The following is a 57,091-nucleotide window of genomic DNA, read 5'->3' as shown; positions in this document are numbered from 1 at the left end:
GCCGCCTGGCTGACCCTGGCCTCGCTGCTCGGTTACGCGGTGATCTACACCGGTTTTCTCAAGCGCGCCACGCCGCAGAATATCGTCATCGGCGGGCTGGCCGGTGCGGCACCGCCAATGCTCGGCTGGGTTGCAGTCACCGGCCATCTGAGCGCCGAGCCGCTGCTGCTGGTGCTGATCATCTTCGCCTGGACCCCGCCGCACTTCTGGGCGCTGGCGATCCACCGCAAGGAGGAATACGCCCGCGCCGAGATTCCGATGCTGCCGGTGACCCACGGCGAGGGCTATACCAAGCTGCACATCGTGCTCTACACCGGCGTGCTGCTGGCGGTGAGTCTGATGCCTTACGTGATTCACATGAGCGGGCTGCTGTACCTGATCTGCGCCGCCGGCCTTGGGATTCGCTTTCTGCATTGGGCGCGGGTGTTGTACCTTGGCACCCGGCCGCATGCGGCGATCAACACCTTCAAGTACTCGATCTGGTACCTGCTGTGGCTGTTCATCGCGCTGCTTGTTGATCACTACCTGATGCTGAGTTTATGACCCGTACCCAGAAAACCGTCTTCATTCTCGTCGCCATCGTTGCGCTGGTGCTGGGCCTGACCGTCAACCGCGTCCTGTCGGGCAAGGGCCAGGGCGACCAGACCGCGCTGATCGATGCCGGCATCATCCTGCTGCCGCAAAGCCGCGCCATTCCGGACCTGAAGATGACCGACCAGGACGGCCAGACAGTGGCCATGGACAGCCTGAAGGACAAGTGGACGCTGCTGTTCTTCGGCTACACCTTCTGCCCGGACATCTGCCCGACCACCCTCGCCCAGTTGCGTCAGATCAAGAGCGAGCTGCCCAAGGAGACCGTGGACAAGCTGCGCATCGTGCTGGTCAGCGTCGACCCGAACCGCGACACGCCGCAGCAGTTGAAACAGTACCTGGGCTATTTCGACAAACAGTTTGTCGGCCTGACTGCGCCGGTGGACAGCATCGGCAAACTGGCGAACGCGGTGAGCATTCCGTTCATCCCGGCGGACACCAGCAAGCCGAACTACACCGTCGAGCACAGCGGCAACCTGGCCCTGCTCGGCCCGGACGGCACCCAACGCGGTTTCATCCGTGCACCGCTGAACAACCAGAAACTGCTGGCGCAGTTGCCGGTGTTGGCGCAGAGGAAATAAGTGGGGAAGGGATCGAACCTGTAGGAGCCGGCTTGCTGGCGAACAGCGGTGGGTCAGAAAAATCAACGTCGACTGACACACCGCCGTTCGCCAGCAAGCCGGCTCCCACAATGAGCAGTGAGTTCGCCACATGAGCTGCGGCGAACTCGGGATGAATCAGAACGCCGGAACCACGGCGCCTTTGTACTTGGTTTCGATGAACTGCTTGGTCTCGGGGCTGTGCAGCGCGGCGACCAGTTTCTGGATGGCCGGTGCGTCCTTGTTGTCCTCGCGGGTCACCAGGATGTTGGCGTACGGCGATTCCTGACCTTCAATGATCAGCGCATCCTTGGTCGGGTCCAGCTTGGCGGTCAGCGCGTAGTTGGTGTTGATCAGCGCCAGATCGACCTGCGTCAGCACACGCGGCAGGGTCGCTGCTTCCAGCTCACGGAATTTCAGCGCTTTCGGGTTCTGCTGCACGTCGCTCGGCTTGGCGGTGATGCTGGTCGGGTCTTTCAGGGTGATCAGACCGGCCTTGACCAGCAGCAGGAAGGCGCGGCCTTCGTTGGTGGCGTCGTTGGGCAACGCAACGGTGGCGCCGTCCGGCAGGTCGGCGAGGTTCTTGATCTTGTCCGAGTAGGCGCCGAACGGTTCGACGTGGACCTTGGCGACGCTGACCAGATGGGTGCCCTTGCCCTTGTTGAACTCATCCAGGTATGGCTGGTGCTGGAAGAAGTTGGCGTCCATGCGCTTCTGATCGACCTGCACGTTCGGCTGAATGTAGTCGTTGAAGACTTTCACGTTCAGGGTCACGCCTTCTTTCGCCAGCGCCGGTTTGACGAATTCGAGGATCTCGGCGTGCGGCACGGCGGTGGCCGCGACGGTCAGGGTTTCGTCGGCGTGGGCAGACAGAGCGGTCACGGCAGCGAAGACAGCCAGCAGTTTTTTCATGTGTTTCGACTCCTTGAATGCGCGCCCCTTGGCGCGCATGTGCCGGCCTGTGGCCGGCGAATTCAATCAACGGTGTGAGAAGTGGGCGACCAGCTTGTCGCCGACGGTTTGCAGGATCTGCACCAGCACCAGCAGCAATACGACCGTCACGAACATCACATCGTTCTGGAAGCGCTGGTAACCGTAGCGAATCGCCAGGTCGCCCAGGCCACCGGCGCCCACGGCACCGGCCATGGCGGTGAACGACACCAGCGCAATCGCGGTGACGGTGATCGCCGCCAGAATGCCCGGACGTGCCTCCGGCAGCAGCGCCTTGACGATGATCTGCCGGGTGGTGGCGCCCATCGCCTGAATCGCTTCGATGATGCCGCGGTCGACTTCGCGCAGCGCGGTTTCCACCAGACGCGCAAAGAACGGCGTGGCACCGGCGATCAGCGGCGGCAGAGTGCCGAGAATGCCCAGCGACGTGCCGGTGATGATTTCGGTCAGCGGCATCATCACGATCAGCAGAATGATGAACGGCAGCGCTCGCAGCATGTTCACGATCAGGCCGACGGTGGCGTAGACCGGCTTGTTTTCCAGCAACTGGCGCGGCGAGGTGAGGAACATCAACACGCCCAGGGGCAGGCCCAGCAGCACGGTGAAGGCCAGCGACACGCCGAGCATGATCAGGGTATCGCCGGTGGCGACCCAGATTTCATACCAGTCGACGTTGGAAAACAGGTTAAGCAAAGTGTCCATCAGCGCAGGACCTCCATATGAACGTCCGCAGCGGTGAAGCGGGCAAAGGCCGCGTCCATGTCACCGCCGGTGATGGCCAGGGTCAGTTGCCCGTAAGGCGTGTCCTTGATGCGGTCGATGCGGCCGGCCAGGATGCTGTAGTCCACGCCGGTTTCCCGGGCAACGGTACCCAGCAGCGGCGCGTAGGTCGCTTCACCCTGGAAGGTCAGACGCACGATGCGGCCCTGCACATGGGCGAAGTCGGCGTTCTGCTCATTCTCGTCGACCTGCTCGTCTTCCTGTACGAAGCGGCGGGTGGTCGGGTGCTTGGGGTGCAGGAACACATCGGCGACTGCGCCCTGCTCGACGATCACGCCGGCATCCATCACCGCCACTTGATCGCAGACGCGACGGATCACGTCCATTTCATGGGTGATCAGCACGATGGTCAGTTTCAGCTCGCGGTTGATCTCCGCCAGCAATTGCAGCACCGAGGCCGTGGTCTGCGGGTCGAGGGCACTGGTGGCCTCGTCGCACAGCAGGATCTTCGGCTTGGTTGCCAGCGCACGGGCAATGCCGACGCGCTGCTTCTGGCCGCCGGACAATTGCGCCGGGTACTTCTTCGCATGGTCGGACAGGCCGACCCGCGCCAGCAGTTCAGCCACGCGCTGGTCGATCTGCGCGCGGGACATGTCGCCGGCCAGGGTCAGCGGCATGGCGACGTTGTCGGCCACGGTCTTCGATGACAGCAGGTTGAAGTGCTGGAAGATCATCCCGACTTGCTGGCGGAAGCCGCGCAGGCCGTCGGCATCAAGGGCGGTGACATCCACGCCGTCGACCACGATCTGGCCGCCGCTGGGGGCTTCCAGACGGTTGATCAGGCGCAGCATGGTGCTCTTGCCGGCGCCGGAGTGGCCGATCAGGCCGAACACCTGGCCATTCTCGATCTTGAGGCTGGTGGGGTGCAGCGCGGGGATTTCCCTGTCGGCAACCCGATAGGTTTTATGGACGTTATGAAACTCGATCACTTAGCGAACCTTGTGGGGGCGCGGTAGAAATTCTGCGTGCGAGCATGCTCAAGCACGCGGCGGCGCGACATCTGTTGTCGCCGTCTGTCGCCTCGGCTGGATAAACCGGGCGCGCATTTTAGCCTGTCGGGCCGGGCTTGAGCCCAGACTTCTTAGCATTTATTTCATGGCTGACCTGCCGAACGGTCATATCGATGGCATGTACCGGGCTGATGCAACGTTAGTCCAACGTTCGGAAAAAACACGGAACGGCGATTTTTCTCCTCAGTCACTTGAATAGCGCTGCGATTTCCCCGGTTTGTCGGGGCGTTCGCGGCTTCTGAGCTCATACCGTCTTTCGCCTGCGGAAGATCGAGAAAAGAGCCGCCTGAACCGAGGAGTTTCTGTCTGATGGCTACCAAGAAATCCAACCCCGCAAGCACCACCGGCAAAAGCGAACTGGCCGGCACCGACACACCGGATCGCGGTAACAGCAACGCCAAGCTCGACGCGCTGGAGATGTTCCGCTCCGATGCCACCGGCCAGGCCCTGCGCACCAATCAGGGGGTCAAGGTTGCCGATAACCAGAACAGCCTGAAGGCCGGGGCGCGCGGCCCGTCGCTGCTGGAAGACTTCATCATGCGTGAGAAGATCACGCACTTTGACCATGAACGCATTCCCGAGCGCATCGTGCATGCCCGTGGCACCGCAGCCCACGGCTACTTTCAGAGCTACGAGAACCATTCGGCGCTGACCAAGGCCGAATTCCTGCGTGACCCGGGGAAGAAAACCCCGGTGTTCGTGCGCTTTTCCACGGTGCAGGGGCCGCGCGGCTCCGGTGACACGGTGCGCGACGTGCGCGGCTTCGCGGTGAAGTTCTATACCGGCGAAGGCAATTACGACCTGGTCGGCAACAACATGCCGGTGTTCTTCATTCAGGACGCGATCAAGTTTCCCGACTTCGTCCACGCGGTGAAACCCGAGCCGCACAATGAAATCCCCACCGGTGGTTCGGCCCACGACACCTTCTGGGATTTCGTTTCGCTGGTGCCGGAATCCGCGCACATGGTGCTGTGGGCCATGTCCGACCGGGCCATCCCGAAAAACCTGCGGAGCATGCAGGGCTTTGGCATCCACACCTTCCGGATGATCAACGCCGAGGGCAAATCCTCGTTCGTCAAATTCCACTGGAAACCCAAGTACGGCACCTGTTCGCTGCTGTGGGACGAGGCGCAGAAACTTGCCGGCAAGGACACCGACTACCACCGCCGTGACCTGTGGGAGTCCATCGAGTCCGGCGATTACCCCGAATGGGAGCTGGGCGTGCAGATCGTTGCCGAGGAGGACGAGCACAAGTTCGACTTCGACCTGCTCGACCCGACCAAGATCATCCCTGAAGAAATGGTGCCGGTGACGCCGCTGGGCAAAATGGTGCTGAACCGCAACCCGGACAATTATTTCGCCGAAACCGAGCAGGTCGCGTTTTGCCCGGGCCACGTGGTGCCCGGCATCGACTTCTCCAATGACCCGCTGCTGCAGGGCCGGCTGTTTTCCTACACAGACACGCAGATCAGTCGACTGGGCGGGCCGAACTTCCACGAAATCCCGATCAACCGCCCGGTGTCACCGAATCACAGCGGCCAGCGCGATGCGCAGCACCGCATGACCATCGACCGTGGGCGGGCGTCGTACGAGCCGAACTCCATCGACGGCGGTTGGCCGAAAGAAACTCCGGCGGCAGCGCAGGACGGCGGTTTCGAGAGTCATCAGGAGCGCATCGAGGCGCACAAGGTGCGTGAGCGCAGCCCGTCGTTCGCCGACCACTTCTCCCAGGCCACGCTGTTTTTCAACAGCATGAGCGAGCACGAGAAGGAACACATCATCGCCGCCTACAGCTTCGAGCTGGGCAAGGTCGAGCGTGAGCACATCCGCGTGCGCCAAGTGAACGAGATTCTCGCCAATATCGACCTGACCCTGGCCAAGCGGGTCGCGGAAAACCTGGGCCTGCCTGCGCCGAAAGGTCCTACGGCCAAGGCGAAGAAATCCGGTAAGCCCACGGTGGACAAGTCGCCGTTGCTCAGCCAGACCAACCTGCTTGCGGGCGATATCGCTTCGCGCAAAGTGGCGATTCTGGTGGCCGACGGTGTGGACGACAAAGCCGTGGCGGCGATGAAAGCGGCGCTGGAAGCAGAGGCGGCCCACGCCAAAGTGCTTGGCCCGACCTCGGCGCCGGTCAAGACGGCGGGCGGCAAGACGCTGGCGGTGGATGCGTCCATGGAGGGTTTGCCGTCGGTGGCCTTCGACGCTGTGTTCATCCCCGGCGGTGCGGCGTCGGTGAAAGCGTTGAGCGGCAACGGCGTGGCGCTGCATTACGTGCTGGAGGCCTACAAACATCTGAAGGCCATCGCTTATGCGGGAGATGCCAAGTCGCTGATCGACACGCTGCACCTGGAGGGCGATGCAGGTTTGCTGGCGGTGTCGGACAAGCCATCGTTCAAGGTGTTTTTCGAAGCGATCCGCCAGCACCGGGTGTGGGCGCGGGAGCCGAAGGCCAAGGCGATTCCGGCCTGAATTGTAGGAGCTGGCTTGTCCTGCGACCGGCGGGGAACCCGTCGTAAAACCGGTGAATGCGGTATGTCTCTCAACCGCGTTCTCGGGATTTACTGCCGGTGCCCGGCAGGTCGCGGGACAAGCCGCGCTCCTACAATGCGCGTGTGTCTCAGGATTTCGCCGGCTTGAGGATGATCTGAGCCGGTTCGGTCTTCACGATGTCGCGCTGGATCTGCAACTCGAAATCCGAGTTGATCTTCGCCACGCGCTTGCTCAGCAGGGTCGCCAGCCACGGGTAATCGTCAGTGCGCGGCACCTGCACGGTGACATCGCAATCGAATGCGGTGATATCGGCGGCGATGTCGTTCAATTGTTTGCGCAATTGCTTCATGTCGCCGATTTTCAGCTCCACGGTGCTGCTTTCCACCGTTGGATCGATGACCTTGGCGATGCGCCGGGCTTCTGCCGCTTTCAATTCGGCTTCTGCCTTGTCCAGCTCGGCCTTGCGCGCGTTGGCGATGGCGCCGTTGACGCCGCTGGTCAGCGCCGGGGCCTTGGGCATCAGCGCGCGGGCGCGGCTCAGGGCCGTGGCGGCGGCGTTGACGTCACCCTTTTGCAGCACGATCTGGCTGCGGGTCAGATACGCCTCGGCCAACTGACGCTGGTATTGCTCCAGGCGCGGGTCATCGGGGGATTTGCTTTGCAGCGCGGCCAGCTGATCTTCGGCGGTGGCCAGCTCGCTGCTGGCGATGTTCTGTTCCAGTTGCTCGTAGGCATCCGGAGCCTTTACAGGCTCTGGCTGTTCCACGGGCTTGCTCTGGCAGGCCGTCATCAGGACGGAAAATGCAGCAAGCAGCAGATAACGGGAGGCGAACGGCTTCATTCCTGCGATTCTCTAAGTGCGCAAAAAACGAGCAAGTCTACACATAAGTGCCTTGCACCGAAAACAACGGATCACGGGGCGGCGACCCGTGCTCAATCATTGCACATTGCCGCCATCGATGATTGCGCAGTATGACCGTTCTGGGAAGACAAGGTTCTACCGCTTGGGCAAAAGGAAGCTCAGCAAAAACAGCGCTGCGGCGCAGACCACAATGGACGGGCCGGCCGGCGTGTCCTTGAACCACGACAGCGCCAGGCCGCCGCATACCGCGAGGATGCCGAGCAGGCTGGCACCGAGTGCCATTTGCTCCGGCGAACGGGCGTGGCGTTGTGCCGCAGCGGCGGGGATGATCAGCAGCGAAGTGATCAGCAGCACGCCGACGATCTTCATCGCCACGGCGATCACCACGGCGATCAGCAGCATCAGGGTCATGCGCAGGGTCGCTACTGGCAGGCCCTCCACCGTGGCCAGCTCTTCATGCACGGTGATCGCCAGCAGCGGACGCCACAGCGCGCAGACCAGCGCGAGCACCGCCGCGCTGCCGCCGAGAATCCACGCAAGGTCGGTCGGGCTGATCGCCAGCAGATCACCGAACAGATAACCCATCAGGTCGATACGCACATCGCGCATGAAGCTCAGTGCCACCAGGCCCAGCGACAGCGTGCTCGGCGCGAGAATCCCCAACAGCGTGTCGGACGCCAGCGGCTGGCGCTGTTGCAGGGTGACCAGCAGAATCGCCAGCAACAGACAACCGACGGTCACCGCGATGGTCGGGCTGATGTCCAGCAGAAAGCCCAACGCCACACCCAGCAGCGCGGCGTGGGACAGCGTATCGCCGAAATAGGCCATGCGCCGCCAGACCACGAACGAGCCCAGAGGGCCGGCGACAACGGCCAGTGCGAGACCGGCGAGCAAGGCATACAGAATAAAGTCAGCCATGCTTGCAGCTGTCCCCGTGGTTGTGGTCGTGAGGGTGCGAATGGTCATGGCCGTGATCGTGGGCTGACGCAGGCGCCGCCTCACACACTTCGCCATGCAGGTCGTGGGCGTGATCGTGATGGTGGTGATAAATCGCCAGACTCGGCGCGTGCTGACCGAACAGCTCGACGAACGCCGGATCGTTGCTGACGTGCTCGGGATGCCCGGAGCAGCAGACATGGCGGTTCAGGCAGACCACCTGATCGGTGGTGCTCATCACCAGATGCAGATCGTGGGACACCATCAACACGCCGCAGTGGTGACGGTTGCGCAACTGTGTGATCAGCGCGTACAGCTCGGCCTGTCCGGCCACGTCGACGCCTTGTACCGGCTCGTCGAGCACCAGCAATTCGGGTTCGCGCAACAGGGCGCGGGCCAGCAGCACGCGCTGCATTTCGCCGCCGGAAATACCCTGCAACGGGCTGTCGATGACTTTTTCGGCGCCGACTTCGACCAGTGCAGCCATGGCTGTTTCACGGTCGACCCCCGGTACCAGACGCAGAAAGCGCAGCACCGACAGCGGCAGCGTGGCATCGACATGCAGTTTTTGCGGCATGTAGCCGATGCGCAATTTCGGCTTGCGCCAGACGTCGCCCGAATCCGGCTTGAGCAGGCCGAGCACCGCGCGCACCAGGGTCGTCTTGCCGGCGCCGTTGGGGCCGATCAGGGTGACTATTTCGCCGGGGCTGACGCTCAGCTGAATCTTTTCCAGCACGCTCTGCCCGGCGCGGGTGACGCTGACGTCCTGCAGACGGATCAGTGCGTCGCTCATCAGGCGGCCTTGCAGCCGGCACACACCCCTACCACTTCGACGGTCTGGGTTTCGACATCGAAACCGACCTCGTTGGCCGCGTTGACGATGGCGGCGCTGATGGACGGATGCTGCAGCTCGATGGCGGCGTGGCAGACGCGGCAGATCAGGAACTGTCCCTGATGGGCGTGAGTCGGGTGGTTGCAGCCGGCGAAGGCGTTCAGCGAGGTGATGCGATGAACCAGGCCGTTTTCCAACAGGAAATCCAGCGCGCGGTACACGGTCGGCGGCGCAGCACGGCGGCCGTCTTCTTCGCTGAGCACGGCAAGAATGTCATAGGCGCCCAGCGGCTTGTGACTTTGCCAGACCAGCTCCAGCACGCGGCGGCGCAGCGCGGTCAGGCGCAGGCCTTTGCTGGCGCACAGCTCATCGGCTTCAGCGAGTGCGGAGTGCACGCAGTGAGAATGATCGTGGGGGCGACTGGCCAGTGGTGTTTTCGACATGGGCGGCGACGGCTTTTGTGAGAGACGTTATTATGTTACCCGTTCCTGCCCCCATGAGTGGTCATCGTGTCCCGACTTTTTTTACTTTTTGTCGTATTTATCACCGGATTCTCCACCCTCAGCTCCGCCCAGGCCGATGTTCGCGTGCTCACCAGCATCAAGCCGCTGCAACTGATTGCAGCGGCCGTGCAGGACGGCGTCGCGGTGCCGGAAGTGCTGCTGCCACCGGGTGCGTCGCCACATAACTACGCGCTGCGACCTTCCGACGTACGGCGTGTGCAGGACGTCGACCTGCTGTACTGGATCGGCCCGGACATGGAAACCTTCCTGCCGCGCGTGCTCAACGGCCGCAGCAAGGAAAGCGTGGCGGTGCAGTCGCTGCCGGGCATGCAACTGCGCCATTTCGTCGCCGGTGAAGGGCACCATGACGACGATGATGATGACGAACATGACCACGATCACCGCCCCGGCAGCCTCGATGCGCACCTGTGGCTGTCGTCGGTCAATGCGCGGGTGATTGCCGCGAAAATGGCGGCCGACCTGAGCCAGGCCGATCCGGCCAATGCTGCCCGCTACGAGAGCAACCTCAAGACGTTCGATGCGCAGATGGATGCCATGGACGCGAAAATCAAACAGCGTGTGGCGAAGATCACCGACAAGAAGTTCTTCGTGTTCCACGAAGCCTTCGATTACTTCGAAGACGCCTACGGCCTCAAGCACGCCGGTGTGTTTGCCGTCAGCAGCGAAGTGCAACCGGGTGCCCAGCACGTTGCGGCGATGCGCGCGCGGTTGGCGGAATTCGGCAAGACCTGCGTGTTCAGCGAGCCACCGTTGCGGCCAAAACTGGCCGACACCCTGAGTGCGGGCTTGCCGGTGAAACTGGCGGAACTGGATGCGCTGGGTGGCTACACACCCGCCACTGCCCAGGGTTATGAGCAGTTGTTGACCAAACTGGCGAATGATCTGGCGGGGTGTCTGGAAGGGTTGTAACCGTTACAAAACCTGTGGGAGCGAATTCATTCGCGAAGCGGTGGAACATCCGAAAGATATGTATCGGATGTTCCGGCCAATCGCGAATGAATTCGCTCCCACGCAAGCAGATCGGCGTCTACTACAACGCAAACGGCAACGGAATATGCGTCTCCTGACGCTGTTCCAGACGCTTGCGGAACTCGTCCGGGTCGTGGATCAACACGTCCTGACCGGCAAACGTCTCGGCGGCAATCAGGCGTGACAGCCAGAACCGCACGCACGCCACCCGCAGCATCGCCGACCACAGCTCGGCTTCCGCTGCCGTGAACGGTCGCAGCGCCGCGTAGGCGCCCAGCAACGCGCGGGCCCGTGGCGCATCGATGCTGCCGTCTTCGAACGAACACCAGTCATTCACCGAAATCGCCACGTCGTACAGCATCGGCCCGGAACAGGCGTTGTAGAAATCGATCACGCCGGTCAGGTGAGTGCCTTCGAACAGCGTGTTGTCGCGGAACAGGTCGGCGTGCAGGTTGGCCCGTGGCAACGCCAGAATGTTCGCTTTCAGACGACCGATTTCCTCGACGGCGCGGGTCAGCAGCGCGCCTTGTTCGGCGTCCAGGTGGGAAATGAAATTGCTGCCTTCTTCCAGCATCCAGTCCAGACCACGGTCGGTCTTGCGCTCGATGATGCGGTCGCGAGTGGCCAGGTGCATGTGCGCCAGCAACTCGCCGATCTGCGCGCAATGCTGGGTGTTCGGCTCGGTCGGGTGTTTGCCCGACAGGCGCGGTTGCAGCAGCGCCGGCTTGCCTTTCAGCTCGCGCAGGGCCTGACCGTCGGTGGTGCGCAGGGCGTACGGCACCGGCAGGTCGGCGTCGTGCAGGACGTCCAGCAGTTCGATGAAGAACGGCATTTCCTGCACCGGCCCGCGCTCGACCAGGGTGAGCACGAACTCACCCTGTTCCAGACTGATGAAGAAGTTGGTGTTTTCACTTCCGGCGGCAATGCCCTGAAAGTCACGCAGACGGCCGAGCCCGTACGGGGCGAGAAAGGTTTCCAGCTCGGGCCGAGCCAGGGGCGTAAAAACGGACATAAAAGACTGCCAGCAAAAAGTGAATGGTGGACGTTACCAGCTGAATAATACCCATTGGGGGATCAGCATGTCTGGTTGGTCCGCTCGGATGAACTGACCGCTTGTGCCATCGGCGCGCACCAGATAGTACGGTTTGCCGTATTTCGGCGTGATTTTTACCGCATACACGAATCCGTTCGACTTGTATTCCTGGATGAAATTGTCACCGTCCTTGCGGATCGTGACGTCAGGTTCAGCGGAAGGGGCATCGTCCTCGGCTGCCATCGCCATCAGCGGGCAGGCGAGCATGAGAGCGACCAGTAACAAGCGATTTTGCGTACGCATGATAACCTTGCTCCTTTGTCGTCAACGGTCCTCGCATTCTAGCGCCGACCCCGCCGAAAAGGTTGATCCTGCACATGACTCTTGCCCCTCTCGTCCTGGTGGACGGTTCTTCCTACCTCTACCGCGCCTTCCACGCGCTGCCGCCGCTGACCACCTCCAAGGGTTTGCCAACCGGAGCGGTCAAGGGTGTGCTGAACATGCTCAAGAGCCTGCGCAAGCAATACCCCGACAGCCCGTTCGCCGTGGTGTTCGACGCCAAGGGCGGGACCTTCCGTGACGAGATGTTCGCCGATTACAAGGCCAACCGCCCGAGCATGCCCGACGACATGCGCGTGCAGATCGACTATCTGCACAACTGCGTGAAAGGCCTGGGCTACCCGCTGTTGTGCGTCGAAGGCGTGGAAGCCGACGATGTCATCGGTACGTTGGCACGCAGCAGTGCGGCGGCGAACCGCCCGGTGATCATTTCCACCGGCGACAAGGACATGGCGCAGCTGGTCGATGCGCACATTACGCTGGTCAACACCATGACCGGTAGCGTGATGGACGTGGCTGGCGTGAAGGAGAAATTTGGCGTCGGTCCCGAGCACATCATCGATTACCTGGCGCTGATGGGCGACAAGGTCGACAACATTCCGGGCGTGCCCGGTGTCGGCGAAAAGACCGCGACCGGTCTGCTGGTGGGCATCGGCGGCGGCCTGAAAGAACTCTACGAAAACCTCGACAAGGTGCCGACTCTGGCGATTCGCGGGGCGAAGTCGCTGCCGGCCAAGCTCGAAGAACACAAGGAAATGGCCTTCCTGTCCTACCAGCTGGCGACCATCAAGATTGATGTGCCGCTGGATATCGAACTAGACGCTCTGCACTGCGGCGAGCCGGACCGCGAGGCGCTGCTGGCGCTGTACACCGAGCTGGAGTTCAAGAGCTGGATCACCGATCTGCAGCGCGAAGCCAAGCAGGCCGGCAGCGAGATTGCCCCGGTCGAAGACGCGGCGCCGGCGCTGGAAGCGCAATATGAGCTGATTCTGGAGCAGGCCCAGTTCGACGCCTGGCTGAAGAAGCTCGAAGCGGCCAAGTTGTTCGCCTTCGTCGTGCAGAGCAATGGCATCGACGCCCAGCGCGCGCAGATCGTCGGCCTGTCGTTCGCGATCAAGACCCACGAAGCCTGCTACATCCCGCTGACCCACTCGTACATGGGCGTGCCGCAGCAACTGGACCGCGACGCCGTGCTCAAGGCGCTCAAGCCGCTGCTGGAAGATGCCGGCAAGACCAAGGTCGGCCAGCACGCCAAGTTCGCCATCAATCTACTGGCCAACTGCGCCATCGACGGCGATCAGAACCAGGGTATCCACGTACAGGGCGTGAAATTCGACACCATGCTCGAATCCTACGTGCTCGACTCGACCGCCACCCGCCACGACCGTGACAGCCTGGTGGCGAAGTACCTCGATCACACGCCGATGAATTTCCAGGACATCGCCGGCAAGGGCGCCAAGCAGCTGACCTTCGATCAGATCGCGCTGGAGCAGGCGTACACCTACTCCGCCGAGGAAGTCGACCTGACCCTGCGCCTGCACGAAATCCTGCAGGACAAACTGGCGAAGACGCCAAGTCTGGCGCCGGTGCTCAACGACATCGAAATGCCGCTGATGCCGGTGCTGGCGCGCATCGAACGTCAGGGCGCGCTGGTGGATGGCAAGTTGCTGGGCATCCAGAGTGTCGAGCTGGGCAACAAGATGACCGAGCTTGAGCGTGAGGCGTTCGAGATCGCGGGCGAGGAGTTCAACCTCGGCTCGCCCAAGCAACTGGGCGTGATTCTCTACGAAAAACTCGGCATGCCGATCATCAGCAAGACCGCCACCGGTCAGCCGTCCACAGCCGAAGCGGTGCTTGAGGAACTGGCCGAACAAGGTTTCCCGCTGCCCAAGGTGCTGATGCAGTACCGCTCGGTGACCAAGCTGAAAAGCACTTACACCGACCGCCTGCCGGAGCAGATCAACCCGCGCACCGGGCGTATCCACACCTCTTACCATCAGGCCGTGGCCGTCACCGGGCGCCTGTCGTCCAGCGACCCGAACCTGCAGAACATCCCGATCCGTACCGCCGAAGGCCGGCGGATTCGTCAGGCGTTCGTCGCGCCGAAAGGCTACAAGCTGCTGGCGGCGGACTACTCGCAGATCGAACTGCGGATCATGGCTCACCTGGCCAAAGACGAAGGCCTGCTGCACGCCTTCCGTAACGACCTGGACGTACACCGGGCGACCGCCGCGGAAGTGTTCGGCGTCGAGCTGACGGAGGTGACCAATGACATGCGCCGCAGCGCCAAGGCGATCAACTTCGGCCTGATCTACGGCATGAGCGCGTTCGGCCTGGCCAAACAGATCGGCGTCGACCGCAAGCAGTCGCAGGCTTATGTGGATCGCTACTTCGCCCGTTACCCCGGCGTGCTGGAGTACATGGAGCGCACCCGCACCCAGGCGGCCGAGCAAGGTTTCGTCGAAACCATTTTCGGCCGTCGCCTGTACCTGCCGGACATCAACGCCAAGAACCAGGCCCTGCGCAAAGGCGCCGAGCGCATGGCGATCAACGCGCCGATGCAAGGCACCGCAGCCGACATCATCAAACGCGCCATGGTCGCGGTGAACGGCTGGCTGGAATCTTCCGCTCTGGATGCCCGCGTTATCCTGCAGGTTCACGACGAACTGGTGCTGGAAGTGCGTGAGGATCTGGTCGAGCAGATCAGCCAGGAGATCCGCGTACACATGAGCGGCGCGGCAGATCTGGACGTGCCGCTGCTGGTGGAAGTGGGAGTGGGCGATAACTGGGATGAGGCGCACTGATCTCAGCGCTCCCACACAACCTGTGGGAGCCGGCTTGCTGGCGAAGAACGATGACGTGTTATCCCCTGATGCACCGCATCGCACGGTTCGCCAGCAAGCCGGCTCCTACCGGAATTCCGCACGGCCAACATTAAATTTCCGCCGATTTTGAACTTCCGCGGACAACACCCGTCAGAGTCTCCGAGTGGTTGACGTAGCCACTCATGCTCCTATGTTGTGTTAAGTGTTGGCAGATATCCGGATCTCGCCCCTGGCGGTCCGGACTTGGACCCCGAACTTCCCCTCCCCATATGAAGTCCGGGGTTTTTTTTGCCTGCGATTCAGGCCGCCGGCGCCTTGTCTTCCAGCTCCATCCAGTCGGCCAGCACGGTGTAGGCCTCTTCCAGGCCCATGCGCTTGGGCGCCGAGAACAACTGGATGGTCACGGCTTCGCCCCAACCCTTGCGGATTTCCGACTGCACCTTGAGCAGCGTGTTCTTGGCCGCGCCGAAGGTCAGCTTGTCGGCCTTGGTCAACAGGATGTGCATCGGCATGCCGCTGGCGATGGCCCAGTCGAGCATCAGCGTGTCGAAGTCGGTCATCGGGTGGCGGATGTCCATCATCAGGATCAGACCCTTCAGACTTTCACGGCTGCCCAGGTAAGCCTCCAGGTGGCGCTGCCAGTGCTGCTTGAGCGGGATCGGCACCTTGGCGTAGCCATAACCCGGCAAGTCGACCAGACGGCGATCGTCGTCCAGACTGAAGAAGTTCAACAGCTGGGTGCGGCCCGGGGTTTTCGAGGTACGCGCCAGGCTGGCGTGGGTCAGGGTGTTCAGGGCGCTGGATTTGCCGGCGTTGGAGCGACCGGCGAAGGCCACTTCGAAGCCTTCGTCGTCCGGGCACTGGTCGACTTTGGCGGCGCTGAGCATGAACTTGGCTTGTTGGCACAAACCGAGAATCGGGTTTTTCAGTTGCATGGGATATCCGCTGAGGGCGTTGACGCAAGGCTGCGGCAACGGGGGTGTCGTTTCCGTTTGATGGGCGCAAGTATATATTGCCGCGGATTTTGTGTGCGCTTTGTCCGTCCGCAGGATGAAGTTCACGCAAGTGCGAACTAACATTAGCCCTACAAAAAAACGTACAAAAACGTAGTTCGCTTCCTCTTGGGACCGCTTTACATGAAGAGATGGCTGCTGATCGCTGTTGTCTTCGCCCCGTTCATCAGTGTTCAGGCTACACAGAATCCGGAGGCTGTGTACAACCGGACATGCGTCGCCTGTCATGAAGGTCAGCTGCCCACCGCACCTCGTCGAGGTGACAGAACCGCGTGGGCGCCTAGACTTGCACAGGGGATGCAAACGCTGGAAGAGCATGTCACCCAAGGTTTCAGAGCGATGCCGCCGCGTGGATTGTGCAAGGAATGCAGTAGCGAGGATTACCGAGCCGTCATCCGCTGGATGAGTGAGTAAGCCCGCTATTAACTTTTCACTTTTAGCCGTGATTGGATGAGCCGATGAACAAAATACTGGTGGGCCTGCTGTTGACCTTGGGCATTTCCGGCGCGGCGCAGGCCGCCGATGCGGTGGTGGGAGACGCCGCAGCCGGACAGGCGAAGACTGCTGTCTGTGGGGCCTGCCACGGACCGGACGGCAACAGCATGGCGCCCAATTTTCCGAAACTGGCCGGGCAAGGCCAGCGTTATCTGCTCAAGCAACTGCACGAGATCAAGGACGGCAAGCGCGTCGTGCTGGAAATGACCGGCCTGCTCAACAACCTCAACGAACAGGATCTGGCCGATATCGCGGCGTATTTCTCCAGCCAGAAAGGTAGCGTCGGTGCAGCCGACCCGAATCTGGTGGCTCGCGGTGAGTCGCTGTTCCGGGGCGGCAAGCTCGATCAGGGCATGCCGGCCTGCACCGGTTGCCATTCGCCCAACGGTGCCGGCAACGCCGCCGCCGGCTTCCCGCATCTGGGTGGCCAGCATGCCGATTACGTGAAAAAGCAGCTCACCGCGTTCCGTGAAGGCGACCGCACCAACGACGGTGACACCATGGTCATGCGCACCATCGCATCGAAGCTCAGCAACAAGGATATCGACGCGCTGGCGGCCTACATACAGGGTCTGCATTAAGTATGGGTTAACGCTGAAAGGCTTGAACCAGAAGGTTTTGCGCGCAGAAATGTTTGTACATGTTTCTGTCTTCGGCGGGCGAAAAAGGGTAGCGAACGGCTGCCCTTTTTTGTGCGCGCAAGCGTTACACTTGCGAACTCACTTCACCCCGTTCGGTCCAACAGCGGCCATCGAGGTGACTTTTCATGCCCAGGAGTCAAGCATGCGTAATCTGATTATCAGCGCCGCTCTGGTGTTGACCAGCCTGTTCGGTCTGACCGCCCAAGCTGCCGAACCGATCGAAGCCGGCAAGCAATACGTCGAGCTGAGCAGCGCCGTTCCGGTGTCCGAACCCGGCAAGATCGAAGTCGTCGAAATGTTCTGGTATGGCTGCCCGCACTGCTATGCGTTCGAGCCGACCATCAACCCTTGGGTCGAAAAGCTGCCGGCTGACGTGCACTTCGTCCGTGTGCCTGCCATGTTCGGCGGCCCATGGGATGCCCACGGCCAACTGTTCATCACCCTCGACACCATGGGCGTCGAGAAGAAGGTCCACACTGCCGTGTTCGATGCCATCCAGAAAGGCGGCAAGCGTCTGACCGACAAGAATGACATGGCTGACTTTGTCGCCACTCAGGGCGTCGACAAGACCAAGTTCCTCGAAACCTTCGACTCGTTCGCTGTGAAGGGCAAGATCGCCCAGTACAAGGAACTGGCCAAGAAGTATGAGATCAATGGCGTTCCAACCATGATCGTCGGCGGCAAATACCGCTTCGACCTGGGCTCTGCCGGTGGTCCGGAGCAGACGCTGCAAGTGGCCGATCAACTGATCGCCAAGGAACGTGCGGCACTGGCTGCCAAGTAAGCGTCGACCATGGCGCGCTGGGGTACTGAACGCGTCGTTGCCCGGCACACGCCGAAGGTCAACGAGCGTCACCTTCAGAAAACAGGCCTGCCGGCCGATGGTCGGCTACGCCTGCTCAGCTTCAATATTCAGGTCGGTATCAGCACTGAGCGCTACCGACACTACCTGACCCGTGGCTGGCAGCACTTGCTGCCGCACACCGGGCGGGCCGGCAATCTGCAAAAGATCGGCAACCTGCTGGGCGACTACGATCTGGTCGCTTTGCAGGAAGTCGATGGCGGCAGCCTCAGGTCCGGCTTCGTCAATCAGGTCGAACATCTCGCCCAGCTCGGTTCCTTTCCGTACTGGCATCAGCAACTCAATCGCAACCTCGGTCGCTTCGCCCAGCACAGCAATGGCGTGCTCAGCCGTCTGCGCCCGTGGGACATCGAAGATCATCCGTTGCCGGGGCCGGCAGGTCGCGGCGCCATTCTGGTCCGTTTCGGTGAAGGTGAAGACGCATTGGTCGTGGTGGTCATGCACCTGGCGCTGGGCGCACGCACCCGCACCCGGCAGCTGGCCTATATCCGCGAGCTGATCGGCGGCTATCGGCATCAGGTGCTGATGGGCGACATGAACACCCACGCTTCCGACCTGCTGGAACATTCGCCGCTGCGCGACCTCGGCCTGTTGGCGCCGCAGATCGAAGCGACCTTCCCCAGCTGGCGCCCGCAGCGCTGTCTGGACCACATTCTGCTCAGTCCGAGCCTGACGCTGGAGAAAGTCCAGGTGCTGGCTCAGCCCATTTCCGATCATCTGCCGGTTGCGGTGGAGATTCGCTTGCCGGCCTCATTAATTGGCGACTCGCTGCCGATAACAAGCACATCTCCTCGCGGACCCTCGGAATGAGCGACGAAGCCCAACGCTGGAAAGAAAAATACCTCAAGAGCATCGAGCAGCAGGACAAACTCGAGAAGCGCTGGAATGCGCGTCTGGATTTGCTCCGTCGCGGTCTGGTGCGCAGCAGCCTGGCGGCCGAGGGGGCGGACAAGGCGGTCGATCAGTGCATGAAGGAAATGCGCGAAATCGTCCGCAAGGACGACATGGACGCCGGTCTGGCGGCCTTGATCCCGCGTCTGGAAAAGGCCGTGCTGGATTCCGAGCAGCGCCGCGAACAGCGTATCGAACAGATGGGCACGGCGCTCACGGCGCTGGTGACGCAGTTGCAGGCCTTGCCGCTGCCCCGGGAAGTCAGCAAGCCGCTCAAGCGTTTCGCCAAGAGCCTGGAAGACCGCGTGACCCAGGCCCGGGAAATGCCACTGCTGCTGAGCGAATTGAGCGGCCTGCAGAGTCAGGCATTGTCGCAGTTGGACACCCCGGAAGCCGCCGCTCGTCCTGGCTTCCTGCAACGCCTGTTCGGCCATCGCGACGAGGCTGACGGCGCCGAGTTACAGGCTGCTCCAGCGGCACAGCCAACCGTTGTGGAAAGCCCCAAGCCAGCGGTCGAGGCGGCTCCGGCTGTGGAGCGGCCAGCTGTCGTGACCCCTGCCGAGGCGCCGGTTGTTGAAAAGCCGGCGCCTCAACAGGTGCCTACACCGGAGCCCGCTGCGGCACAGGAAAAGCCATCCGTCGAACCGGCCAGGGCGCCTGCTCCCGTCGAGTTGCCGACAGCGCAGGAGGTCGAGGTACAACCTGCCGCGATCGTCGAGGCCGAGGCAACAGCGACCCAGGAAGCATCGACCGAGCCGGCACAAAAAGATGCAGTCACGCCGCAATCCGAGCCCGATGTCGTAGAGATTGAAGCCGAAACGCTCGTCGAGCCGCACGCCGACACCGCCATCGACCCTGATCAGCTTACCCCTGAGCCTGAACTGCACGCGTTCGAAGAGATTGCCGCCGAGCCTCACAGCGCTGAAGCCGAAACTGCCGAAGATGACGCCAGTGCCGATGAGGCTGTCGAAGGTGAAGCAGACGTCGAAGCAGAAAGTATCGAAGAAGACGGCCCCTACGCCCTGCCGTCCTCTCCGGAGCCCAGCTACAGCTCTGTCGCCGCGCATATCGAAGAAACCCTGCTCGGTCTGCTCGACGACCTGACCCTGCCCGAACACCATCGTCCGCAAGCCGAAGCCATGCGCGCGCGGTTGCGACATGGCCTGAACTGGTACGAACTGCTGCCGATCCTCGACGATCTGGCGGTGCTGATGCTGGCCATCACCGACAGCGGTCAGCATGAGTTCGAGCGTTACCTGCAACAACTGAACGAACGACTGGCCGCTTTCCAGAGCAACCTGCAGGCCGCCAGCGACGACCACGCCGATCAGCAATCCATGTCCCGGCAACTGGACGACCAACTTCGCGAACATGTCGACGGCTTGCAGACCAGCGTGCAGGAAGCCGCTGACCTGAACAGCCTGAAAAACATTCTGGAAAGCCGCATGGAGGGTTTGCTTGGCACCCTGGACGCGCACCAGAAACAGCGTGACCAGCGCGAGCAGGAAGTCGCGTCGAGGTTGCAGGCGCTGGCGGGGCGGGTTGCGACCATGGAACAGGAGGCTCTGGGTTTCCGTGCCCACCTGGAGGAGCAGCGGCAGAAAGCCTTGATCGATCCCCTCACCGGCCTGCCCAACCGTGCGGCGTGGAACGAGCGGCTGGATCAGGAAATCGAGCACCTGCAAAAGACCCACGCCAGCCTGTTGCTGGGTATTCTCGATCTCGACCACTTCAAGCGCATCAACGACGGCTACGGCCATCTGGCCGGCGACAAGGTGCTGAAGATCATTGCCGCGCAACTGAAGAAGCGTCTGCGGCCGTCGGATTTCATGGCCCGTTTTGGCGGCGAAGAGTTCGTGTTCCTGCTCCCGCACACCCAGATGGCGGAAGGTCTGGCGCTGCTGGAGCGGCTGCGGGTGGCCATCGAGCAGTGCCCGTTCCACTTCAAGGGCGAGCCGGTGACCATCACCGTGTCCATGGGCATCACCACGTTCCGTGTCGGCGAGCGCAGCGATCTGGTGCTCAAGCGTGCGGATCAGGCGCTGTATCGGGCCAAGGATCTGGGGCGTAATCGTATCGAACAAGGCTGAGTCGGCGGTGTTACGTTACACTGTTGCATTACTTGCCTCTGTGTTCTGCTGCCATGAAGTCTTTTTTCGCACTCTGTTCGGTCCTGCTGCTGGCTGCCTGCTCCAGCGGACCGACCTACGACACCAGCCACCCTTCCGCCAACCAGGACAGCCGCGTGCAGTTCGTGGTGGTGCATTACACCAACGCGTCGCTGGAGCGTTCGCTGGCGCTGCTGACCCACGGTGAAGTCAGCGCCCACTATCTGATCGGCGACGGCCCGGCGACCATCTACAAACTGGTCGATGAAAACCGTCGCGCCTGGCATGCCGGCGAAAGCGAATGGGACGGCCGCACCTGGCTCAACTCCAGCAGCATCGGCATCGAGATCGTCAACCCGGGCTACCGCGACACCCCGACCGGGCGCCTCTGGTATCCCTTCAGCGAAGCGCAGGTGCAATCGCTGATCGTGCTGCTCAAGGACATCGTCAAACGCAACAACATCGAGCCGCGTCATGTCATCGGCCACAGCGACATCGCGCCGCTGCGCAAACTCGATCCGGGTCCGCTGTTCCCATGGAAGCGCCTGGCCCAGGAAGGTCTGGGCATCTGGCCCGACGAGCAACAGGTGGCGCAGCGTCAGGCGCAGATGATGGGCGTGGTGCCGAGCATCATCTGGTTCCAGCAACAACTGGCCCTTTTGGGTTACCCCACTCCGCAAACGGGTGAACTGGATATCGCCACGCGCCATGTGATCGCGGCGTTCCAGATGCACTACCGCCCGCAGAAATTCGACGGCGAACCCGACCTGCAAAGTGCGGCTATCCTTCAGGTACTCAACCTCAGGCACTAAAGTACCCGTCACATCGGTTTTTATCGGGCTATTTGCGCGCTTGTTGCTATACCTCACTGGTATTCATCCGGATATCAACCGATGTTCACGGCGACACCGCAGTTGCGCTCTTTCCTTTATCGCCCTTCGCTCCTGGCTTTGCTGGCCGCGTTGTTGAGTGCGGTCGTCCTGTTGGCGTGCAGTTTCGGACTGGCCATCCACCAGGCCCGACAGGAAGAGAGCGCGCAGATGAATGCTCAGGGCGAGCGCTTTCTGGTGCGTCTGGAACAGCTGTTCGGCCAGTTGCGCGCCGGTCTTGACCAGCTTGAAGCGCAGCCCCTGCGCGGTTGCAGCCCGCAGATGATCGAGCAACTGCGCCAGACCAACTCGCGATACCGCTTCATTTATGAAGCCGCCTATGTAGACGACTCACAGTTCTGTTCCAGCTGGACCCGCCAGAGCATGATCGGCAAGCCGCGGGCGCCGGACATTCGTGGGCCGACCTACGATTACTGGCTCAACACCTCGACCCAGCCCGACGACAACCTGGCCTCGCTGATGCTGGGCCGTGGCGAGTTTCGGGTGTCGACCTCGCGAGGGCACCTCACTGACGTGGTCGACCTGCCGCCCGGCGGCAGCCTGGTGGTGGTGCTGGATCAGGGCACCAAGGCGATTCCGGTGCTCGGCCCGACCCAGATGTGGCCGCCGACCCCAGACTGGACCCAGACTTCGGTGCAGTCGCTGATCACCACGCAGGACAAGCTGATCTATCGGATGCCGACGCAAAGCCCTGAATACCAGTTGGTGCTGATCACCCCGCGCAGCGGTTTGCAGGAAAAGATCACCGGCGCCTGGTGGCTGCTGGTGCCGGCCAGTGTGCTGGTGTCGTTGTGCATCGGCGTTCTGGTCCTGCAACTGGTCCGGCAGCGCCAGTCGCTGGGTGGCGAGCTGCACGGGGCGTTGCGCCGTGGCGAGCTGAAAGTGCTGTATCAACCGATCTTTGATCTCAACACCCGTTTGTGTGTCGGCGCTGAGGCGCTGGTGCGCTGGCGACGACCCGACGGCACGCTGACCAGCCCCGACCTGTTCATTCCGCTCGCTGAAAACACCGGTCAAATCCGCCAAATCACCGATTTCGTGCTGCAGCAATTGCTGGAGCAGTTGGGCCATGTGCTGCGCGCCAACCCGCATCTCTACGTGTCGGTCAACCTGGCCGCTTGCGACGTGATGGCGCCGCGTATTGGCCGGGTCACCGCCAAGCTGTTGGCCCAGCATCGGGTTGCGCCACGGCAGATTGCGTTTGAAGTCACCGAGCGCGGGCTGGTCGATGTGGTGGTGGCGCGCAACCACTTGCAGGCGCTGCGGGATCGCGGCCATCAGGTGCTGATTGATGACTTCGGCACCGGTTATTGCAGCCTCGCTTATCTACAGACCCTGCCGGTGGACTGCCTTAAGATCGACAAGGCCTTCATCGACGCCCTGGGCCATGACGCCGCCAGCAGCGGTGTTGCGCCGCACATCATTCGCATGGCCCACGCGCTGGAGCTGCGGGTGATCGCCGAGGGCATCGAGTTCGAGTCCCAGGCCTTGCTGCTCAAGAGTGAAGGCGTCATCTACGGCCAGGGCTGGCTGTTCGCCCGGCCTTTGAGCGCGGCCAAATTCACCGAGCTGATCACCGGCGGCAGACGCAGCGGCGGACGGCGGGCGGATGATGTGGCGTGAACCGTTTTGCCGGTGACGTCGGATTGATTACCGCTGCCGCCGGCCTGTCGGTCGCTTGACCTGTGGGAGGGAGCCCTGCTCGCGAAAGCGTCATTTCAGTCGATGCTGTATTGGCAGACAAAACGCATTCGCGAGCAGGGCTCCCTCCCACAGGTTTTTGCACAGGGCGTGAGATTCATAGGGTGTTACAACGGCAACGCCATATAGAACTGCGTGCCCTGCCCCGGCCTTGAATAAACCCCCATGCGGCCGCCGTGCAGCTGGACGATTTCCTTGCACAGCGCCAGACCCAGCCCGGCGCCGCCTTTCTTGCGGCCGACCTGCACGAACGGTTCGAAGATCCGCGCCTGCTGGCCGTAGGCGATACCCTCGCCGTTGTCTTCGACACTGATGATCAGCCGTTCGCCATGACGCCGCGCCTGCAAACGGATCAGCCCGGATTGCGGGGTGTGGCGCAGGGCGTTGTCCAGCAGGTTGTCCAGCACCCGATCCAGTTGCGCCTTGTCCGCCTGCAGGCGCGGCAGCGGTTCCTGCATGTCGAGCTGGACCATCACGTCGTGCTCCAGCGCTGCATCGGCAAAGCGGTCCCGGGCGGTGTTGAGCAATTCGCTGACATCGCACGGGGCCAGCGTGAGTTTTTGCAGGCCGTTCTGGTACCGGGAAAAATTCAGCAGGTCGTTGATCAACTGCATCAAGCGCTGCATCTCTTCGTTGACCGTGTCGAGCAGGTCCATTTCCCGTGAATCCGCCGGAAAGTCCACGCGCTCACGCAGCAGGCCGAACGCCATGTGCATGCCGGTGACCGGCGTGCGCAGTTCGTGGGAGGCACGTAGCACGAACTCGCTGCGCACCCGCTCGAACGCCCGCTGCTCGGTCACATCGTGCAGCACCATCACCGCGCCGAGGATATGGCCCTTGGTGTGGCTGACCGGGGTCAGGCTGTAGGTCAGCAGACGGGTTTCGCCGTCGATGTCGATGGACAGGTCTTCCGGCGCCCGTTCCAGGGTGCCGCCGCGCAGCACCAGGTGCAGCTGGTCATCCAGCTCCAGGCGTTGCAACGCTTCGCCGAGCCCTTGGCCGAGACGGTCCTCGTCCCAACCCAGTTGGCGCTGCGCCACCGGGTTCAAGTGTTCCAGCCGACCCTGGCGGTCGATCATCAGCAAACCGTCGTCGATGCTGTCCAGCACCGCTTGCAGGCGCTGCTGCCCGGCCAGCAGTTCATCGACATTGGTCACCTGATGCTGGCGCAGCGCTTCGGCCATGATGCCGAAGCGGCGGGTCAGCTGGTTCACTTCCGTCGCCGAGGAAATCGGCAGGGTCACGTCGAAGTTGCCCTGGCCGATATTGTCGGCGGCCTTCGCCAGCGCCTCGATAGGCCCGCCGAATCGTCGGGCGATGCCATGGGCGGTGATGAAGCCGATGACCAGCACCGCCAGCCCGACCAACCCCAGCAGCGCGGCGATCCACAACGCGCGAGTGCGCGAGGCGCTTTCGGCTTCACTGATGTTTTCCAGTGCCTGACGATGGGCATTGAGCAGGCCGTTGCGTACGGCATTGAAGGATTCGGCGACGGCCTTGTCGTCGCTGATGGCGTTGTCAGTGTTGCCGGCCTGGCTCAGCGCCTGAAGGAACTGCTGGTAATTCAGCCGCGTCTGCTCGAAGCCGCTCTGGCTGTGGTTCTGCAGATCGTGGTCGATGCCTTGGGCGAGCAGTTCCTGGAACTCGGTCTGATCGTCCTGTAACGCCGCCTGATCCGGCTGGTCCTTGAGCAGCATCACCAGCTGATCGCCGAGGTTCTGCCGCAGCTTGAGGCCGATATCCAGGGTGACGAAGTTGTGATGAATCAGCGACTCCTGGGAGCGCGCCATTTGCATGACGCTGACCAGCCCCAGCAACAGCCCCAGCAAGGCGACGGTGATCAGCGCCGAAATGCTGAGGAACAGGCGGGTACGCAGTTTCATCGCCAGCTTCATGGGCGGCTCACAGGTTGTATTGCTTGCGCTTGCGATACAGCGTCGAGGCGTCGATGCCCAGCGTGCGAGCCGCCTGATCGAGGGTGTCGCTGGTCGCCAGTACGGCGCCGATGTGAGCTTTCTCCAGTTCGTCCAGGCTCAGTGCCGCACCGACGCGCGGGGCGTTGTTGGTCGGCTGCTCGGCCATGCCCAGGTGGCTGATTTCGACCTTTTCCTGGGCGCAAATGATGCTCGCCCGTTCGATCACGTTGCGCAGTTCGCGGATGTTGCCAGGCCAGCGATAGTTGAGCAGCGCGTTGCGGGCTTCGTCGCTGAAGCCTCGGGCAGGTCGCCCGTATTCCTTGACGAAGCGCGCCAGAAAGCGGTCGGCGAGGGTCATGATGTCCTCGCTGCGTTCGCGCAGGGCCGGCAGGTGCAGGGTGATGACGTTGAGGCGGTACAGCAGATCCTCGCGGAAACGCCCTTCGCGGACCATGTCCTCAAGGTTGAGGTTGGTGGCGGCGAGGATGCGCACGTCGGCACGGCGAGTCACCGGGTCGCCGACCCGCTCGTATTCCTTGTCCTGAATAAAGCGCAGCAGCTTGGGTTGCAGGGTCAGCGGGAAGTCGCCGATCTCGTCGAGGAACAGCGTGCCGCCGTCGGCCTGATTGACCCGGCCCAGCGTGCTTTCGCTGGCACCGGTGAAGGCGCCACGGCTGTGGCCGAACAGCTCGCTCTCCATCAGCTCGGCGGTCAGCGACGGGCAGTTGATGGTCACGCAGGCTTTCTTCGCCCGCTTGCTCCAGCCGTGAATGGCGCGCGCCAGTTCACCCTTACCGGTGCCGGACTCGCCAAGAATGAGGATGTTGGCGTCGGTGTTGGCGACCTGCCGTGCGGTTTCCAGAATCGCCATCATGGCCGGGCTGTGGGAATCCAGACCGTCCTTGGGTTTGCGTACTTCACCTTCCAGCGCTTCCAGGCGCGCCGACAGTTGTCGCACTTCCAGTTGCTTGGCGGTGGCCAGACGCAGCTGGTCAGGACTGCACGGCTTGACCAGGTAATCGGCGGCACCGGCCTGAATCGCGTCCACGGCGGTGTCCACGGCCGAGTGGGCGGTGACGATCACCACGCGCATCCACGGCGCCTGAATACGCATCTGCGCCAGTACGTCCAGACCGTTGTCCTCGCCAAGGCGCAGGTCCAGGAAACAGACATCGAACACCTGACGCTGCAACAGGGCTTCGGCCTGCGCTGCGCTGCTGGCGGTGGCGACGTTGTAGCCCTCATCTTCCAGGCAATAACGGAAGGTGCGAAGGATGGCGGATTCATCATCCACTAGCAGAATACGGCCCTGATTCTCAGTGGCTGTTTCCATTTTTCCTACGCTCCTAAATGAATGGTCTTGGGTTAGTCCCGGAAAAATCGGGCAAGTTGCATGGTTCATTCTGATTGATTCGGCGAGCTGCATGGTAGCTGTCTGCGGAAAAAACCAATAAACGCAGGCGCCGTGGCTTTCAGCGGCGCGCGGTGTCTGCGGCGCTGTCTGTCTGGCGCTGTCTGTCTGGCGCTGTGTGCGGGCGGTGGCGAACGTCCGGGCAAATGCAAAGTCTGTCCTGTTGTACCCATTGCAAATGACAGGAGCTTTCCATGCACCCGTTGAAGAACATCGCGCTGGCCGTGGCTGCAGGTCTCGTGCTGGGCGTCATGCCTCCGGCCCAGGCCGCGTCGGGCGACTTGCAGACGCAGTTGGTCGAGGCGCGGCAGGAAGGTTCGATCTGGACGGCCTTTGCCCTGAACCGTCATCTGAGCCCGTTCAAGATCAGCGTCGACGTCGAACAGGGCACGGCGATACTCAAGGGCAAGGTGGAAAATCAGGTCGACAAGGAGCTGGCCGCGCAGATCGCCGGTGACACCGAGGGCATCAACAAGGTCGACAACCAGTTGGAGATCGACCCGCAGGTGGCCGTCGAGCCCGGCAGCAAAACCAACATGGCCCAGCGTTTCGACGATGCGACGCTGACCGCGACGATCAAATCCAAACTGCTGTGGAACAGCGTCACTGAGGGCTTGAACATTGAAGTCAGCGCCGTGCAGGGCGTGGTGACGCTCAAGGGCCAGGCCAAGGATGCCGACGCCAAGCAACTGGCCGGTACGCTGGCAAGCAACACCGACGGTGTGACCGAGGTGAACAACCTGATCAGCGTCAGCGCCCGTGATACCCAGGCCATCAAGGAACAGAACCAGGCCAGCGCCGACAGCGTGCGCGAAGAACTCAGCGATGCGTGGGTCACCAGCAAGGTCAAATCCAGCCTGATCTACAGCCGCACCCTCGATGGCCTGAATATAAAGGTGCAGACCAAGACCGGCGTGGTCAGCCTGGAGGGCGTGGTCGCCAACTACGCCGAGAAGGAACTGGCCGTGGAAATCGCCCGAAACATTCGTGGAGTCAAGGGTGTGGATGCCGATGCGTTGCGGGTGATGGCGCGCAGTGCGGGGTGATGTTGAGACATCGCCTCATTTGTAGGAGCCGGCTTGCTGGCGAACCCGGTGGCTCAGCCCCATCGTGGGTGACTGACCTGACGCATTCGCCAGCAAGCCGGCTCCCACAGCGTTTGGCCAGAATCGGAAATAACGCCCGCTTCGATCGTGCAATCCGCACGATACCCCATGTTCAATCGTGCAGCTTGCGTGTAAGAAGCTTCTTTCACTGTTTTATAAGTCATTGTTTTTAAACGATTTTATCAGCATCAAAAAGCTGGCACAGCTGCTGCAATGTTCCTGTCAACAAAGGCGCGAATCGCCGCCAACAAGATTGACAGCCACTCCGGTGGACAGGAGCCGACCCGAATGAACGTTCAACCTCTCGCCAGACTGCGTATCTCCCCTCTGCATGTGCAGCAAGGCCTGTTCGCCAGCCTGGCGTTGTTGGTCACGTTAATTGTGGTTCAGCAGTTCAATCACTGGCATCAGGCTCAAGAGGTTGCACCGGTTCAGCACGCCTGGAGCCACAGCGCGCCATTGGCCCGGGCGGCGGCCCTGTCGAACGTGAACACTGCGCTGAGCCTGCAATCGGTTGAAGACGCTGCGGCTGCCATTGACGAGGCACCGCGCCAGCAGAGTTGGGTTTTCTGAGCCATCTCACCTGAAAGACCGGCACTGAAAACGCAATCTGTCGCCAGGGTCGAACCCGACACCCGGCGATAGCTAGAAATTAAAAACAGTAAGGAGAATCACCATGTTGAGCTGGGCTATCACATTTCTGATCATCGCCATCGTCGCAGCCGTCCTGGGCTTCGGTGGTATCGCAGGCACCGCCACGGGTATCGCCAAGATTCTCTTTATTGTGTTCCTGGTGATGTTCGTCGTGTCGTTCTTCTTCGGTCGTCGCCCTCGGAGTTGACCATGGGCCGTGTGCATTTCCACACACTGACACTGGCGCTGCCGAGCAGCGCCAGTGCAGTCGCCCTGACAGGCAATGACGGCCAGGCCCGGTTCAACGCACGGCTGGCCTCCGATTGAAGCAGCAACTGAAGAAAGATCCGAACTGGTACTGAATCGAATGACGGAAGACCGATTCTTGCAGGGGTCTTCCCGACATCCGCGCAGCCCGAGGACGGTGTGCGCGTGACCAAGGGGCCGGGGCGTTCTGACCAATGGAGTGGTCGCAGCGTCCCAGGGGCACAGGGAGTGCCTCCATTCGTGGGCCGGGTCAGGCAAGCCGCAACGCAAGTCCATCGTCTCGACCGCCCAAGGCGCATTCAGACAATGGGCTTGCGACGCGCAAACCTCGCGTTTCCCTCCTTTATATAGGCTGACGAGATGGCGTTTTTGTCACCTATGGCAATTCCAGCAAACCGTACATCGATATTTTTCCGCAGAAAAAGGTCTTCTCGCCACCGTGTGACCGATTTGTCACTTGCGTAGCTGAAAACGACCTCTGTCGAGCTGCAAGCGACGTTTTAGCCACCTCTCAAGGTAAAAATGCCCTCTGGAAATGCCTCGTTTTGGGGCGTTTTTGTCCGACACTTTGGCTTTCATCATGCCGATTCGGCATGAGGTAGGCAGTTATGGCATTAGACGCTGGCCTCTTGCATCGGAATAGTTGCGCCTTTTTTCCGTCTGCCGAGAGCTCGGACGCTCGTTAGCGGTGACCTTCTGGACAGTTCCAAGGGCATCCACGTGTCGAGTCTGCTTCACAAGAGCAACCTCGAGAGCGTCGATGGGAAGTGTCCATGCCAACTACAACAAAGGTAATGACATGAAGAAGGCAAAACTGAGCCTCGCCTGGCAGATCGTGATCGGTCTGATTCTGGGTATCTCCCTCGGGGCCCTGCTCAACCACTTCAGCGCCGAGAAGGCCTGGTGGATCAGCAACATCCTGCAACCCGCGGGCGACATCTTCATCCGTCTGATCAAGATGATCGTGATCCCGATCGTCATTTCGTCGCTGGTGGTCGGTATTGCCGGCGTCGGTGATGCGAAGAAACTGGGTCGCATCGGTCTGAAGACCATCATCTATTTCGAAATCGTCACCACTATCGCCATCGTGGTCGGCCTGCTGCTGGCCAACGTTTTCCACCCGGGCACCGGCATCGACATGAGCACGCTGGGCACCGTGGACATCTCCTCCTACGAGAAGACCACCTCCGAGGTGCAACATGACCACGCGCTGATCGCCACCATTCTCAACCTGATTCCGTCGAACATCTTCGCCGCCATCAGCCGTGGTGAAATGCTGCCGATCATCTTCTTCTCGGTGTTCTTCGGTCTGGGTCTGTCCAGCCTCAATGCCGAAGTGCGTGAGCCGCTGGTGAAGGTGTTCCAGGGCGTTTCGGAAACCATGTTCAAGGTCACTCACATGATCATGAACTACGCCCCGATCGGCGTGTTTGCCCTGATCGCCGTGACCGTCGCCAACTTCGGTTTCGCCTCGCTGCTGCCGCTGGCCAAGCTGGTAATCCTGGTTTACGTCGCCATCGCCTTCTTCGCCTTCGTGGTGCTGGGCCTTGTTGCCCGCCTGTTCGGCTTCTCGGTGATCAAGCTGATGCGCATCTTCAAGGATGAGCTGGTGCTGGCCTACTCCACCGCGAGTTCGGAAACCGTGCTGCCGCGCGTGATCGAGAAGATGGAAGCCTACGGCGCGCCGAAAGCCATCAGCAGCTTCGTGGTGCCGACCGGCTACTCGTTCAACCTCGACGGTTCGACCCTGTACCAGAGCATCGCTGCACTGTTCATCGCTCAGCTGTACGGCATCGACCTGTCGGTTGGTCAGCAGGTCATGCTGGTGCTGACCCTGATGGTCACCTCCAAGGGTATCGCCGGTGTGCCGGGCGTTTCCTTCGTGGTGCTGCTGGCAACCCTGGGCAGCGTCGGTATTCCGCTGGAAGGCCTGGCTTTCATCGCCGGTGTCGACCGCATCATGGACATGGCGCGTACCGCACTGAACGTAATCGGCAACGCCCTGGCGGTACTGGTCATCGCCCGTTGGGAAGGCATGTACGACGATGCCAAGGGTGAGCGCTACTGGAACTCGCTGCCTCGCGGCCGCAACAAGGAATCTCTGCCATCGGGTCAATCCACCGTCGAGTGATGCCCTGATGCGTTGAACACAAACCCCGGCCTTGTCCGGGGTTTGTTGTTTTTGGCGACGCGATCCTTGTAGGAGCTGGCTTGTCCTGCGACCGGCGGGCAACCCGTCGTAAACGCTGAGCACGCGATTTGACTGACACACCGCATTTGCTGAATTTACTGCCGCTTCGCGCCAGGTCGCAGGACAAGCCAGCTCCTACAGAGGGCGGGAGCATACAAAGGCTTGTTGTTTCGCCCCCCGCCGCTATCATCCCCGCATCGCGCAAGGGGATTTACTGATGCTCAACGGCCTGTGGCTTGGCTTCTTTCTGGTGGCAGCGGTTTCCGCGCTGGCGCAATGGCTGGTGGGTGGCAACGCGGGGATCTTCGCCGCGATGGTGGAAAGCATCTTCGCCATGGCCAAGCTGTCGGTGGAGGTGATGGTCCTGCTGTTCGGCACCCTGACCCTGTGGCTGGGCTTTCTCAACATCGCCGAAAAGGCCGGCATCGTCGACTGGCTGGCCAAGGTCCTCGCCCCGCTGTTCCACCGTCTGATGCCCGAAGTGCCGCGCGGCCATCCGGCGCTGGGCCTGATCACCCTCAACTTCGCGGCCAACGCTCTGGGCCTGGACAACGCTGCCACGCCCATCGGCCTCAAGGCCATGCGCTCGCTGCAGGAACTCAACCCCAGCCAGACCGTCGCCAGCAACGCGCAGATCCTGTTCCTGGTGCTCAACGCATCGTCGCTGACCCTGCTGCCGGTGACCATCTTCATGTACCGCGCCCAGCAAGGTGCGGTCGACCCGACCATGGTGTTCCTGCCGATCCTGCTGGCGACCAGCGCCTCGACCCTGGTCGGCCTGCTATCGGTGGCGTTCATGCAGCGCCTGCGCCTGTGGGACCCGGTGGTGCTGGCTTATCTGATTCCCGGCGCGCTGCTGCTAGGCGGCTTCATGGCGATTCTCGCCGGCCTGTCTGCGACCGCACTGGCCAACCTGTCGTCGATCCTCGGCAACCTCACGCTGTTCGGCCTGATCATTCTGTTTCTGGTGATCGGCGCGCTGCGCAAGGTCAAGGTGTACGAAACCTTCGTCGAAGGCGCCAAAGAAGGCTTCGACGTGGCGAAGAACCTGCTGCCGTATCTGGTGGCGATGCTGTGTGCAGTGGGCGTGTTGCGGGCCTCGGGCGCGCTGGAGCTGATCCTCGAAGGCATTCGTCACGTGGTGCACTGGATCGGCCTGGACACCCGCTTCGTCGACGCCCTGCCGACCGCGCTGGTCAAGCCGTTCTCCGGCAGCGCCGCGCGGGCCATGCTGATCGAAACCATGAAGACTCAAGGCGTGGACAGCTTCCCGGCGCTGGTCGCGGCGACGATCCAGGGCAGCACCGAAACCACCTTCTATGTGCTGGCGGTGTACTTCGGTGCGGTCGGCATCCAGCGCGCACGCCACGCCGTGGGTTGCGCGCTGCTGGCGGAACTGGCCGGCGTGGTCGCGGCCATCGCGGTCTGCTACTGGTTCTTCGGCTCGGCACTGTAACGCCGCTGACCCTGCTCCACGGTCCATTGCAGCACCTGGGCGGCCAGCGTATCGCTGGCTTGTCCAAAGCCTGCCACCACCGCAGCGACCTGTTTGTCGGCAACCGGCTGATGCACTTCAAAGCGCCGGCTGGCGACGATGCGCTGACGATCGTCGGCCAGTCGCGCATCCAGGCGAATCACCACTTCGATGGCCTGCCCGCGGTATTCACTCTGAAACGCCTGTAACTCGCCACCCAGCTCAAAGTCAGCCTGCAGATTGCTGTCGTCGGTGCTGATCGACTGCACCCGGCCATCCCGGTAGAACGCGTCGGTCAGGCGGTTGCGCAGCAGCGTCGGTGCCGGGTCGCTCCAGCGTGCGCCCTTGTAGCTGCTGATCACGTCGCCTTGAGGAATGACTGCGATGCGCGGGCTGTCCAGCGTCTCGCTGGATTTCGGCCGCACCACCCGCAACGACCACGGCGCCGCTGTCGCCGCGCTGTGGCTGGTGGTGGCACTGGGCAGGCGGTAGACGTCCGACGGTTCCGGTTTGGGCAGGATCGAGCAGGCGCCGAGTGCCAATAGCGCGCTGGTCAGCAGCAAACGGGTGAAGGGGTGACCGGCAAGCCTCATGGCTCGAACTCCTTGTTCTTGTCGCTACCGAGCAGGTAGCCGCTGGGGTTGGCATTCAGGCTGCGCGAGATGGTCTTGAGCGAGGCCAGGGTTTCACGCAGTTCGCGGATCGCCGGGCCCAGTTCGCCCAAGCCCTGGATGCCGCCATTGACCGAGTCCTGGTTGTCTTTGATCAAGCGATTGATGGTGTCGGTGCTCTGCTGCAGCGAGATCATGGCCGCCTGGCCGGTGGCGATCGCCTGTTTGCCGTCGACCGTGAACAGGGTATTGGCGTTGCGCATCGCCGTGGTGGTCTGATCCAGCGTGGTACTGGCCTGCTTGCTCAGCGCCAGCAGCTGCTTGAGGGTCTGGCGGATGTCATCGCGCTGGTCGGCGATCACCGTCGTGGTCTTTTCCAGGTTCTCCATGGTCTTGCTCAGGGCCTGAACGTTTTTCGACGACAAGAGCTCGTTGGCGTTGTGCAGAAACACGTTGATCCCGGTGATCAGGTCGTTGCTGTCGTTGAGCAGGCGCGAGATCGGCGACGGCGAGGCGATGATCACCGGCAGGTTGCCGTCCTCGCCTTTCAGTTCTTCGCTTTGTGGCGTGCCGCCGCTGAGCTGGATGATCGATGTGCCGGTGATGCCGTTGAGCGCCAGCTTGGCAAAGGTGTCGCGCTTGATCGGGGTCTCGCCAGTCACGCGGATCTGCGCCAGCACGCGGCGCGGGTCCTGCGGGTCGAGGCGCAACTGCACCACGTCACCGACCTTGATCCCGCTGTACTGCACCGGGCTGCCACGGGACAGGCCGGTCACGGCTTCGTTGAACACCACCTGATAATCCTTGAACGCGGTATCGACGCTGGATTTGGCCAGCCACAGGCCGAACAGCAGCGCGGCGGCGACCACGATCACCGTGAACAGGCCGATCAGGATGTGATGGGCGCGGGTTTCCATCATGAGACCTCGTGTGGTTGCGTGGCGGCGGCATAGGCCGAGCGGCCACGCGGGCCGTGAAAGTATTCGTGAACCCAGGCGTCGTGGGTGGCCGCCACTTTTTCGATAGTGTCGGCCACCAGCACACGCTTCTGCGCCAGCACCGCGACCCGGTCGGTGATGGTGTACAGCGTGTCGAGGTCGTGGGTGACCAGAAACACGCTCAGGCCCAGCGCATCGCGCAGGGTCAGGATCAGTTGATCGAAGGCGCCGGCGCCAATCGGGTCGAGACCGGCGGTGGGTTCGTCGAGAAACAGAATGTCCGGGTCCAGCGCCAGAGCGCGGGCCAGTGCGGCACGCTTGATCATGCCGCCGGACAGCGAGGCCGGGTATTTGTGCGCGGCCGACAGCGGCAGACCGGCCAGGGCCATCTTGATCCCCGCCAGATGCTCGGCCTCTTCGCGGCTCAGGCCGGCGTGCTCGATCAGCGGCAAGGAAACGTTTTCGCAGATGGTCAGCGAGGAAAACAGCGCGCCTTTCTGAAACAGCACGCCGAAGCGCCGTTCGACCAGCGAACGCTGTTTGTCCGGCAGACTCAGCAGGTTCTGGCCCAGCACCTCGATATGCCCGGCGGCCGGGCGTTGCAGGCCGACGATACTGCGCAGCAACACCGATTTACCGGTACCCGAGCCGCCGACCACGGCGAGGATTTCGCCGCGATTCAGATCCAGGTCCAGATGCTCGTGGACCACCTGCGGCCCGAAACGGTTACTCAGCCCACGGACCTGAATCACGGTTTCTTTGGGTTGCACACAACGGCGTGTCACCAACCGATCTCCATGAAGAACATCGCGGCCAGTGCATCCAGCACGATGACCACGAAAATCGACTGGACCACGCTCGATGTCGTATGAGCGCCCACGGATTCGGCACTGCCCTCGACCTTGAAGCCTTCAAGGCAGCCGATCGAGGCAATGAAAAAGGCAAAGATCGGCGCTTTGACGATCCCCACCAGAAAATGCTGCACGCCGATGTCGGCCTGCATCAGCGACAGAAACATCGCCGGCGAAATGCCCAGCGAGAGCGCGCAGACCACCCCGCCGCCGGCAATCCCGCAAATCATCGCCAGAAAGGTCAGGATCGGCAGCGAGATCAGCAGCGCCAGCACGCGCGGCAGCACCAGCATTTCGGTTGGGCTCAGCCCGAGGGTCTGCAAGGCGTCGAGTTCTTCGTTGGCCTTCATCGAGCCGATCTGCGCGGTGAACGCGCTGGCGGTGCGGCCGGCCAGCAGGATCGCGGTCAGCAGCACGGCGAATTCGCGCAGGAAAGAAAAGCCGATCAGGTCGACGGTAAAGATCGTCGCGCCGAACGCCTTGAGCACTGTCGCCCCGAGAAACGCCACCACGGCACCGACCATGAACGTCAGCAACGCCACGATGGGCGCAGCGTCGAGGCCGATCTGCTCGATATGGGCGATGGTCGACGTCAGGCGCCAGCGGCGTGGACGAAACAGCGTGGTGACGAGGGTTTGCAGGATCAGCCCGACGAAGCCGAGCAATTGCAGGGTGTCCTTGATGTAGACATCCACCGCCGCGCCGATCCGCGCGAGCAGCTGCATGCTCACCGTGGCTTCCGGCTCTTTGACCGGCTGGCAGTAGTCGCACAGCGCACTCTGAATGGTCTGCATCAGCGCGCGGCTCGACTCCGGCAGGTTGGGCGCCTGCACCGCGAGCAGACGCAGGCGCTGCACGCCGAGCAGTTCGACCAGCAATGACGCCCCGGCAGTGTCCAGCGCGCCGAGCCCGCTCATGTCGACCTGGGCGGCGGGGCCGAAACTGGCCTTCAAGGCATCGGTCTGGCGCCTCAGCTCGCGGTAATGGGCAAGCGTCCAGTCCCCGGCGATCCACAGCTGTGCGGGATTGGCCGAAGTATCCAGTGAAACGCTGCCGCAAGCCTTCGCGGTGCTGAGGGTCAGGGTGGTCGATGAGGTCATAGCGACGAGCTTAGTTGGTTTTCTCCGGGGCGGACGGGCTCTCTGCTGGCGAAGTGTCATCGGCTTTGCCGGTGTCCTGATCATCGTCATCCGAGTCGTCTGCGCCGGGCTTCAGGCCTGCTGGCGTGATCTTCTTGCGGGTGATCGCAGGCTGGTCGGAATCGGTGACCTTGAAGCGCAGCACGCCGATCATCTGACCGTCTTCGGTGAGCACCCTCACCTGCCAGTTACCGAGTACATCCGGCGGAAAGTTCTGTTTGTGGGTCCAGGCCCGATAGCCTTCCTTGCGCCCACCCCGAATGTCTAGAGCAATTCGATCGACTTCTTCGCCATTGTGGCGCCAGACATGATAAATCCGCTCGTCCAGCCCGCGCGGCGCATTGATCGAGGTGTAGGCATATAGCCCGGCGCTGCGCAGCTGGTTGACGCCGATCTCCTGAATACTCTCGCCGGGGGTGCGGTTCTGGTTATCGAACTGGGTGCTGACCGCCACTTCGGTCAGCCACAGGGTCGCTGGCGGCACCCACGAACGCAGCAACCAGCCGGCGCCACCGATGACCAGCGTCATGACCACCAGACCCAGCCCGCGCTTCCAGGTGTTGACCGGAAAGCTCGACGCCAGGCTTGGAAACGACAGCACCATCGCTGCGATCAACGCCATCTTGTAACTCTCGGCGGTGGTCAGGTGGACGATGATCGGCAGCGCCGTGAGCAAGGCGGCGAACAGAGTCAGCGTGTGCAGCGCCAGAAACAGCCAGCGGCGCGGCGCCAGCCACTTGTAGTACAGCGGATCGATGATCGAAATCAGCGCGGCAATGGCCAGCAGCCCGGTAAACGCCAGTTGGCCACTGTTCCAGGTGGTGGTGATGGAAAAAAACGGCAGGACGAAAAACAGACTCTCCTGATGGATCATCTGCGTCCCGTAGCGCAGCAGCGATTGCGGGATCTCGCGTTTGAAGACTTTCGCGATCAGCGCCACGGCGCTGTTTTCCACCATCAGCCACAGCCAACTGATCAACAACACCCCGGCAATCCAACTGGCTGGCCGCGCCTGACGGTCGACCAGAATGAAACTGGCAATCCCGGAACAGAACCCGAACAGCGCAATCAGCCCCGGATAGCGCTTCATGAACTCCAGCACACGCTGGACCAGAGAGTGCTGAATGATGGCGTTCAGATCGGGCATTACGGTTATCACTTTGTCTGTAGGAAAAATCCCTCGCAGGATACCAAGAACTGGTGACCGCTGATCTGTTGCCTTCGCCAGCAAGCCGGCTCCTACGGCCTACGGCCAGAGGCAACAGCATCCACCACAAAACCCTGTGGGAGGGATCGGAAGTTACGACGGTCGCGAAAGCAACCTGTCTGACCCACCGCCTTCGCGGGCAAGCCCGCTCCCACAGAGACTTGCATTTTGCTTTTCTGTAGCAGTCCGGCTTGCCGGCGGTGGGGCCCGCAAGATCGCAGCCGCCGGCAAGCCGGACTGCTACAGGGGATGCGCCAGCTTTTGATCTGGCTTTTGATTTTGATCTTGGGGCCCCGTCCCAGAAGGCCGAACGCAGGCGATGCGCAGTGGCGTCGAGCGGCATGGATGCCGCGAGAGCCGCGTGGGCCATGGATGGCCCATTCGCGGCGGGCCCACGGAGCATTGCCGGAGTGAGGGCATGCCGAGCCTAGGCGAGGCACCGTATGGCGGGGTAAAAAGCCTTTGGTTACTTGGGGCTTTTCCAAGTAACTCGCCGTCAGGCGAAACAGGGCGGCGTTAGCAGACCATGCAGTGCATCAGACACACCGCAGGCACAGGTTTTACGACGAGTGCCTCGCCGGTCGCAGGGCAAGCCAGCTCCTACAGTTGTTCGCGAAAAGCGCCTTCAAAGCGGCCGCTTGCGCCACGCCCACCAACGCCAGCCAATCAACAGCGCCAGCACGACAATCACCGCTGCGCCAATCCCATACAACTCGTCATAACTGAGCAACGATTGCTCGATCCGCAGATAACCCGGCTGCGTCAGCATCTGACGTAAGGCCCGGTTGGCCAGATCCAGGCTCACCGCGCGGGTACGTTTGCCCTGATCTTCGAAGCGCCCGTCTTCATAGTCATTGAGCGCACCCCAGTAATAATCCGCCAGCGCACTGTTACCCTGCACCGCCCACGCCTGCTTGGCGATGGCGGCCTGCTGCAGGCGGGCGAAGGTAGCCGGGTCCATGCCGTCCTTGCGCAGCCGCTCCAGCATCGAACGCACCGCCGCCACGGCCGCATCGACATCGCCGCGATCCAGATCGGCATTCAGGCTGAGAAAACCAGTGTCACCGAACGCTTCACGATCCGCCCAAGGCCCGTAGGAAAAACCCTTGTCCAGCCGCAACTCGCTGTACAGCGCCCAGTCCAGATAAGCCTTCACCAGATCCCAGGTTTCGTCGTGCTGCTCGCCCATGTCCGGTTCGGTGAACAACAGATGCAGCTTGGCGCCGTCACCAAGCAGGCCGCTGGTCAGGGTACGCTGCGCGTCGGCCTTGGCATTGATGGTCGGCAGCGGCAAATGCTCGCTGGGGTCCATGGCGTTGAGCCGGGCGTAGGTGCGCTCCAGATAGGCGGGCAACAACCGGTCCAGATCGCCGACCACGATCAGGGTCATGTTGTTGGCGGCGTACCAGTTGTCGTGGATGGTTTCGACCTGCTCTAGCGTCAGGTGATCGACTTCCGGCCGCTCGGGGCATTTCAGGCCCAGCTCCACCGCCAGTTGCTCGCCCGCGTTGTGGCCAAGGTCACGCTTGTCCAGCCAGCGTTGCAGGTGCGAATAATGCCCGCCGTCTTCGCGCTCGACGATGCGTTTGGCGTTGTCCAGATTGGCCTGGTTGATCTGCGTGTGGGTCAGCACGTTGAGCAGCAAATCCAGCACCTTGCGCTGGTTCTGCGCCGGCGCCTCGATGACGAAGGTGGTGTCGGTGTTGCTGGTGAAGGCGTTCCACTCCCCGCCCAGCGTCTGCATCTGCTGCTCCAGGCCGCCCTCGCCGCTGTCGTCGATGCCGCTGAACAGCACGTGCTCAAGCAGATGCGGCAGCTCTTTGTCCTTGCAGGGGAAGTCGTCGAAGCCGATACCGACCACCAGACGGATCGACACATGGCCTTTTTCCGCCGGCTTGAGCAGCAACTGCAAACCATTGGGTAGCACGTAGCCTTCCACCTGAAAGCGGTCGATGGCCATGGCAGGGAGGGACAGCAAAATCGCACAGAAAAACAGCAGGCAACGCATCAAAACGGGCTTCCTTGCGGGCCGGTATGTGTAACAGACTTCAGACCGGCCCGGGCGTTCACCACGATTATTCGGGCTGGCTTTCGCTGGACAGGGCTCCGGTGTCACTGGTTTCAAGAACGGCATAGGCGCTGCTGCAGAACAGGGAATTCAGGCGTTTCATGTCGGCGATCAACTCCAGGTGCAGCGAGCTGGTCTCGATACTCTGCACGATTTTACGTTGCAGTCTACTGACATGGGCATGGGCCAAACGGCGCTCCTGTGCGCGGAAGCGACGTTTTTCACGCAACAGCTGGCGCGCGCTTTCCGGATCGCTGCTGAGAAACACCGACAGGCCCAGACGCAGGTTGGCCATCAGTTGTTCGTGCAGTCCGGACAATTCTTCCAGGCCGACATCGGAAAACGAGCGGCGCTGAGCAGTCTTCTGCTGCTGAACCTTGCGCAGCATACGCTCGATCAGGCCGCTGGCCAGTTCCAGGTTGATCGACAGCTCGATGATTTCCGCCCAGCGGCGATTGTCCTGATCGCTGAGGTCCTCGCGCGGCATCTGCGCCAGGTACAGTTTGATGGCGTTGTACAGCACCTCGATGTCGTCGTTCAGCCGGCGCACTTCCTGAGTCACGGCGGTCTGGTTGCCACGCAGCACTTCCTGCATGGCGCCGAGCATGCTGTCGATCAGGTCGCCCATGCGCAGGGTTTCGCGCACGGCGTTGGCCAGCGCCAGGCTGGGCGTGGTCAGTGCGGTGAGGTCGAGATGGCGCGGTTTGACCTGACCGTTGGTTTCCGCCTGTTGCGGCAGAATCGACGCACACAGGCGCCCCATCGGCCCGACCGTGGGCAGCATGATCAGGCAACGCAGCGAGTTGTAGATCACGTGGAAACTGATCACCAGGCTCGACGGGCTGAGTTCCAGCGTGTCCATCCACTGCACCAGCGGATGCAGGACCGGAATGATCAGCAGCAGGCCGATCAGTTTGTACAGCAGGCTGCCCAGCGCCACCTGACGCCCGGCGACGTTCTGCATGCTGGTGCTGAGAAACGCCAGCAGGCCGCTGCCGATGTTGGCACCGATCACCAGACCGATCGCCACCGGCAAACTGATGATCTCGGCGCCGGCCAGGGTCGCAGTAAGCAGCACCGCCGCCAGACTGGAGTAGGAAATCAGCGCGAACATCGCGCCGACCAGGGCGTCGAGCAGGATGTCGCCGGTCAGTGAGGCAAACAGCACCTTCACCCCGGCGGCCTGAGTGATCGGCGCGGCGGCGGTGACGATCAGTTGCAGGGCGAGGATGATCAGGCCCAGACCGATACCGACCCGGCCCAGCTGGCCGACACGGGTCTGCTTGCGCGACAGGAAGAAAATCACGCCGAGGAAAATCAGCAGCGGCGACAGCCACGACAGGTCGAAGGTCAGAATCCGCGACATCACGGCGGTACCGACGTCGGCCCCGAGCATGATCGCCAATGCGGGCGTCAGGCTCATCAGGCCCTGGCCGACGAATGAGGTCACCAGCATGGCGGTGGCGTTACTGCTCTGCACCAGCGCGGTGACGAGAATCCCGGCGACGAACGCCAGTGGCCGTTTCGACATGTTCTGGCTGAGCACGCGGCGCAGCTGTGAGCCGTACACCCGCAGAATGCCGGTACGGACGATGTGAGTGCCCCAGATCAACAGCGCGACGGCAGACAGCAAATCGAGCAGGGTCAGCATACGGAAAGCCCCCTGTGGGTTGCCCAATGGGCAACGGATTGAAAGTACAGCGTGTAGCGAGCAAGGCGCTTTGGCATTTGTCTTGATTCGCGCGCTCAACTAAAGCTTTAGTCGGCTCAAGGCCTTATTGCCAGCATCGCACAGCGGATTATTTCTTGAAACAAATCTGTAACAAATCAGTTATTTGGTACGTACCGAACCTGTGGTGATCTCGTTGTGCTGGCCACCTGTGGGAGCGAATTCATTCGCGAAGGATTAGACAGCCGACACAATCCCATCGGATGTACCATCGAATCGCGAATGAATTCGCTCCCACCGGGTTCATGCCAGACGTCACCCAATAAAAAACGGGGCATTTCTCAATGCCCCGTTTCGTATAACGGCCACAGCGCATCGGCTGTTATTGACCCGGAACATCCTTGCGAAGTTTCACCGGATCCTTCATTGCCTTCTTCTTGGCCATGGACGTGCGCATCTTGATGTTGATCGCTTCGACCGCCAGCGAGAACGCCATGGCGAAGTAGACATAGCCCTTGGGCACATGGAAATCCAGCGATTCGGCAATCAGCACGGTACCGACCACGATCAGGAACGACAGCGCCAGCATCTTCAGCGACGGGTGCTTGTCGATGAAGTCGCTGATCACGCCCGAACACAGCATCATGATCAGCACGGCGACGATGATCGCGGCGACCATCACCGGCACATGGGAGACCATGCCGACGGCGGTGATGACCGAGTCCAGCGAGAACACGATGTCGATGATCGCGATCTGCACGATGGTGTAGAGGAACTGGCCGCCCTTGCCTTTCGGCTCGTCCAGCTCTTCTTCCTCGCCTTCCAGACCGTGGTAGATCTCCTGGGAGCTTTTCCACAGCAGGAACAGGCCACCGAAGAACAGGATCAGGTCGCGTCCGGAAATGCCCTGGCCGAACACCACGAACAGATCGGCGGTCAGACGCATGACCCAGGTGATCGACAGCAACAGCAGGATGCGCGTGATCATCGCCAGCGCCAGGCCGAAAATCCGCGTACGCGGCTGCATCGCCTTGGGCATGCGGCTGACCAGGATCGAGATCATGATGATGTTGTCGATGCCGAGGACGATCTCCAGGGCAGTCAGCGTCAAGAAAGCAACCCAGATCTCAGGGTTGGTCAGCCATTCCATTACGTTTTCCTTTGGTTGGTGTATTCCCCGCCGTGCCGTGGCACCTGCGGGGAGGCTCAAGGGTCTTTATAGACGGCTGAGCTGTGTTTATAGACTGCTGAACAGCGGGAAAATCCCCATCAGCAATGCCGCGATCAGAATGCACACGCACACCAGCACCGCCCACTTGAGGGTGAAGCGCTGGTGATCACCGAATTCGATACCGGCCAGCGCCACCAGCAGGTAGGTCGATGGCACCAGCGGGCTCAGCAGGTGGACAGGCTGACCGACGATCGAGGCACGGGCCATTTCCACCGGGCTGATGCCGTAATGCGACGCGGCTTCGGCCAGCACCGGTAGCACGCCATAGTAGAAGGCGTCATTGGACATGAAGAAGGTGAACGGCATGCTGACGATAGCGGTGATGACTGCCAGATAAGGGCCCAGCGCAGGAGGAATAAAGTCAAGCAGGCTATCCGACATGGCCTTGACCATGCCTGTTTCGGACAGAATCCCGGTGAAGATCCCCGCCGCGAAGATCAGCCCGACGACCGCGAGCACGCTGCCAGCATGGGCGGCAATGCGATCTTTCTGCGCTTGCAGGCATGGGTAGTTAACGATCATGGCGATACTGAACGCGATCATGAACAGCACCGGCAACGGCAGCACGCCCATCATCAGCGCGACCATCAGGGCCAGGGTCAGCAGGCCGTTGAACCAGATCAGCTTTGGACGGCGGGCTTCAGGGAACTGCGACACGCTGATTTCGCTGTGGTCGATCTCGTCGCCCGGCAGGTGCAGTTCGCCCAGACGCGCACGCTCGCGTTTGCCGTAGAAGTAGGCGATTACCAGGATGGCGATCACGCCGGCCAGCATCGCCGGGATCATCGGCACGAAAATGTCAGACGGGTCGACATGCAGCGCACTGGCGGCACGGGCGGTCGGGCCACCCCATGGGGTCATGTTCATCACGCCGCCGGCCAGAATGATCAGACCGGCCATGATCCGCGGGCTCATGCCCAGACGGCTGTACAGCGGCAGCATGGCTGCCACGCAGATCATGTAGGTGGTGGCGCCGTCACCGTCCAGGGAGACCACCAGTGCCAGCGCGGCGGTGCCGACCGAGACTTTGACCGGGTCGCCCTTGACCAGTTTGAGGATCTTGCGCACGGCCGGGTCGAACAGGCCGGAGTCGATCATCAGGGCGAAGTAGAGAATGGCGAACATCAGCATCACGCCGGTGGGCGCAAGCTTGCTGATGCCGTTCAGCATCATCGGACCGATGCCCGAAGCGAAACCGCCAAACAGGGCGAAAATGATAGGCACGATGATCAGGGCGATCAGCGCCGACAGGCGCTTGGTCATGATCAGGTACATGAACGTAATGACCATGGCAAAGCCGAGGAAGGTCAGCATAGGGATACTCCAGGCGAGACGCGACGTGAGAACGGACGAGACGAAGCAATCAGCTCAAAACGAGCGGCGCGGGGAGTCGGGGAGCGAACGAGAGGAACAGCGAGGCGCAAACAAGCATCAGAATCACCGAATTGTTGTTGTAGATGAGCCGGACTGCATCGAAGGCAGGTCCTGGCTGGCCGGTCTTTCGCCGGCGGTGGGGGGATGCTAATGGGCTTGGCTTTCAGCAAGCTTTCGCTGAAGGGCCGCTGATCGCGGACCGAAAACCGGGCGGGCAACGACCGTTGAGGCTGTGGAGATCCAAGTGGGAGGGAGCCCTGCTCGCGAAAGCGATGTCTTAGTCAATATCGCGGTGTCTGACCTGACGCCTTCGCGAGCAGGGCTCCCTCCCACAGAGTCAGCAGTGTTCGGGCAGGTCAGTCAGGTACTTCAAAGAGGTGCAGCATGAATGAACAGCACAGCGGCGGATGCCATTGCGGGCATCTGCGTTACCGGTTCGAAGCGCCATTGCAGGACATCGCTCACTGTCATTGCTCGATCTGCCGACGAACTTCAGGCGGCATCGTGGTGACCTGGATCACCGTGCCGATCGGCGCGTTCGAATGGCTGGCCGGCAGCCCGACGGCTTACGACTCCGGCCCGACCTGCGTGCGTTACTTTTGCGGCAACTGCGGTGCGCAGGTGGCGCTGTTCAGTCGCAACAGCCCGCACACCCTGGACGTGACCATCGCCACCCTCGACCAGCCGGAACAGGCCCCTGCCGAGCGGCACATCTGGACCGTCAGCCGCTTGCCGTGGCTGCATCTGGACACGCATCTGCCGGAAGAGCCGGGCGAGACGCTGTAGGCGCCCTTGTAGGAGCTGGCTTGCCCTGCGACCGGCGGGGAACCCGTCGTAAAACCTGCACACGTGGTTTGCCTGATACACCGCGTTCACCAAATTCACGACTGCTTCGCAGCCGGTCGCAGGACAAGCCAGCTCCTACAAGGGATCGCGAAATTACGGTAACTCAAGCCCACCCGACGCCTTGTGCAACGCCCGCAGATGTTCACCAATCTGCTTGAGGTTTTCCTCGCTAGCCGCGATCTCGGCCGCGCGCTCAGGCTCCAGCAGCGCCCTCACCTCTTTGTCCAGGTCGCCACTGAGCCGCTGCAACTGTTTCTGTCGCTGGCTGCTTTCCGCTTCCAGACGCCCCTGCTCGCCTTCCTGCGGCAAGCCGTAGCCAGCGCTGCCGAGCAGTTCGGCCGGTCGACTGAGGAAGCCGCTGTTGGCAAGAATGTCCTGCAGCGTACCGGTGGCTTGAGACACACGATTGTCCTGCTTTTCCACCGCGCTCAGATAGCGTTGCTTGACCTCGTCCTGGGCCAGCAACAACTGACGACGTTGCCCGGCCTGCTCCAGCAACAGCATCGCCGCGCTGGCGCGCAGATCCGCCTTGGCGAACCACGGACGCCGCTCGCTGGCCGGCAGTGCCAGCCAGTCTTCGACAGTGGTCTGCTTCACTGGAGTGGTCGAGCGCAACACATCGAACATCGCCTGATACCGGTCACGGTAAGAGTCGAAGCGGTAACCCAGGCGCAGCGCTTTTTTCGGATCGTCCAGCACGCTGGTGTCTGCCAGTCCCCTGCCCTTGAGCACTTCCAGCAGGCCGTTGGGCATGATGCTGTCCAGGCCGATCAGGCGTGGATCATTGGTGCCGCTGCGCAGCAGCTTGAGGTTCTCCACCGCGCAGTTGTTGGAAAGGAACCAGTAATTGCCGTCGTAGGCCCAGTGCATTTCGGCGGCATGCTGCACCAGCCCGTCGATTTCCTCGCGGGACAGTTTCAGCGGCACCGATGCCAGGCTGCGCAGTTCTGTCTTGGTGTACTCGTCGATCACCTGCCCCAACGGCAATACGAACAGCCGTGACGGGTATTTGCCGGTCAGACCGCTCCAGCTCGACAGCTGCAGGTCATTGACGAAGGCGCGGTAGGACAGGACCAGATGCTGGTCCAGATCGAGGCGGCAGTCCGGTCCGCGCGGGCGACCGGGCTTGCAGATCACCAGCCGCAACATGCTGTGGCCCCAACGGCTGACCAGATTCTGGTTCGCCTCGGCCAGCAGGTAATCGACTTCGTACACGCGCTCGGGGTCGAGCTTGCCCAGCGGCTCGCGGGCGAAATCGTTGCCGGCGTTGAGGTACGGATAGGAGGTCGGGCAGGCCTCTTTGTTTGCCGGCGCCCAGTTGAACTGCTGCTTGTAGTAGTCGTACAGCGCCGGGCGGCGGCAAGCGTAGGCCGGATCGAGGAGAAAGTACTCCATGTTCACCGCGACGAACTCCAGCGGGCTGCTCAGCTCGTAGACGTCCGGGCTGCGCGCGACCTGGCCGTTGCGCTCTTCGCGCTCCCCTCGCCGGCCGACGTATTGCGGCCAGCCCGCCAGATCCAGCAGGCGTGGATCGTCGCTGAGGGTGAAGCGGCGATCGGTCTGTCCACGACAGCTGTCGCGCAGACCGATCTTGCCCACGCTGCTGCCCTGGCGTGCGCAGGCAATGATCTGTCGACGCTCTTGCGGCGACCAGAGCTGGGCGTGGTCATAAATATGGGTGAGCTCATGCAGGACCGTGGCGAGCATTTCTTCGCGCACGGTGCCGTGGGGGCGATTGGTTTTCTGTGTGGCAGCGCTGCCGTCGGTGAGACCGGCCAGCAGGCGCTGATTCAGATCCAGACGATAAGGCCCGTCGGCGCGGCCATAGGCGTTGGACGGCATGTCGTCGGTCCAGCGCACCTCGACCTTGCGGTCCAGTTTGCTGATGAACATCGGCGGCAATGCCGCCATGGCTTCATCGAGCAGCGTCTGGCTGGCTTTTTGTTGCGCAGCACCAAGCCCGTCGGTGTACAGCGACAGGCGCAGATCGGCAAAGGCGCTTGTGCAGATCAGCGCAAGCGCCGATGCCAGCAGCCAGACGGCCAGTCGCCTCACAGTGCGAGGATGGCTTCGGCGAGGTCTTGGTCACTGGCGTTGCGGGCTTCTGGCAGGCGCTCGCGCAGGGTGGCGAAGGCGGCATCCAGGCGGGCGCCATGGATATCGCCGTTGCTGGCGACGTAGCTGGCGGCGTCGTCCTGGGCTTCGACGACCATTTTCCAGTTGCGCACCGAGGAGGTGGTGTCGGAGGTGAAGTCGACGCTGCGGCCGAAGGCACGCACGATAATGTTACTGGTCGCTTTCAGGGTTTGAGCCTGAGCCACGTCAGTCAGCAACAGCAAGCCCAGGGCCGCTGCGATAAGCGGGGTACGCATGGAATGTCTCCAAAGATACGGAAGAAACAGAAAGTGATTATTGGACGAGGATTGCCTGCGCCAGTTCACGGTCGCTGGCATGAAGTTTTGCCCGGCTTTGACGCAGATACATCAACGCGGACTCCAGTTGTGCTCCTCGCAGTTGGCCATCAGTGGCTATGAACGCTGCAGCATCATCCTGGGCGGCAAGTATCAGTTTGTTATCGAAAGGCCCGGTCGTCACCTGGCTGGTGGCGTACCCGCTTTTGATCAGGCTTTGTGTGGTTGTGTCGAAGGCATGGGCCTGAGCAATGCAGGTCAGGCTGGCAATCGTTGCAAACAACAGGCGAGACAATGAACGCATGAGTCTTCGGTATCGGCGAAACGAGCCCCAAGGCTAACGCAAGCCCCGGATCAGAGCCAGTCTGTCGTCCGGGGCCTGCCTTGAGAAAGCTGTCGCGATGCTGAATCAGATGGCGAGAATCGCCTGCGCCAACTGTGCGTCGGAAGCTTGCAGGGTCGGCGCGACTTCGCGGATGTGCTGGAAGGCACCCTCCAGGCGCACACCGCGGATCTCGCCCTGGCTGGCAACAAAGCTGGCGGCGTCGTCACGGGCGGCGAGCACGATCTTGTCGTCATGGAACGAGGAAGAGATTTTCGAGGTCGCGTTGGACGAAGCATCCAGCGCACGCACGATGGTGTCGGTGGTGACCACGAAACTGGAAGCCTGGGCGCCAGTGGCGGCGATCAGCAGCGCAGTTGCGCTCAGCAGACGAAAGCGAGACATAGGTGAACTCCAGAAAAGCCAAGGGAAACCACACGCGCAGAAAACGCGATGAGCAGAGCTGTCTCGCAAGCGACGGGGCAAAAGTGTTTCAAGATTAGCCCAAGACTGTGCGGATCGACCATCACGGCCAAATGCCAGCCCGGTCTGGGTGGAATGTCGTTTGCGTCTGCAGCCCTTGTAATACGGTAACTGTGCAGGTGTATTTTAAATATTTATAAACTGTACCTATTGCCCCGATAGAGCCTTTTCATTTGCCAGGCCCCATAACGACAAAACCCGTCGGCAGTGACCTGCGACGGGTTTTGTTTGAACAATTCGGGTTGCTGGCGAGTGGCTCTGTGGCCTGTGCCAGCAGACGCTAGCTTAGCGCCAGAACGGCTTGCTCAGTTCTTCGAAACGCTGTGCTTCGCTGATACCGGCGTCGGCCAGCAGGCGAGCATCCAGACGAGCCAGTTGATGGCGGCTGGACAGACGACGCTGCCAGAGCATCAGGTTGGCGAACATGCGCAGCGGCAGGGAGCCTTTGGCCGATTGAGCGTTGTCTTCGTAGAACAGTTCGGAACTTACGGTGCGTTCCATGGTGCTTCTTCCTTCCGCTTGTGGCGGGATTAGAGAGTGACTTGATTGGTGACAATCTTCCTCTCGTTGGCCCTCTCTCTCCAGACACAGTTCACTTGTATTGTGCTGCTCCAGTTAACTGTTCGAGGGCACTGTTTTGTTCGGAAATGGGGCAACTGTACCGGTGAGCACAAAAATGGTGCGTTTTGTGCGCTGAAAAGGTGAAAAGTGATCGGGAGGGGCTGAAAACGGCAGGTACAGTAGAACAGTTTTTGCCAGGACAGGCTTTGGAGGGAGCACACTGGCGACGAATGGTCGTCGCCGGTGTCGAACTGTTTTCTTACACGGCGAGCATACGGCCGGTTTCTTCCAGGTTCAGGTGCCAACTGAGTGCATCACGCAGCACGTGCGGAGTGTGGCCACCGATGGCGCAAGCCTTGCGGAAGTAATCGTTCAACGCCTCGCGGTACGCAGGGTGTACGCAGTTGTCGATGATCACGCGCGCACGCTCCCGTGGCGCCAGGCCGCGCAGATCCGCCAGGCCCTGTTCGGTGACCAGAATGTCGACGTCGTGCTCAGTGTGGTCGACGTGGCTGACCATCGGCACCACGCTGGAAATCGCGCCGCCCTTGGCGATCGACTTGGTGACGAAGATCGCCAAGTGAGCGTTGCGGGCGAAGTCACCCGAGCCACCGATGCCGTTCATCATGCGGGTGCCGCCAACGTGGGTGGAGTTGACGTTGCCGTACAAATCGAACTCCAGCGCGGTGTTGATACCGATGATGCCGAGGCGACGGACCACCTCCGGATGGTTGGAAATTTCCTGTGGACGCAGTAACAGTTTGCTTCTGTACTGCTCCAGGTTGTCGTAGACCGCATTGTGCTTGCGCTCGGACAGGGTCATCGAGCAACCCGACGCGAATACCATCTTGCCGGCCTCGAACAGATCGAAGGTCGAGTCCTGCAGCACTTCGGAATACATGACCAGATCGTGGAACGGCGAATCGATCATGCCGGTCAGCACAGCGTTGGCGATGGTGCCCACACCGGCCTGCAGCGGCATCAATTGATTGGTCAGGCGGTTGTGGCGCACTTCGTTCTTGAAGAACTCCACCAGGTGTCCGGCGATAGCCTGGGTTTCGCTGTCGGCTGGCAGGACGTTGGACGGCGAGTCGGCCTGGTCGTTGATCACGATGCCGACGATCTTCGCCGGGTCGATCTTCACGGCCTGGCTGCCGATGCGGCTGTCGGCCTTGAGTACCGGAATCGGCGTGCGGGTCGGGCGATAGGTCGGGATATAGATGTCGTGCAGACCTTCCAGCTCCAGAGGCTGGGCGAGGTTGATCTCGACGATGACCTTCTCGGCAAGGATGGCGAAGCTGGCCGAGTTGCCTACCGAGGTCGACAGCACAAGATGGCCTTCTTCGGTGATGGCCACGCATTCGATCACGGCGATGTCCACGCCCTTGATCTGGCGGTTGCGCAGTTGCTCGACGGTGTCGGACAAGTGCTGGTCGATGAACATCACCGAGCCGTCGTTGATGGCCTTGCGCAGTGTGTTGTCGACCTGAAACGGCATGCGCCGCGACAGTACGCCGGCTTCGGTCAGCTGCTTGTCGAGATCGTTGCCCAGGCTGGCGCCGGTCATCAGGCTGATCTTCAGCGGCGAGGCCTTGGCGCGTTCGGCCAGGGCGTGCGGCACGGCCTTGGCGTCGCCGGCGCGGGTAAAGCCGCTCATGCCGACGGTCATGCCGTCCTTGATCAGGGAAGCGGCATCGGCCGCGCTCATTACCTTGCTCATCAAAGAAGGCAGGCGGATACGTTCACGGTGCATGGATTTTTTATCTCGGGACGAGGATGCGAAGGCCCAAGTCTAGAGATTTCGTTTTTTTTGGCTCCACGACAAAGGTCGCATTCGAGGGCTCTAATTAGCGGCTTTCAGAACAAAACACCTTTACGCAGGATGTAAAAAACCCTCGGCCGATACCCGCGCCGAGGGCTTGTTCAACCGCAGGCCAGAGCGGTTATTCGACGGCCTTGACCATGTCTTCGATGACTTTCTTGGCGTCGCCGAAGACCATCATGGTTTTGTCGAGGTAGAACAGTTCGTTGTCCAGACCGGCATAGCCGCTGGCCATCGAGCGTTTGTTGACGATGATCGTCTTGGCCTTGAAGGCTTCGAGAATCGGCATGCCAGCAATCGGCGATTTCGGATCGTTCTTCGCCGCCGGGTTGACCACGTCGTTGGCGCCCAGCACCAGCACCACGTCGGCCTGACCGAACTCGGAGTTGATGTCCTCCATCTCGAACACCTGGTCGTACGGCACTTCGGCCTCGGCGAGCAGGACGTTCATGTGGCCCGGCATCCGACCGGCCACCGGGTGGATCGCGTACTTCACGGTCACGCCGTTGTGGGTCAGCTTCTCGGTCAGTTCTTTCAGTGCATGCTGTGCCCGCGCCACCGCCAGACCGTAGCCCGGCACGATGATCACGGTGTCGGCGTTGGTCAGCAGGAAGGTCGCGTCGTCAGCCGAACCGGACTTCACCGGACGCGCCTCTTTCGCACCGCCCGCTGCACCAGCATCCGCTGCACCGCCGAAGCCGCCGCCGATCACGTTGAAGAACGAGCGGTTCATGGCTTTACACATGATGTACGACAGAATCGCACCGCTTGAGCCCACCAGCGAGCCTGCGACGATCAGCATCGAGTTGTTCAGCGAGAAGCCGATACCGGCCGCTGCCCAGCCCGAATAGCTGTTGAGCATCGACACGACCACAGGCATGTCGGCGCCGCCAATCGGGATGATCAGCAGCACGCCGATGACGAACGCCAGAATGAGCATCACGCCGAAGGCGAACAGACTGCCGGTGAGCATGAACATCACGCCGAAGAACAGCGTGGCCAGACCCAGGATCAGGTTCAGCTTGTGCTGGCCAGCGAACTGTACCGGTGCGCCCTGAAACAGGCGGAACTTGTACTTGCCCGACAGCTTGCCAAAGGCGATGACCGAACCCGAGAAGGTGATCGCACCGATGGCGGCGCCGAGGAACAGTTCCAGACGGTTACCGGTCGGGATCGAATCGCCCAGGTGCTGAACGATACCCAGCGACTGCGGTTCGACCACGGCAGCAATGGCAATGAACACCGCCGCCAGACCGATCATGCTGTGCATGAAGGCCACCAGCTCCGGCATCTTGGTCATTTCAACGCGCTTGGCCATGACCGAGCCGGCAGTACCGCCGACCAGCAGGCCAACGATGATGTAGCCGATGCCGGCGCTGGCGCCGTCGGTGGACAACGCAGCCAGCTTGAACACCAGGCCGATGGTGGTCAGTACCGCCAGACCCATGCCGCACATGCCGAACAGGTTGCCGCGGCGGGACGTGGTCGGGTGCGACAGGCCCTTGAGTGCCTGGATGAAGCAGATCGCTGAAACGAGGTACAGCAGGGTGACGAGGTTCATACTCATTACTTCGGCACCTCAGTTTTGGCCGGGCTCTTGTTAGGAGCAGCCTTCTTCTTGAACATTTCCAGCATGCGCCGGGTCACCAGGAAGCCACCGAACACGTTGACCGCAGCCAGTGCCACGGCCAGGGTGCCCATGGTCTTGCCCAGCGGGGTGACGGTCAGGGCGGCGGCCAGCATGGCGCCGACAATGACGATCGCCGAAATGGCGTTGGTCACGGCCATCAGCGGAGTATGCAGCGCAGGGGTGACGTTCCAGACCACGTGGTAGCCGACGTAGATCGCCAGCACGAAGATGATCAGGTTGTAGACGCCGTGAGAGATCAGCATGTCTTCCATTGTTATTGTCCTCAGCCGTTCTTGCGGACGATCTGGCCGTCGCGGCACATCAGGCACGCGGCGACGATGTCGTCTTCGAGGTTGATCTCGAACTGGCCTTCCTTGGTGAAGACCAGCTTCAGGAAATCCAGCAGGTTGCGTGCATAAAGAGCGGACGCATCCGCCGCCACCAGTGCAGGCAGGTTGGTGTGGCCGACGATGGTCACGCCGTGCTCGATCACCACCTGATCCGCCACCGTCAGCGGGCAGTTGCCGCCTTGGGCTGCGGCGAGGTCGATGACCACCGAGCCTGGCTTCATCTGCGCAACGGTTTCCGCGCTCAGCAGCACTGGTGCCTTGCGGCCCGGAATCAGCGCGGTGGTGATCACGATGTCCGCCTGTTTGGCGCGTTCGTGAACCGCAACCGCCTGACGCTGCATCCAGCTGGCCGGCATTGGCCGCGCATAACCGCCCACACCCACAGCTGCTTCGCGCTCTTCGTCTGTCTCGTAAGGCACGTCGACGAACTTGGCACCCAGCGACTCGATCTGCTCTTTAACTGCAGGGCGAACGTCGGAAGCCTCGATCACTGCACCAAGACGTTTGGCAGTGGCGATGGCTTGCAGACCGGCAACGCCTGCACCGAGGATCAGCACCCGCGCAGCCTTCACCGTACCGGCCGCAGTCATCAGCATCGGCATGAAGCGCGGATAGTGATGAGCGGCCAGCAATACCGATTTGTAACCGGCGATGTTGGCTTGCGAAGACAGCACGTCGAGACTCTGCGCACGGGAGGTCCGTGGCGCGGCTTCGAGGGCGAAGGCGGTAATCCCGCGCTCGGCCATCTTGGCAATGGTCTCGTTGTTGAACGGGTTGAGCATCCCGATGACGACGGTACCGGTCTTGATCAGAGCCAGTTCGCTGTCGTTGGGGGCGACGACCTTGAGAATCAGCTCGGCGCCGAAAGCATCGGCAGAGCTGCCAATCGAAGCGCCTGCCGCTTCATAGGCACTGTCCGGCACGCTGGCGGTAATGCCGGCGCCCGATTGAACGGTGACCTTATGACCCTGGCTGATGAGCTTCTTGATGGTTTCCGGCGTTGCAGCAACCCGAGTTTCACCGGACTGGGTTTCGAGAGGGACACCAATGTGCACGTCAAATCTCCTGCGTGATCTTTTTATCTTTTAGAAATTGGCCAGCGCACTACGGATGGTGCGTCTGGGGCAGCGATCACCACGTCCCCGCAGACAAGGCGGGGCGCGGCATTTTGCAGGTGATACCGGGGTGCTTCAAGGAATTCTGTAACGCAACGTGTCTCAAACTACAAGTCACCCTGTGACCGTTTGACGCAATAAAACGCTACAAGCGTTACAGAGCGCGGCTTGCAGGCGATTGGTCAGGTTTTGAAGTTTTTTTCGGCGTTGGCGGAAATGACGCCTGAAAAACGCTGAAAGCCGCGTCCTGCAACGCTTGCAGCGTGTTTTGGATATAAAACACAAGTGTTTCTTAAATGCGACAAATACGGATATCTGTAGGTTTTTTAGATGCTGGACTACAGAGTCAATTTGTCGCAGCGGTCAGATAAATCAAGGGAGTGCGTAAGCTTCAGCCTGATGCACCAACCAGTCGCGGAAGGCTTTGAGCGAGGCAGATTCCACTTTGCGCTCCGGAATCATCAGGTAATACGCCTTTACGCTCGAAAGCGCGTGGTGGTTGGCGATCACCAGGCGCCGCTCTGCCAGCTCGCGCTGAATCAGGAATGGTGGGATCAGCGCCACTCCCATGTCATGCATGGCTGCTTGCGCGAGCATGGAGAATAGCTCGTAACGCGGGCCTGTCATGTCCCGCGACACATTCATTTCCTGCGAGTTGAACCACTGTCGCCAGGCATAGGGCCGTGTGGTCTGTTGCAACAGGGGCATGTCGGCCAGTTCGCGGGCGTCGAGACGGTCGCGCGAGCCCAGTAATGCCGGGCTGCAAACCGGCATCGGATTCTCGCTCATCAGGCGATGGGACTCGGTACCGGACCAGTCGGCATCGCCAAAATAGATCGCCGCGTCGAAGTCAGTGTCGGCGAACAGGAACGGACGCGTGCGGTTGGTCAGGTTGATGGTCACGTCGGGATGGTGCTGCTGGAAGTCCTTTAGCCGCGGAAGCAGCCATTGCGTGCCGAATGTCGGAACCACTGCCAGTTCGATCACATTGGCACCCTGGTGGCCCATGACCGACAACGTATCGCGCTCGACGGCATCCAGCTGCGTGGCGACACGCCGGCTGTAGGACAGGCCGGCCTCGGTCAGCTTTACGCCGCGGCGCGAGCGGCGGAACAGCTCGACGTTGAGAAACTCTTCAAGGCTACCGATCTGCCGGCAGATTGCGCTCTGGGTCAGAGAAAGCTCCTCGGCGGCCTTGGTAAAGCTCTCGTGGCGGGCTGCAGCTTCAAAGCTGACCAATGCGGCGGTGCTGGGAATTTTTCGGCGCATGTACGGCAATCTCACTTGTTAATGGCCAATAAGGCACTTGGGGCCGTTTCGGAGTGAGAAATTAGCACAACGCTATTCGGAATCGTCGTTTGCGGTCCGCCGGGAGCGGGCCTAGGATCAATCCACGACTTTTTCCGGCACGGCCGGGCGCACGCTTGAGCGAGGAGAACATCATGGGTGGCAAGGCAAGCTTCAACTGGATCGATCCACTGCTGCTGGATCAACAACTGACCGAAGAAGAGCGCATGGTTCGTGACAGCGCCGAGCAGTTCGCCCAGGACAAGCTGGCTCCTCGCGTGCTCGAAGCCTTCCGCCATGAACAGACCGATCCGGCGATCTTTCGCGAGATGGGCGACGTCGGCCTGCTGGGTGCAACCATCCCCGAGCAATACGGTGGCAGCGGCCTGAATTACGTCTGCTATGGCCTGATTGCCCGTGAAGTGGAGCGTGTCGATTCCGGCTACCGCTCGATGATGAGCGTGCAGTCTTCGCTGGTCATGGTGCCGATCAACGAGTTCGGTACCGAAGCGCAGAAGCAGAAGTACCTGCCCAAGCTGGCCTCTGGTGAATGGATCGGCTGCTTCGGCCTGACCGAGCCGAATCACGGCTCTGATCCGGGCGCGATGATCACCCGGGCGAAGAAGGTCGAAGGCGGCTATCGCCTGAGCGGCAGCAAGATGTGGATCACCAACAGCCCGATTGCCGATGTCTTTGTGGTCTGGGCCAAGGACGATGCCGGCGACATCCGTGGCTTCGTCCTGGAAAAAGGCTGGCAAGGCCTGAGTGCCCCGGCGATTCACGGCAAGGTCGGCCTGCGTGCATCCATCACCGGTGAGATCGTGATGGATAACGTTTTCGTGCCTGAAGAGAACATCTTCCCTGATGTGCGCGGCCTGAAAGGACCGTTCACCTGCCTGAACTCTGCGCGCTACGGCATCTCCTGGGGAGCGTTGGGCGCTGCCGAGTTCTGCTGGCACACCGCGCGCCAGTACACCCTGGATCGTCAGCAGTTCGGTCGCCCACTGGCAGCCAACCAGCTGATCCAGAAAAAGCTGGCCGACATGCAGACCGAGATCACCCTGGCGCTGCAAGGCTGCCTGCGTCTGGGGCGGATGAAAGACGAGGGCACGGCTGCGGTGGAAATCACCTCCATCATGAAGCGCAATTCTTGCGGGAAATCGCTGGATATCGCACGGATGGCCCGTGACATGCTCGGTGGTAACGGCATCTCTGATGAGTTCGGTATTGCCCGTCACTTGGTCAACCTAGAGGTGGTAAACACCTATGAAGGGACACATGACGTGCATGCGCTGATTCTGGGTCGCGCACAGACCGGCATTCAGGCTTTCTACTAAGGAGCCGGCCATGGGCGCTCTATCGCATCTGCGTGTGCTGGACCTGTCCCGGGTGCTCGCCGGTCCATGGGCCGGTCAGATCCTCGCCGACCTCGGTGCTGAGGTGATCAAGATCGAGCGTCCTGGCAGTGGTGACGATACCCGCGCCTGGGGGCCGCCCTTCCTGAAGGATCCCCGTGGCGAAAACACGTCCGAAGCGGCTTATTACCTGTCGGCCAATCGCAACAAGCAGTCGGTCACCATCGACTTCACCCGGCCGGAAGGCCAGAAGCTGGTGCGTGAGTTGGCAGCCAGGTCCGACATCGTCATCGAAAACTTCAAGGTGGGTGGTCTCAAGGCCTACGGATTGGACTATGCGTCCCTGCAGGCCGAGAACCCGAGGCTGATCTATTGCTCGATCACCGGCTTTGGCCAGACCGGGCCTTATGCCAAGCGTGCCGGCTATGACTTCATGATCCAGGGGCTTGGTGGGCTGATGAGTCTTACCGGGCGCCCCGAGGGTGAAGACGGTGCCGGGCCGGTCAAGGTCGGTGTGGCGCTGACCGACATTCTCACCGGCCTTTATTCGACCTCTGCCATTCTTGCTGCGCTGGCCCATCGCGATCAGGGTGGTGGGCAGCACATCGACATGGCGCTGCTGGATGTCCAGGTTGCCTGTCTGGCCAACCAGGCGATGAATTATCTGACCACGGGTGTAGCGCCCAAACGTCTGGGTAATGCTCATCCGAACATCGTGCCGTATCAGGACTTCCCGACGGCGGATGGCGATTTCATCCTGACGGTGGGGAATGACGGGCAATTCCGCAAATTCGCGGAGGTTGCCGGACAAGCTTGGTGGGCGGACGATCCGCGTTTTGCCACGAACAAGCAGCGCGTGGCCCATCGTGCCGAGCTGATTCCACTGATTCGTCAGGCGACGGTGTTCAAGACCACCTCCGAATGGGTCGAGGCGTTGGAGCGTGCGGGGGTTCCCTGCGGGCCGGTCAATGATCTGGCTCAGGTGTTCGCCGATCCTCATGTTCAGGCGCGCGGCTTGAAGGTCGAGCTGCCGCACGCGCTGGCGGGCATGCTGCCTCAGGTGGCCAGTCCGATTCGTCTTTCCGGAACACCGGTAGAGTACCGTCGCGCACCGCCTCTATTGGGCGAGCATACGCTGGAGGTCCTGACAGGCATTCTGGGGCTCAAGGATGAAGAGGTTGCAGCCTTGCGCAGTGCTGGCGTCCTGTAGACCTTCTATATAGAGCGCGGTCTGTGCCATGCGCTCTATATAAACAGAAGCAAGTCACTGAATTTACTGATTTTTCAGTTCTTTCATAGAAATATCAAATTAGGTGTTGACGCGCCTGCGGATGTCTCTATAATTCGCCCCACTTCCGGCGCAGACGGAACGGAAAACTCCTTGAATATCAACGAGTTAGACGATAAGTCAGCGAGGAAGTGCTTCGGTTTAGATGTTCGAATCGACAGCGGTGAAAAAGGTGGTTGACAGCAGGTTGTAA

The 57,091-nt window shown here is 61.5% G+C and carries 51 protein-coding genes (1 of these 51 cut by a window edge); 20 read left to right on the top strand and 31 right to left on the bottom strand.

All coding sequences use genetic code 11. The features are described 5' to 3' along the window. Window positions 1-543: the 3' portion of a heme o synthase gene (cyoE, locus tag ACIPL0_RS25645; RefSeq protein ID WP_400600910.1), read on the top strand. It extends 357 nt beyond the left edge of the window; only the last 543 of its 900 coding nucleotides appear in the window; its start codon lies beyond the left edge, outside the window; it ends in the stop codon at window positions 541-543. Next, on the top strand, window positions 540-1,172 hold the full coding sequence (locus ACIPL0_RS25640; RefSeq protein WP_400600911.1) for an SCO family protein: 633 nt from the start codon (window positions 540-542) through the stop codon (window positions 1,170-1,172). The genes cyoE and ACIPL0_RS25640 overlap by 4 nt, the downstream gene beginning before the upstream one ends. Before the next feature lie 156 nt (window positions 1,173-1,328). On the opposite strand, the gene ACIPL0_RS25635 is transcribed toward ACIPL0_RS25640, so the two are convergent. The 3 genes from ACIPL0_RS25635 to ACIPL0_RS25625 all read right to left on the bottom strand — a co-directional run bounded on the left by ACIPL0_RS25635 (window position 1,329) and on the right by ACIPL0_RS25625 (window position 3,850). After that, window positions 1,329-2,102, bottom strand: a complete 774-nt coding sequence (locus ACIPL0_RS25635; RefSeq protein WP_400600913.1) for a MetQ/NlpA family ABC transporter substrate-binding protein — start codon at window positions 2,100-2,102, stop codon at window positions 1,329-1,331. Between the two features lie 66 nt (window positions 2,103-2,168). Beyond that, window positions 2,169-2,843, bottom strand: coding sequence for a methionine ABC transporter permease (locus ACIPL0_RS25630; protein ID WP_400600915.1), 675 nt, complete (start codon window positions 2,841-2,843; stop codon window positions 2,169-2,171). Next, entirely contained in the window at window positions 2,843-3,850 is a 1,008-nt protein-coding gene (locus ACIPL0_RS25625) for a methionine ABC transporter ATP-binding protein (RefSeq protein WP_400600917.1), read from the bottom strand. Before ACIPL0_RS25625 ends, ACIPL0_RS25630 begins: the two co-directional genes overlap by 1 nt. 390 nt (window positions 3,851-4,240) lie before the next feature. Between ACIPL0_RS25625 and katE the strand changes: the two genes are divergently transcribed. Next, window positions 4,241-6,400 carry a catalase HPII gene (katE, locus tag ACIPL0_RS25620; RefSeq protein WP_400600918.1) on the top strand — a complete coding sequence of 720 codons (2,160 nt, stop codon included), beginning with the start codon at window positions 4,241-4,243 and terminating at the stop codon, window positions 6,398-6,400. Window positions 6,401-6,548: 148 nt separating this feature from the next. On the opposite strand, the gene ACIPL0_RS25615 is transcribed toward katE, so the two are convergent. From ACIPL0_RS25615 to ACIPL0_RS25600, 4 genes are all read right to left on the bottom strand, one after another. Further along, window positions 6,549-7,262, bottom strand: coding sequence for a PA5502 family lipoprotein (locus ACIPL0_RS25615; RefSeq protein ID WP_400600920.1), 714 nt, complete (start codon window positions 7,260-7,262; stop codon window positions 6,549-6,551). Between the two features lie 156 nt (window positions 7,263-7,418). Next, window positions 7,419-8,201: a zinc ABC transporter permease subunit ZnuB gene (gene znuB, locus ACIPL0_RS25610; RefSeq protein WP_400600922.1), complete on the bottom strand. Its 783-nt coding sequence runs from the start codon at window positions 8,199-8,201 to the stop codon at window positions 7,419-7,421. Further along, window positions 8,194-9,012 (bottom strand): zinc ABC transporter ATP-binding protein ZnuC, encoded by an 819-nt coding sequence (znuC, locus tag ACIPL0_RS25605; RefSeq protein ID WP_400600923.1) that lies wholly within the window; start codon window positions 9,010-9,012, stop codon window positions 8,194-8,196. Before znuC ends, znuB begins: the two co-directional genes overlap by 8 nt. Then, complete coding sequence (locus ACIPL0_RS25600; protein WP_400600925.1) at window positions 9,012-9,494, bottom strand: Fur family transcriptional regulator; 483 nt, start codon at window positions 9,492-9,494, stop codon at window positions 9,012-9,014. Before ACIPL0_RS25600 ends, znuC begins: the two co-directional genes overlap by 1 nt. 57 nt (window positions 9,495-9,551) lie before the next feature. Here ACIPL0_RS25600 and znuA point away from each other — a divergent pair, with 57 nt between their 5' ends. After that, on the top strand, window positions 9,552-10,484 hold the full coding sequence (gene znuA / locus ACIPL0_RS25595) for a zinc ABC transporter substrate-binding protein ZnuA (protein WP_400600927.1): 933 nt from the start codon (window positions 9,552-9,554) through the stop codon (window positions 10,482-10,484). Window positions 10,485-10,605: 121 nt separating this feature from the next. Here znuA and ACIPL0_RS25590 read toward each other — a convergent pair whose 3' ends face one another. Further along, entirely contained in the window at window positions 10,606-11,556 is a 951-nt protein-coding gene (locus ACIPL0_RS25590) for a homoserine kinase (RefSeq protein ID WP_400600929.1), read from the bottom strand. Between the two features lie 33 nt (window positions 11,557-11,589). Continuing rightward, entirely contained in the window at window positions 11,590-11,880 is a 291-nt protein-coding gene (locus ACIPL0_RS25585; RefSeq protein ID WP_400600931.1) for a DUF2782 domain-containing protein, read from the bottom strand. A gap of 74 nt (window positions 11,881-11,954) precedes the next feature. Here ACIPL0_RS25585 and polA point away from each other — a divergent pair, with 74 nt between their 5' ends. Beyond that, window positions 11,955-14,720 (top strand): DNA polymerase I, encoded by a 2,766-nt coding sequence (gene polA, locus ACIPL0_RS25580; protein WP_400600933.1) that lies wholly within the window; start codon window positions 11,955-11,957, stop codon window positions 14,718-14,720. Window positions 14,721-15,040: 320 nt separating this feature from the next. Here polA and yihA read toward each other — a convergent pair whose 3' ends face one another. After that, window positions 15,041-15,676 (bottom strand): ribosome biogenesis GTP-binding protein YihA/YsxC, encoded by a 636-nt coding sequence (gene yihA / locus ACIPL0_RS25575; RefSeq protein WP_400600935.1) that lies wholly within the window; start codon window positions 15,674-15,676, stop codon window positions 15,041-15,043. A 201-nt stretch (window positions 15,677-15,877) separates the two neighbouring features. Here yihA and ACIPL0_RS25570 point away from each other — a divergent pair, with 201 nt between their 5' ends. From ACIPL0_RS25570 to ACIPL0_RS25540, 7 genes are all read left to right on the top strand, one after another. Further along, window positions 15,878-16,168 (top strand): c-type cytochrome, encoded by a 291-nt coding sequence (locus ACIPL0_RS25570; RefSeq protein WP_400600937.1) that lies wholly within the window; start codon window positions 15,878-15,880, stop codon window positions 16,166-16,168. A 44-nt stretch (window positions 16,169-16,212) separates the two neighbouring features. Beyond that, on the top strand, window positions 16,213-16,830 hold the full coding sequence (locus ACIPL0_RS25565; RefSeq protein WP_400600938.1) for a c-type cytochrome: 618 nt from the start codon (window positions 16,213-16,215) through the stop codon (window positions 16,828-16,830). 202 nt (window positions 16,831-17,032) lie between these two features. Next, on the top strand, window positions 17,033-17,674 hold the full coding sequence (locus ACIPL0_RS25560; protein WP_400600940.1) for a thiol:disulfide interchange protein DsbA/DsbL: 642 nt from the start codon (window positions 17,033-17,035) through the stop codon (window positions 17,672-17,674). A 9-nt stretch (window positions 17,675-17,683) separates the two neighbouring features. Next, entirely contained in the window at window positions 17,684-18,562 is an 879-nt protein-coding gene (locus ACIPL0_RS25555) for an endonuclease/exonuclease/phosphatase family protein (protein ID WP_400600942.1), read from the top strand. Beyond that, window positions 18,559-20,733: a diguanylate cyclase gene (locus ACIPL0_RS25550; RefSeq protein ID WP_400600944.1), complete on the top strand. Its 2,175-nt coding sequence runs from the start codon at window positions 18,559-18,561 to the stop codon at window positions 20,731-20,733. Before ACIPL0_RS25555 ends, ACIPL0_RS25550 begins: the two co-directional genes overlap by 4 nt. A gap of 53 nt (window positions 20,734-20,786) precedes the next feature. Beyond that, entirely contained in the window at window positions 20,787-21,563 is a 777-nt protein-coding gene (locus ACIPL0_RS25545; RefSeq protein WP_400600946.1) for an N-acetylmuramoyl-L-alanine amidase, read from the top strand. Between the two features lie 81 nt (window positions 21,564-21,644). Then, a complete protein-coding gene (locus ACIPL0_RS25540; protein ID WP_400600947.1) occupies window positions 21,645-23,264 on the top strand; it encodes an EAL domain-containing protein in 1,620 nt (539 codons plus the stop codon). 185 nt (window positions 23,265-23,449) lie between these two features. Here ACIPL0_RS25540 and ACIPL0_RS25535 read toward each other — a convergent pair whose 3' ends face one another. Further along, window positions 23,450-25,237: a KinB sensor domain-containing domain gene (locus tag ACIPL0_RS25535; protein ID WP_400600949.1), complete on the bottom strand. Its 1,788-nt coding sequence runs from the start codon at window positions 25,235-25,237 to the stop codon at window positions 23,450-23,452. Between the two features lie 7 nt (window positions 25,238-25,244). Further along, window positions 25,245-26,591, bottom strand: a complete 1,347-nt coding sequence (algB, locus tag ACIPL0_RS25530; RefSeq protein ID WP_400600950.1) for a sigma-54-dependent response regulator transcription factor AlgB — start codon at window positions 26,589-26,591, stop codon at window positions 25,245-25,247. 272 nt (window positions 26,592-26,863) lie between these two features. Here algB and ACIPL0_RS25525 point away from each other — a divergent pair, with 272 nt between their 5' ends. From ACIPL0_RS25525 to ACIPL0_RS25505, 5 genes are all read left to right on the top strand, one after another. Then, window positions 26,864-27,715, top strand: coding sequence for a BON domain-containing protein (locus tag ACIPL0_RS25525; RefSeq protein ID WP_400600952.1), 852 nt, complete (start codon window positions 26,864-26,866; stop codon window positions 27,713-27,715). Window positions 27,716-28,063: 348 nt separating this feature from the next. Continuing rightward, the gene (locus ACIPL0_RS25520; protein WP_400600954.1) at window positions 28,064-28,348 is read left to right on the top strand and encodes a hypothetical protein; all 285 of its coding nucleotides are present in this window, start codon (window positions 28,064-28,066) and stop codon (window positions 28,346-28,348) included. Between the two features lie 103 nt (window positions 28,349-28,451). Next, window positions 28,452-28,616 (top strand): DUF1328 domain-containing protein, encoded by a 165-nt coding sequence (locus tag ACIPL0_RS25515; protein WP_400600956.1) that lies wholly within the window; start codon window positions 28,452-28,454, stop codon window positions 28,614-28,616. Window positions 28,617-29,474: 858 nt separating this feature from the next. Then, window positions 29,475-30,806, top strand: a complete 1,332-nt coding sequence (gene gltP, locus ACIPL0_RS25510) for a glutamate/aspartate:proton symporter GltP (protein WP_400600957.1) — start codon at window positions 29,475-29,477, stop codon at window positions 30,804-30,806. 277 nt (window positions 30,807-31,083) lie between these two features. Then, window positions 31,084-32,322 carry a nucleoside recognition domain-containing protein gene (locus tag ACIPL0_RS25505; RefSeq protein WP_400600959.1) on the top strand — a complete coding sequence of 413 codons (1,239 nt, stop codon included), beginning with the start codon at window positions 31,084-31,086 and terminating at the stop codon, window positions 32,320-32,322. On the opposite strand, the gene ACIPL0_RS25500 is transcribed toward ACIPL0_RS25505, so the two are convergent. The 9 genes from ACIPL0_RS25500 to ACIPL0_RS25460 all read right to left on the bottom strand — a co-directional run bounded on the left by ACIPL0_RS25500 (window position 32,295) and on the right by ACIPL0_RS25460 (window position 43,368). After that, window positions 32,295-32,933 (bottom strand): ABC-type transport auxiliary lipoprotein family protein, encoded by a 639-nt coding sequence (locus ACIPL0_RS25500; protein WP_400600961.1) that lies wholly within the window; start codon window positions 32,931-32,933, stop codon window positions 32,295-32,297. The two genes, ACIPL0_RS25505 and ACIPL0_RS25500, sit on opposite strands and share 28 nt — an antisense overlap. Then, window positions 32,930-33,868, bottom strand: coding sequence for an MlaD family protein (locus ACIPL0_RS25495; protein WP_400600997.1), 939 nt, complete (start codon window positions 33,866-33,868; stop codon window positions 32,930-32,932). Before ACIPL0_RS25495 ends, ACIPL0_RS25500 begins: the two co-directional genes overlap by 4 nt. Further along, complete coding sequence (locus tag ACIPL0_RS25490; protein WP_400600999.1) at window positions 33,868-34,659, bottom strand: ABC transporter ATP-binding protein; 792 nt, start codon at window positions 34,657-34,659, stop codon at window positions 33,868-33,870. The genes ACIPL0_RS25495 and ACIPL0_RS25490 overlap by 1 nt, the downstream gene beginning before the upstream one ends. An 11-nt stretch (window positions 34,660-34,670) precedes the next feature. Further along, entirely contained in the window at window positions 34,671-35,840 is a 1,170-nt protein-coding gene (locus ACIPL0_RS25485) for an MlaE family lipid ABC transporter permease subunit (RefSeq protein WP_400600963.1), read from the bottom strand. 10 nt (window positions 35,841-35,850) lie between these two features. Then, window positions 35,851-37,026 carry a DUF5924 family protein gene (locus ACIPL0_RS25480; protein WP_400600965.1) on the bottom strand — a complete coding sequence of 392 codons (1,176 nt, stop codon included), beginning with the start codon at window positions 37,024-37,026 and terminating at the stop codon, window positions 35,851-35,853. Window positions 37,027-37,711: 685 nt separating this feature from the next. Continuing rightward, window positions 37,712-39,094 (bottom strand): M16 family metallopeptidase, encoded by a 1,383-nt coding sequence (locus ACIPL0_RS25475; protein ID WP_400600967.1) that lies wholly within the window; start codon window positions 39,092-39,094, stop codon window positions 37,712-37,714. A gap of 67 nt (window positions 39,095-39,161) precedes the next feature. Further along, window positions 39,162-40,805: a Na/Pi cotransporter family protein gene (locus ACIPL0_RS25470; protein WP_400600969.1), complete on the bottom strand. Its 1,644-nt coding sequence runs from the start codon at window positions 40,803-40,805 to the stop codon at window positions 39,162-39,164. Between the two features lie 400 nt (window positions 40,806-41,205). Beyond that, window positions 41,206-41,973, bottom strand: coding sequence for a TerC family protein (locus ACIPL0_RS25465; protein ID WP_400600971.1), 768 nt, complete (start codon window positions 41,971-41,973; stop codon window positions 41,206-41,208). A gap of 87 nt (window positions 41,974-42,060) precedes the next feature. Beyond that, window positions 42,061-43,368, bottom strand: coding sequence for a CitMHS family transporter (locus ACIPL0_RS25460; RefSeq protein ID WP_400600973.1), 1,308 nt, complete (start codon window positions 43,366-43,368; stop codon window positions 42,061-42,063). A gap of 444 nt (window positions 43,369-43,812) precedes the next feature. Between ACIPL0_RS25460 and ACIPL0_RS25455 the strand changes: the two genes are divergently transcribed. Continuing rightward, the gene (locus tag ACIPL0_RS25455) at window positions 43,813-44,214 is read left to right on the top strand and encodes a GFA family protein (RefSeq protein ID WP_400600975.1); all 402 of its coding nucleotides are present in this window, start codon (window positions 43,813-43,815) and stop codon (window positions 44,212-44,214) included. A gap of 153 nt (window positions 44,215-44,367) precedes the next feature. On the opposite strand, the gene ACIPL0_RS25450 is transcribed toward ACIPL0_RS25455, so the two are convergent. The 10 genes from ACIPL0_RS25450 to ACIPL0_RS25405 form a co-directional block, all read right to left on the bottom strand. Then, window positions 44,368-46,329, bottom strand: coding sequence for a DUF4105 domain-containing protein (locus ACIPL0_RS25450; protein WP_400600976.1), 1,962 nt, complete (start codon window positions 46,327-46,329; stop codon window positions 44,368-44,370). Then, window positions 46,326-46,646: a DUF2388 domain-containing protein gene (locus ACIPL0_RS25445; RefSeq protein ID WP_400600978.1), complete on the bottom strand. Its 321-nt coding sequence runs from the start codon at window positions 46,644-46,646 to the stop codon at window positions 46,326-46,328. The genes ACIPL0_RS25450 and ACIPL0_RS25445 overlap by 4 nt, the downstream gene beginning before the upstream one ends. 37 nt (window positions 46,647-46,683) lie before the next feature. Next, the gene (locus ACIPL0_RS25440) at window positions 46,684-46,989 is read right to left on the bottom strand and encodes a DUF2388 domain-containing protein (RefSeq protein WP_400600979.1); all 306 of its coding nucleotides are present in this window, start codon (window positions 46,987-46,989) and stop codon (window positions 46,684-46,686) included. Window positions 46,990-47,094: 105 nt separating this feature from the next. Continuing rightward, window positions 47,095-47,412, bottom strand: coding sequence for a DUF2388 domain-containing protein (locus ACIPL0_RS25435; protein ID WP_400600980.1), 318 nt, complete (start codon window positions 47,410-47,412; stop codon window positions 47,095-47,097). A 363-nt stretch (window positions 47,413-47,775) separates the two neighbouring features. Beyond that, complete coding sequence (locus ACIPL0_RS25430) at window positions 47,776-47,991, bottom strand: DUF1127 domain-containing protein (RefSeq protein ID WP_400600982.1); 216 nt, start codon at window positions 47,989-47,991, stop codon at window positions 47,776-47,778. A 319-nt stretch (window positions 47,992-48,310) separates the two neighbouring features. Further along, window positions 48,311-49,804 carry an acetyl-CoA hydrolase/transferase family protein gene (locus ACIPL0_RS25425; RefSeq protein ID WP_400600984.1) on the bottom strand — a complete coding sequence of 498 codons (1,494 nt, stop codon included), beginning with the start codon at window positions 49,802-49,804 and terminating at the stop codon, window positions 48,311-48,313. Window positions 49,805-49,994: 190 nt separating this feature from the next. Beyond that, entirely contained in the window at window positions 49,995-51,440 is a 1,446-nt protein-coding gene (locus ACIPL0_RS25420) for an NAD(P)(+) transhydrogenase (Re/Si-specific) subunit beta (protein ID WP_400600986.1), read from the bottom strand. Next, a complete protein-coding gene (locus ACIPL0_RS25415; RefSeq protein WP_299611303.1) occupies window positions 51,440-51,775 on the bottom strand; it encodes an NAD(P) transhydrogenase subunit alpha in 336 nt (111 codons plus the stop codon). The genes ACIPL0_RS25420 and ACIPL0_RS25415 overlap by 1 nt, the downstream gene beginning before the upstream one ends. 11 nt (window positions 51,776-51,786) lie before the next feature. After that, window positions 51,787-52,908: a Re/Si-specific NAD(P)(+) transhydrogenase subunit alpha gene (locus ACIPL0_RS25410; protein ID WP_400600988.1), complete on the bottom strand. Its 1,122-nt coding sequence runs from the start codon at window positions 52,906-52,908 to the stop codon at window positions 51,787-51,789. Window positions 52,909-53,340: 432 nt separating this feature from the next. Further along, entirely contained in the window at window positions 53,341-54,237 is an 897-nt protein-coding gene (locus ACIPL0_RS25405; RefSeq protein ID WP_400600990.1) for a LysR family transcriptional regulator, read from the bottom strand. A 173-nt stretch (window positions 54,238-54,410) separates the two neighbouring features. Between ACIPL0_RS25405 and ACIPL0_RS25400 the strand changes: the two genes are divergently transcribed. Both ACIPL0_RS25400 and ACIPL0_RS25395 read left to right on the top strand, forming a co-directional pair. Then, window positions 54,411-55,592: an acyl-CoA dehydrogenase gene (locus ACIPL0_RS25400; protein ID WP_400600991.1), complete on the top strand. Its 1,182-nt coding sequence runs from the start codon at window positions 54,411-54,413 to the stop codon at window positions 55,590-55,592. Window positions 55,593-55,602: 10 nt separating this feature from the next. Then, window positions 55,603-56,820, top strand: a complete 1,218-nt coding sequence (locus tag ACIPL0_RS25395) for a CaiB/BaiF CoA transferase family protein (protein WP_400600992.1) — start codon at window positions 55,603-55,605, stop codon at window positions 56,818-56,820. The last annotated feature ends 271 nt before the right edge of the window (window positions 56,821-57,091 follow it).

This window comes from Pseudomonas sp. NPDC090208 (assembly GCF_044746785.1).
Taxonomy (GTDB): domain Bacteria; phylum Pseudomonadota; class Gammaproteobacteria; order Pseudomonadales; family Pseudomonadaceae; genus Aquipseudomonas.
This window is presented reverse-complemented; position numbering and strand designations above follow the sequence as displayed.

Bases quoted from the DNA above. Each gene is read 5' to 3' on its own strand.
- ACIPL0_RS25640 (WP_400600911.1), top strand. From the start codon at position 540: ATGACCCGTACCCAGAAAACCGTCTTCATTCTCGTCGCCATCGTTGCG.
- ACIPL0_RS25635 (WP_400600913.1), bottom strand. From the start codon at position 2,102: ATGAAAAAACTGCTGGCTGTCTTCGCTGCCGTGACCGCTCTGTCTGCC.
- ACIPL0_RS25630 (WP_400600915.1), bottom strand. From the start codon at position 2,843: ATGGACACTTTGCTTAACCTGTTTTCCAACGTCGACTGGTATGAAATC.
- katE (WP_400600918.1), top strand. From the start codon at position 4,241: ATGGCTACCAAGAAATCCAACCCCGCAAGCACCACCGGCAAAAGCGAA.
- ACIPL0_RS25615 (WP_400600920.1), bottom strand. From the start codon at position 7,262: ATGAAGCCGTTCGCCTCCCGTTATCTGCTGCTTGCTGCATTTTCCGTC.
- znuB (WP_400600922.1), bottom strand. From the start codon at position 8,201: ATGGCTGACTTTATTCTGTATGCCTTGCTCGCCGGTCTCGCACTGGCC.
- znuC (WP_400600923.1), bottom strand. From the start codon at position 9,012: ATGAGCGACGCACTGATCCGTCTGCAGGACGTCAGCGTCACCCGCGCC.
- ACIPL0_RS25600 (WP_400600925.1), bottom strand. From the start codon at position 9,494: ATGTCGAAAACACCACTGGCCAGTCGCCCCCACGATCATTCTCACTGC.
- ACIPL0_RS25590 (WP_400600929.1), bottom strand. From the start codon at position 11,556: ATGTCCGTTTTTACGCCCCTGGCTCGGCCCGAGCTGGAAACCTTTCTC.
- ACIPL0_RS25585 (WP_400600931.1), bottom strand. From the start codon at position 11,880: ATGCGTACGCAAAATCGCTTGTTACTGGTCGCTCTCATGCTCGCCTGC.
- polA (WP_400600933.1), top strand. From the start codon at position 11,955: ATGACTCTTGCCCCTCTCGTCCTGGTGGACGGTTCTTCCTACCTCTAC.
- yihA (WP_400600935.1), bottom strand. From the start codon at position 15,676: ATGCAACTGAAAAACCCGATTCTCGGTTTGTGCCAACAAGCCAAGTTC.
- ACIPL0_RS25570 (WP_400600937.1), top strand. From the start codon at position 15,878: ATGAAGAGATGGCTGCTGATCGCTGTTGTCTTCGCCCCGTTCATCAGT.
- ACIPL0_RS25565 (WP_400600938.1), top strand. From the start codon at position 16,213: ATGAACAAAATACTGGTGGGCCTGCTGTTGACCTTGGGCATTTCCGGC.
- ACIPL0_RS25560 (WP_400600940.1), top strand. From the start codon at position 17,033: ATGCGTAATCTGATTATCAGCGCCGCTCTGGTGTTGACCAGCCTGTTC.
- ACIPL0_RS25555 (WP_400600942.1), top strand. From the start codon at position 17,684: ATGGCGCGCTGGGGTACTGAACGCGTCGTTGCCCGGCACACGCCGAAG.
- ACIPL0_RS25550 (WP_400600944.1), top strand. From the start codon at position 18,559: ATGAGCGACGAAGCCCAACGCTGGAAAGAAAAATACCTCAAGAGCATC.
- ACIPL0_RS25545 (WP_400600946.1), top strand. From the start codon at position 20,787: ATGAAGTCTTTTTTCGCACTCTGTTCGGTCCTGCTGCTGGCTGCCTGC.
- ACIPL0_RS25540 (WP_400600947.1), top strand. From the start codon at position 21,645: ATGTTCACGGCGACACCGCAGTTGCGCTCTTTCCTTTATCGCCCTTCG.
- ACIPL0_RS25535 (WP_400600949.1), bottom strand. From the start codon at position 25,237: ATGAAGCTGGCGATGAAACTGCGTACCCGCCTGTTCCTCAGCATTTCG.
- algB (WP_400600950.1), bottom strand. From the start codon at position 26,591: ATGGAAACAGCCACTGAGAATCAGGGCCGTATTCTGCTAGTGGATGAT.
- ACIPL0_RS25525 (WP_400600952.1), top strand. From the start codon at position 26,864: ATGCACCCGTTGAAGAACATCGCGCTGGCCGTGGCTGCAGGTCTCGTG.
- ACIPL0_RS25520 (WP_400600954.1), top strand. From the start codon at position 28,064: ATGAACGTTCAACCTCTCGCCAGACTGCGTATCTCCCCTCTGCATGTG.
- ACIPL0_RS25515 (WP_400600956.1), top strand. From the start codon at position 28,452: ATGTTGAGCTGGGCTATCACATTTCTGATCATCGCCATCGTCGCAGCC.
- gltP (WP_400600957.1), top strand. From the start codon at position 29,475: ATGAAGAAGGCAAAACTGAGCCTCGCCTGGCAGATCGTGATCGGTCTG.
- ACIPL0_RS25505 (WP_400600959.1), top strand. From the start codon at position 31,084: ATGCTCAACGGCCTGTGGCTTGGCTTCTTTCTGGTGGCAGCGGTTTCC.
- ACIPL0_RS25500 (WP_400600961.1), bottom strand. From the start codon at position 32,933: ATGAGGCTTGCCGGTCACCCCTTCACCCGTTTGCTGCTGACCAGCGCG.
- ACIPL0_RS25495 (WP_400600997.1), bottom strand. From the start codon at position 33,868: ATGGAAACCCGCGCCCATCACATCCTGATCGGCCTGTTCACGGTGATC.
- ACIPL0_RS25485 (WP_400600963.1), bottom strand. From the start codon at position 35,840: ATGACCTCATCGACCACCCTGACCCTCAGCACCGCGAAGGCTTGCGGC.
- ACIPL0_RS25480 (WP_400600965.1), bottom strand. From the start codon at position 37,026: ATGCCCGATCTGAACGCCATCATTCAGCACTCTCTGGTCCAGCGTGTG.
- ACIPL0_RS25475 (WP_400600967.1), bottom strand. From the start codon at position 39,094: ATGCGTTGCCTGCTGTTTTTCTGTGCGATTTTGCTGTCCCTCCCTGCC.
- ACIPL0_RS25470 (WP_400600969.1), bottom strand. From the start codon at position 40,805: ATGCTGACCCTGCTCGATTTGCTGTCTGCCGTCGCGCTGTTGATCTGG.
- ACIPL0_RS25465 (WP_400600971.1), bottom strand. From the start codon at position 41,973: ATGGAATGGCTGACCAACCCTGAGATCTGGGTTGCTTTCTTGACGCTG.
- ACIPL0_RS25460 (WP_400600973.1), bottom strand. From the start codon at position 43,368: ATGCTGACCTTCCTCGGCTTTGCCATGGTCATTACGTTCATGTACCTG.
- ACIPL0_RS25455 (WP_400600975.1), top strand. From the start codon at position 43,813: ATGAATGAACAGCACAGCGGCGGATGCCATTGCGGGCATCTGCGTTAC.
- ACIPL0_RS25445 (WP_400600978.1), bottom strand. From the start codon at position 46,646: ATGCGTACCCCGCTTATCGCAGCGGCCCTGGGCTTGCTGTTGCTGACT.
- ACIPL0_RS25440 (WP_400600979.1), bottom strand. From the start codon at position 46,989: ATGCGTTCATTGTCTCGCCTGTTGTTTGCAACGATTGCCAGCCTGACC.
- ACIPL0_RS25435 (WP_400600980.1), bottom strand. From the start codon at position 47,412: ATGTCTCGCTTTCGTCTGCTGAGCGCAACTGCGCTGCTGATCGCCGCC.
- ACIPL0_RS25430 (WP_400600982.1), bottom strand. From the start codon at position 47,991: ATGGAACGCACCGTAAGTTCCGAACTGTTCTACGAAGACAACGCTCAA.
- ACIPL0_RS25425 (WP_400600984.1), bottom strand. From the start codon at position 49,804: ATGCACCGTGAACGTATCCGCCTGCCTTCTTTGATGAGCAAGGTAATG.
- ACIPL0_RS25420 (WP_400600986.1), bottom strand. From the start codon at position 51,440: ATGAGTATGAACCTCGTCACCCTGCTGTACCTCGTTTCAGCGATCTGC.
- ACIPL0_RS25415 (WP_299611303.1), bottom strand. From the start codon at position 51,775: ATGGAAGACATGCTGATCTCTCACGGCGTCTACAACCTGATCATCTTC.
- ACIPL0_RS25405 (WP_400600990.1), bottom strand. From the start codon at position 54,237: ATGCGCCGAAAAATTCCCAGCACCGCCGCATTGGTCAGCTTTGAAGCT.
- ACIPL0_RS25400 (WP_400600991.1), top strand. From the start codon at position 54,411: ATGGGTGGCAAGGCAAGCTTCAACTGGATCGATCCACTGCTGCTGGAT.
- ACIPL0_RS25395 (WP_400600992.1), top strand. From the start codon at position 55,603: ATGGGCGCTCTATCGCATCTGCGTGTGCTGGACCTGTCCCGGGTGCTC.